Origin of the sequence: Billgrantia antri, assembly GCF_019430905.1 — a bacterium.
Classification (GTDB): Bacteria; Pseudomonadota; Gammaproteobacteria; order Pseudomonadales; family Halomonadaceae; genus Halomonas; species Halomonas antri.
Map to the genome: position 1 here is coordinate 727,040 of NZ_JAHYCA010000002.1, position 55,390 is coordinate 782,429.

A 55,390-nucleotide genomic window follows, 5' to 3' on the forward strand; every position below is an offset into this window, starting at 1 on the left:
CGGGCGCTAGCCTGACAGGCACGGGCAAGCATCTCGAATCACGCAAACGGAAGGTGACATGGGCGAGACCTATCGCGAAGGGCCGATCATCCGCTCCCTGCTGGATACCGACTGGTACAAGCTGACCATGATGCAGGGGGTGCATCACCAGTACCCCAATGCCAGCGTCACCTGGGAGTTCCGCTGTCGCGATGCCGAGCCCCTGGAGCGCTACATTTCCGAGATTCGCGAGCAGATAGATCGCCTTGCTACGCTGCAGCTGTCCCGCGAGGAGTCGGCCTACCTGGCGAGCTTTCCCTACATGTCGCCCGACTTCATTCGCTTCCTGGAGCTGTTTCGCTTTCGGCCGGAGTACGTCCGGGTCGGCATGCAGGGCAGCGAGCTGTGCATCGTCATTGATGGGCCCTGGTCGCACAGCATCCTGTTCGAGATCGTGATACTGGCGATCATCAGCGAGGTGCGCAATCGCACGCTCTACCCGGATGTTCAGGTCGACCAGGCCGTCGCGCAGCTGCGGCGCAAGCTCGCGGCACTGCGCGAGGCCTACACCCCCGAGCAACTGGCGAGCTTCAACCTGGCCGACTTCGGCACGCGACGGCGGCTCTCCCAGCCAGTGCAGGAGGCGATCGTCGAAGTCATGGAGGCTGAATTTCCGGGCAACTTCGTCGGCACCAGCAACGTCGACATCGCGCGTCGCCATGACATCAGCCCGATGGGCACCATGGCCCACGAGTGGGTCATGGCGCATCAGCAGTTGGGCAGTCGCCTGATCGACAGTCAGCGGGCCGCGCTGGAAGCCTGGGTGCAGGAGTATCGCGGCTACCTGGGCATCGCGCTAACCGATACCGTCACCCTCGATGCCTTCCTGCGCGACTTCGATCTCTACTTCGCCAAGCTCTTCGACGGGTTACGCCATGACAGCGGCGACCCGCTATGGTTCGCCGAGAAGTGCATTCGTCACTACGAGTCGCTGGGCATCGACTCGAAGACCAAGACGCTGATCTTCAGCGACAGCCTGACGTTCGACAAGGCCATGCGAATCAAGACGGCGCTGGAGGGGCGGATACGGACCAGTTTCGGCATCGGCACCAACCTGACCTGCGACGTGCCGGGGGTGAAGCCGATGAACATCGTGATCAAGATGGTCTCGTGCAACGGTCAGCCGGTGGCCAAGATATCGGATTCACCGGGCAAGACCATGTCGCGTGACGAGAGCTACGTGAGCTATCTCAAGCACGTCTTCGGCGTGAAGGAGTGAGGGGGCCCTCAGGCAGAAGCGGTTGGTGTGAGAGGCGGCAGGCCGCTGATCGGCCTGCCGTGAGCCAACAAGGCGTTAGCCCGCCTTCTTGTTGATGTCCTGCTTGGCCAGCTTGCTCAGCTTGTCATCGGTGGACTTCTCCTCCTTGAGCGTCTCGGCCAGGATCTCCTTGGCCTTGGTATGGCCCAGCTGTTCGGCCAGCTCGCATAGCGTGCCATAGGTGGCGATCTCGAAATGCTCCACCTTCTGGGCGGCGGCGATCAGTCCGGCATCGCGCAGGGGCCCCTTCTCGGTGGCGTCGACCAACTCTTCCCCTTCCTGGATCAGGCTCTCCATGGCGTGACTCTTGAGCCGCTTGATCCGGATGTCGGGAATGGAGTCGGCCGCCTGCTCGATGCGCTCCAACTGGCCCTGGGTCTCCTCCAGATGATGCTCGAACGCCTCGACCAGCTTCGGGTCATCGGCAGCGCGTGCCATCTTGGGCAGTGCGCGAGTGATCTGCTTCTCGGCACTGTTGGTTTCCGACAGCATGCGCATGAACAGTTCCTGAGGGCTAGCGATCTTCATGGATCCTCCTTTTTGCTTGGTAACCATTCCTTTGTATGGCCCGTTCAACGTAGCAATGCTTCAGGCTTTACACGGTGTCCATCGGTTGCTTTATGTGACGCCAGCGTTGTGCGACGAGCGATATCGGCTCAGGCGCCGTCGTCCTCGAGTGGCGCCAGGCGGATCAGCTTGCCGTCCGCTTCGTCGGTGAGTACGTAGACTCGGCCATCCGGCCCCTGCTCGACGTCGCGGATGCGAGCGCCGAGCGGAAGGCGCTCCTCGTTCGCTACCTCGTTGCCATTCAGGGTGAGGCGCACCAGCCCCTGCTCCGAGAGTCCGCCGATCAGCATGCTGCCCTGCCACTCCGGCAGGGCATCGCCGGTGTAGAAGATCATGCCGGAGGGGGAAATCACCGGCGTCCACTGCTTGACTGAGCCGGCGTAGTCGCCCTCGTCGCCGGGGTCGGGGATCTCCTCGCCGTCGTAGTGCTTGCCCCAGCTCACCTCGGGCCAGCCATAGTTGCGTCCCGCCTCGGGCCGGTTGAGCTCGTCTCCGCCCAGCGGGCCGAACTCGGCGACCCACAGCTCGCCCGTCTCGGGATGAAGAGCCGCGCTCTCGATATTGCGATGACCGTACGACCAGATCTCGTCGCGGGCCTCTTCGTCATCGAGGAAAGGGTTGCCGTCGGCTGGCGTACCGTCATCGTTGAGGCGCACGATGGTACCCAGATGGTTGGACGGATCCTGGGCCGGGTCGAACTGGAAGCGTTCGGCCAGGGTGAGGAACAGCGTCTGGTCATCGGCAAAGACGATACGGCCACCGAAGTGGTTCTCGTGCTCGACTCGCGGCTCCATGCGGAAGATCACCTCGAAGTCCTCGAGCCGGTCGTCGCGCAGTCGACCGCGACCCAGCGCGGTAGTGGCGCCCCCACTGCCGGGGTCGGCGAAGGAGAGGTAGACGTACCGATTGGAGGCGAAGTCGGGATGCAGGGCGACATCCAGCAGCCCGCCCTGGCCCTGATTGAACACCTCGGGAACGCCCTCGAGCGGCTCGGACAGGGTTTCATCCTGCGAGAGAAGACGCAGGCGACCCTCACGCTCCGTGATCAACAGTCGGCCGTCGGGCAGAAACGCCATGCCCCACGGATGAACAAGCCCGTCTACGACGGTTTCGAGACCCAGGGCGCCGGCCTCCGTCTGTACGGACTCTTGCGGCTGCGCCAGGGCGGGTGACGACAGGGAGAGGGCCGCGGCAGCCAGGCCAAGCGCGGCGGTAGTGACGGTACGTGTCATGGTGTCCTCCTTGGAAGGGCATTACCCTCAAGGTAATCGTTGTGTCCGAGGTAACAAGCGCAGCGTCATGCGGTACGGCAACCCCAGCCTGGACGATCTTGCGCAGCCTTCAAAACCGGTGCGTGTAGTTGAGCATGGCGGCTATCTCATCGTCGGCATTGCGGTCGTGTCCCGGTTCGATGGAATAGAGCAGATTGAGCTGCAACCGGGTGTGTTCCGAGGGCAGCAGCGCATAGCCGAACTCGAGATCGCGTTGCTGCCCGGAGGGAGCCAGCGAGACCTGAACGTCGTCGCGCAGCACCTTGCCGTCCAAGGTGCGTCCGGTGGGTATTTGCAACTCCGCCTCGCCATCAGCAAGACGCATCGGCTGGCGCAGGGCGAAGGCAGCTTGATGGCCTTTACCGTGCCACTGCAGGCCGAACGTGGTTTCCCGGGTACGGATGCCCTCGATGGACTGGATCAGCCCACTGCCGCTCATCTCGCCGCGTCCTTCCTCATGGCTGGCGAAAGCGGTGAGGGAGTCGCCAAGGCGATAGTCCAGTTGAACGCGATGCAGATCCAGCCGGTTATCCTCGCCCATTGCCAGAGCTCCCGTACCCTGGGCACCGAGCAGGCCGCGATCTTCGCGCCTGACCCCGGCGCCTGCCGTCAAGGTCAGGCGTTCGCTCAGCGTCAGGGCCAGGGAAATGCTGGAGCGGTCGGCACGATAGCGATCCGTCAGAGGTGTCGTTTCTTCAGGCGAGCTGCCGGACCAGTGCTCGGCCAGCAGCGACACGTGCTGATTGAAATCGAGGCGATGACGAACACCGGCGATCCGGTCTAGCCCGCGGGTGATGGCCGTGCCGCCCTGAAAGGAGAGCATCGGCATGAAGCCGGCTTCGACTTGGGGGCTCATGGGGTTAGGCTCATCGCCGCGGAACTGGAACAGCGACCAACGGTGCCGGCCGATGCGACCGTCCAGCCTGGCGGCGGCGGTGTCGCCGAAGGCGTCATGGCGTGCAAAGAAGCTCATATTGTCGAACTTGCCGCGCGTCTCTTCACGATGCCCCTGGGTTGCTACCGCCATGTGTTCCATGCGGCGATGCATCGAGCGGTTGCGCTCGATGCGTTGCGATACATGGCCTGAAAGGTCGGTGCGGTAGTCGCGACCGAGCTCGTCGAAGACGGCAACTTCCTTCAGCACGCCTGACGTCTCCAGCGCATCGCCATAGGCGGCCGAGAGCTGGGCAGCACTCCGCTCGAGCGGTTGTCCGCCCTGGTCGACGCTGTCGCCGGTCGGCATGACCAGTTCTCCTTGAGGCTCGAGGGCATCCTCGAGGCTGGCCTCGCCCTGGCCTAGATAGAAATAGCCACAGTTCACGTTGCCGCTCTCTCCGCAGTCGTTTCGGGCATAGAGCGGCGATGTCCGGTCGGCGGTGTCCAGCAGCAGCTGCGACACCTGCGTGGCGTCCAGGTGCGGCCACAGCTCGATGATGGCGGCCGCATAAGCGCTGACCCGCGGGGCCGAAAACGAGGTGCCCTGGCCCCAGCCGTAGCTATCGTCGGCGTCGTCCAGCGCCACCAGCGTCCGCCAGGGGGCGGTGAGAAATCGCGACTGCCAATTTGCGTCGGCACCGGGAAAATTGCTGAGCGGGGCTTTTTCCACCTCATTCGTGTCGCTTCGGGTCGAGCCGCCGACGATCAGCATGCGCTCGAAGAGATCGGCATGCTGGTGAATCGGACGTTCGGCCTGCAGCGCTTCGCCCTGGTTGCCGGCGGCGACCACATACACCGAGCCCAGGCCGTCGTTGGCGGTTACCATGCGGCGCAGCGAATCGAGGGATTTACGCCCCAGGTAGCTTGCCGTTGTGCTGGGGGCTTCGAGGCGACCGCTATAGCTATGATTGATCACGCGTGAACCCAGGTCGGCGAGATAACCGGTGCTGTAGTCCATCACGTTGTCATAGCTATGTGTCTCGTCGTCTCGATTGACCTTGGCCAAGTGGAGACCATGATCGCCGGGCGCCAGGTCTCGGGTATCACGCGACAGGCTCACCACCGACGCCACCGCCGTGCCGTGCCGGCTCGCTGTGCTGACGTCGGGGTCATCGGGTTCGGCGACGTTGCTCACCGTCGCCAGCCGTGGCTGTAGGCTTTCATGAGAGAGGCGAAACCCTGAATCGGCCACACCGACGAGCACCGAATAGTGGTCATCGGGGGACTCGACATTCGGGGCGGGATCGACGGGGCTCGGTTGCAGGTCGTGCGGTGGCGGGGAGGGAGGGGGATCGTCTCCGTTCGATGGAGAGCTGCCGCCGCCGCTACTGCACCCGGCCAGCGAAAGGGCGAGCAGCATCCCTGCCAAGCGGGCATTGGTGTCGCGTCCTTGTGCCAAGCTTGCTCCTAAGTCCTTGTCGTTATTGCGGTACTGTGGCAAGGGTAGGCGCCAGGCGCTGCCAAGTTCACCGCATCATGACAAGCATAGGAGGAAGGCGACGGTAACTTCGTCACCCCTCGGTGACGAAGTATCTCGCCCGGTAAGCGTCGTTAGCGCCCCTCCGACAGGGCATCTATAACTGTGGACAGACAAGTAACGAAAGGAGTCGTTATGCAAGCGATATGGACGCTGGGCAGCAAAGGCGTGGCCGAACATCCGCCCCTGGTCGAGGATGCCGAAGTGGATGTCGCCATCGTCGGCGCCGGCATCACCGGGCTGACCGCTGCACTGCCGCTGGCCGAGGCCGGTCTCAAGGTCATGGTACTCGAGGCGGGTACGGTGGGAGGCGGGGCTACGGGGGGCTCCACCGGCAATCTCTACGCTACCCTGGCCTCGGGGCAGGCGCCGTTGCGCCACAAGTGGGGCGATGAGGTGGCCGCCGAGGTGGTACGGGCCAGGACCGGGGCGGTCGACCATGTCGAGGCACTAGTGCAGCGCTTCTCCATCGACTGCCAGTTTCGACGCCAGCCGGCCTATCGCCTGGTGACCGAGGAGCGTCAGCACGCCGGGCATGATCTGAACGAAGAACTCGATGCGCTGGTCAGCGCGGGGCTCGATGTCGAGATGGTTGAGGAGTCCGGATTACCCTTCGATAGCTGGGGCATTCGTATCGCCCACCAGGCCCAGTTCAACCCGCTGCGCTACGTCGAGGGGTTGGCCGATGCGCTGCTCGGCGAGGGCGTGCTGATTCTTCAGCACAGCCCGGTGCGAGAGATCGACGCGGACAAGGGACGGCTCAGGACGGACACAGGCAGCATCAGTGCGAAGCACATCATCCAGGCGACTCACACGCCGAAGGGCATCAGCCTGGTTCAGGCGGGTATGCCGGTGTCGCGAGAGTATGCGGTGAGTGCCCGGCTACGCAGCGGCGACTATCCCGAGGGCATCTTCTGGGTGCTCGATCCCTTCCACTCGCTGCGCAGCTACCGCCACGGCGACGACCACTACCTGATGGTCATCGGCGAGAAGCACCCGCTCGGCCATCACCAGGTCGAAGCCTATCGCAACCTACGTGACTATCTCGACGCCCGGTTCGACGTGGAGAGCTTTGCTCAGCAGTGGTCGGCCCAGCAATATACCTCACCGGACGGTCTGCCCTACATCGGCCGCATGCATGGCCACGACAACCTGTGCATGGCCACCGGCTTCGCCGCCGACGGCCTGGTCTGGGGTACCCTGGCCGGGATGATCATCGCCGACCAGGTCCTCGAACGCGACAATCCCTGGGAGGCCCGCTTCGGGGCGCGGCGCATCACCCCAGGGAAGTCCGCACGTCAGTACGTCAAGGAGAACGTCAGCGTCACCAAGCATATGGTGAAGGACTACCTGGGCACCGAGAAGCTCGAGAGCGTCGAGTGCATCGGACCGGGGCAGGGTCGAGTGGCGACCGTCGATGGCGAGAAGCTTGCCATCCACCGCACCGAAGCAGGCGAGCTCAAGGTGCTGTCCGCGGTGTGCCCGCACATGAAGTGCATCGTGCATTGGAATCCCAGCGAAGCGTCGTGGGATTGCCCCTGCCACGGCAGCCGCTTCGATACCGACGGCGAAGTGATCGAAGGCCCCGCGTACCATTCCTTGGCCAAGTGCGGTGGACGCGACTAGCGGGTTCGTCTCGTAGTACTCCGAACGTCCCCGGCGCACCGCGCTGGCGATGACCCGATTACGCGAACGCTACTTCGAGATGCGTGCGGGCGGAAACCTCACCTCGAAGCCCCGGGCATCAAGATAGCGGATGTCGTTGGGGCGCCCCTTGTCGTCGAAGTCGACGAGGCCGATGCCGCTGCCGTTCCACAGTCGTTCACCGGCCTTGGCGCGGTCGGGGTCGCGTGGGTGGATGACCAGTCGGCGACGCTTGGTGAACCAGTTGAGCGGGGAGCGCGGGGCATAGAGCCAGCGATTGAGCCGGTCGAACCAGTCGAGCAGGGTGTCGGGAAAGGCGTTCTTGATGCCGCTGGAGGTGATCTGCCACAGCCTCGGTCCCGACCGGCGATGGCGCAGTTCGATGTCGTAGGCGAAGGAGTAGTGAACGTCGCCGGAGAGAATCACGTAGTTGCCCGGCGTACGGGAGTGACGAAAGATGTTGAGCATGACGCTGGCGGCACCGCGATGCGCCATCCAGTTCTCGGCATCCACCACCAGCGGCTTGCCGGCCAGGGTGAAGAGCCGCTGCACCGCTTCGATGAGCTTGACCCCAAACATGGGGGCGGGGGACACGATGATCGCCGAGGGCGCGTCGAGCATGCCCTCCTGCAGCTCGATCAATGCCTCCCAGTCCATCAGGCCCGAGGGGCGTGAGGGGTGGCGTTCGCTGCGCCAGCGACGCGTGCGCGTGTCCAGCACCAGCAGGGGGGGCGTGCCGGGAATACGGTACTCCCAGCCCTGGAAGCGCAGCACCTGCTGCAACAAGGCATTCTGCTCCTCGAACGGGAGACGCCCCTCGTTCTGGCTGGCCCGTTCCATCAGTGCGGCACTGCTTGTCGTGAGTTCGGCCATGCGGTCGGGGTCGTTGCCCCAGCCCTGGCAGAGTAGGTAGGCGAGCAGGGCATTGCCGATGATGCGACGCGAGAAAGGATGCCCGTAGGCGATCTGCTCCCAGTCGGCGGTCAGGTTCCAGTCGTCGGTCACGTCATGGTCATCGAAGATCATTAGCGTGGGTAGGTGGGCCAGCAGCCGGGCGCAGGCAGGCAGGTCAGCCACGAAGCGCTCGATGATGGCTTGCTCGTCCAGGAAGCGCTGCTGGTCTTCGCTGTCGAGCGAAGGAGGGCTCGTGTCGATCAGACGCCACGGCTCCGGCGACCACACCAGCAGATACATGGCGATGATCTCGGCGAAGCTGATCAGGTGATTGTGGGCGTTGGCCGTGGTGAAGACCGGCTTGCGCACGCCACCGAAGAAGCGCTCGCGCAGGGCGGTACCACTCTCGGTGTCGGGCAGCAGCGCCTCGCGCCGGTAATAGGTCGCCGCGTCGCGATAGAGCGCCTGGCTGTCGGGCACCGTGGCGCCTTCCAGCTCCTCGTCGAACAGCCCCAGGCGTGCGATCAGGGCATGGATGGCGACCAGCATCGGGCCGGCCACGTCGTCGGCGTAGATCTGGTCGCCGGTCAGCAGCAGCCAGGCCGGCCACTCCTGCGGCTGCCGATGCCGCTCGGCGAGCCAGCCATCGGCGTGGGCCAGTCCATCGGGGCCGTCATGGTGGGGCTTGCGACAGGAGCCGTGCAGCAGCCGGTGGTGGTGCTCGGCCAGCACGAAGCGGGGATAGCTTGCACCTTCATGAAGCAGGTGCGGCGCCCACTCGGCGATGCCGCGCTCGGTCGTGTCAGCGACTACCTTGAGGTCGTAGTCGATGGGAGTGCCGGTGGGAAGCGGGGTGGCCAGCGAGACATCGATCAAGTGCAGCCAGGCGTGGCGGCCCACGGGGATACGCTGAAGCCGCTCCTCGCCCAATGGCAAGCGCCGAGGTGGCAGGCCTGCGGGGTGCAGCATGAGCGCGAGTTCCAACGGCTGTGAGGCCACCAGCCACAGGCTCAGACGCTCGGGCGCCAGGCGTCGCAACAGAGGGCCAGCCAGAACGTCTGGCAGGGGCGGGGCCGCTTGGGTCATCGAATCCTCCTCGTGAGTGGCCTGCCTGGTCAGGCGCGTACATGATGCGATGGCTGGCGCTGAACAGTCCAAGTGAGTAGGCTGGGCAGCGATTCGTTCAATTCTTGCTGATGGAGGCAATGCCGTGTCCGTAATGATCGTGGGTCTCGTGATCTTTCTTGGCATGCACTCCATACGCATCGTTGCCGATGACTGGCGCGGTGCGCAAATTCGCAAGATGGGCGAGATGCGCTGGAAGGCACTGTTCTCGGTCGTGTCCATCGTCGGCCTGGCACTGGCCATCTGGGGCTACGGTCACATGCGCCTCGACCCGACCTGGGTCTGGCACCCGCCGACAGGAATGCGTCATGCCGTGGCGCTGCTGATGCTCCCCGCCTTCATCCTGCTGGTGGCGGCCTACGTCCCCAACAACCACATCAAGGCAAAGCTGGGCCATCCCATGGTATTGGCGGTCAAGGTCTGGGCATTCGCACACTTGCTGGCCAACGGCCGCCTCGGCGACATCGTCTTCTTCGGCGCCTTCTTGCTGTGGGCCGTGCTCGACTTCCGCACCGCGCGGCGGCGTCAGCCGGCGCCGGCCGTGTCGCCGCGTATGTCCGGTACCGTCATCACGCTCGCCGTTGGCTTCATCGCCTACTATCTGTTCGCCTTCCATCTGCACGTTTGGGTGGCCGGCGTACCGGTGATGTAACGTAGTGGGGCAGTGCTTCCGTTCGCTTAGCCGAAAGTCATGACGTGGATCAAGGCGTGCCGGCCGGCTTTGGTCGAACCTGATGCGTGATGCCGCTCGGCGGCTTCACGACCATGAGGAGACACCATGCCAGCCATGATGAAAGCGGCAATCTTCATCGAGCCGGGGCGCATCGAGATCGACGACAAGCCGATTCCCGAGATCGGCCCCAATGACGCCCTGGTTCGCGTCACCACCACCACCATCTGCGGCACCGACGTGCACATCCTCAAGGGCGAGTACCCGGTCGAGAAGGGGCTCACCATTGGCCACGAGCCGGTCGGGGTGATCGAGAAGCTGGGTGCCAACGTACAAGGGTATCGGGAAGGGCAGCGGGTGATCGCCGGCGCCATCTGCCCCAGCTTTACCTCCTACGCCTGCCAGGACGGCTGCTGCGCCCAGGACGGCGGCCATCACGCCCACGGCTACAAGCCGATGGGTGGCTGGCGCTTCGGCAATACCATCGACGGTGCCCAGGCCGAATATCTGTTGGTGCCCGACGCCCAGGCCAACCTGGCGCCGGTGCCCGACGGTCTGACCGACGAGCAGGTACTGATGTGCCCCGACATCATGTCGACCGGCTTCGCCGGCGCCGAATCGGCGGGCATCCGGATCGGCGACAGCGTGGCGGTATTCGCCCAGGGACCGATTGGCCTATGCGCCACGGCCGGGGCCAGGTTGCGCGGCGCCGGCGTGATCATCGCCGTTGACGGCGTCGACGAGCGCCTGGCCATGGCCCGGCAGATGGGTGCTGACGTCACCCTCGACTTCCGCAAGGTCGACGTGGTCGAGGAGATCCTGCGTCTGACCGGCGGGCGCGGCGTGGACGCCTCCATCGAGGCGCTGGGGCTGCAGTCCACCTTCGAGTCGGCGCTGCGGGTGATCAAGCCGGGCGGCACCCTGTCGAGCCTGGGCGTCTATTCCGAAGATCTGACGATCCCGCTCGGGGCGTTCTGCGCCGGGTTGGGCGACCACAAGATCGTCACCTCACTGTGCCCCGGCGGCAAGGAGCGCATGCGCCGGCTGATGCAGGTGATCGAAACCGGGCGACTGGACCTCGGCCCCCTGGTCACTCATCGCTATGCGTTGGAGAACATCGTCGACGCGTACGACCTCTTCTCGCACCAGCGCGATGGAGTACTCAAGGTGGCGATCCAGGCCGGCTGAGGCGCTAGGTTAGGCCGTGTCGGGGCGGAACCCCGCCCCGCTCTGGCAGGCTTCGTATTTCGCCAGGCAGTAGCCGTTCTTCTCCGCGGATTTCACCCGATACATGGCCATGTCGGCACGGTGGACGATGTCGTCGACGCTCATGCCCGGGTAGGGGAACAGGCACACGCCGATGCTGGCCCTGAGGGTAAAGGGCTCCGGTACGTCGGCCAACGGCAGGCTGAGGTTTTCCAGCAGCTTGGACGCCAGTCGATGTATGTCTTGCTCGGCATCCAGGTCACGGGCCAGAACGAAGAACTCATCCCCGCCGATTCGCGCCACCGTGTCGGTCTTGCGCACGCTGGCCGACAGGCGGCGGGCGACCTGCTCGAGCAGCTTGTCTCCGGTTCGGTGGCCGAGACGGTCGTTGATCTGCTTGAACCCGTCGAGGTCGATGAACAGCCCACCCTGCAGCTTGCGGTGGCGCTGGCTGGCGACCAGGGCCTGCTCGATGCGGTCGTACAGCAGCTCGCGATTGGGGAGTCCTGTCAAGGGGTCGTGCAGCGAACGCTCGCGATGGAAACGTCGTTCCTCCTCGAGTTCCTTCTCACGCAGGTACAGCTGCCGCCCCTGGCGCTCTGTCAGATAGCCCGTGGCACCGCCGATCAAGTTGGCCGAGACGATGAAGACGTTGTGGCTGAAGAGGATATGCGCGGGATAGTCGAGCAGCACGCCGAAGACCAGGTTGTAACTCGCCAGCAGCAGGGCATCGATGCCCAGGGCATAGGGGAAGCGAACCCCGATGAAGTTGTAGGTGTAGAAGGTCAACATCACCATGGCGGGGTAGTAGTAAGGCGTGTTCTCGAGCGGCACCTGGGACTGGATTGCGATCAGGCCGAACCCGGCCGCCACGCAGACGGCCAGCAGCCACCACTGCGCCAGGCGCTGAAAGGCCGGGGTGAAACTGACCACCAGCAGCAAGCTCGGCACCATCAGGGCGGTAAGGCGTGACTGCCAGACGCTCCATCTGGCTTCCGGCGGGACGTACCAGATGTCGAGCAGTCCGCACAGCAGGTAGACGAGCATGCCGACCAGCATCGCTGCGCGCCCCTGGATCAGGGTGCGCGGGAAGGTCTCCTGCCGGTAGGCATGTTCCCGTTGCGGGTCGCAGAAGCGCAGACTGAAACGCCTCAGCGGGGGGCTCGCGCCCTGCGTAATGGCCGACATGGGGCGTTGTCCCTCAGCGTGTCAGGTCGACGGGGCCGTGCGCTCGCCGCGTTTGGCCAGGGGGCGCACTTTTTTCGTTGATTTTCGGAAGGCTACCAGCAGGCGTAGGTTACGACCAGCCGCTGGGGTGGGTCATGCTCGCTGCGGCGCATAGAGCCAAGCACCGTCATTCACGCCGGCGCCCTCGGCCGGCGTCACAGAGGAAATGCAGCGTTGAATCGGCCTACGGAGTTTTTCCTGGCGGCTGCTACTCTTTGTTACATGAGAGTTGAACGGTCATTCAATGTTCATCTCTACGTCATGGAGTCGCGCGATAAGGGTCGGGGGCCAAGCCACTGACCCCTGTCACCCTGTGCAAGACCCACATGGAGAACCGTCATGTCGTTTACACGTCGCCGTTTCCTCAAAGGCACCCTGGCAGCCGGCGCCGCCGCTACCGTGCCGTCGTTCTACATCAACAAGGTGTTGGCTCAGGAACAGACCCTGCGCATCTACGCCTGGGCGGGCTACTTCACCGACGAGATGCTGGCCGACTTCACCGAGAAGACCGGCATTCGCGCGACCTTCACGCCCTACGGCACCAACGACGAGCTGATGAACTCGCTGCGAGCTACCGACGGCACCGGCTTCGACGTGATCATGCCCACCGTGGATCGGGTGCCCGGCTACCTGGACTATGACCTGGTGCAGCCGCTGGATGAGTCACGCATCAACTGGTCCGGTGCGCTCGACAGCGCCATCGAGGGCTCCGAGGTCGGCGGCGTGGTCGACGGCAAGCGCTACTTCGCGCCCAGCGACTGGGGCACCGAGGCGATCACCTGGCATCGCCGCGATGCCAAGATCGATCGTGCCAACCTCAGCTATGCCGACCTGTGGAACCCCGAGCACGGCCAGGGGGTGACCGTACGCGGCCACTCGGCGCTGGTGGGCATCGGTCTGTGGCTCGAGCGCGAGGGCCGGCTGCCGCATCCGCTGCTCGACTCCTACAAGAGCGAAGAGGCGATGCGCGCCAACTTCGATGTCATTCTCGAAGAGGCGATCAAGCACAAGCACATGCTGGTGCAGTTCTGGGATACCGAGAACGATGCCCAGGCGGCCTTCCGCACCAACGGCGCCATCATCGGCCAGACCTGGGACTCCACCGCCTTCCGCCTGCAGCAGGAGGGCGAGGACATCGCCTACGGCGCGCCCAAGGAAGGTGCGCTGGCGTGGATGGAAGGCTTCGTGATTCCCAAGAATGCCCAGAATCCGGACGCCGTCTACGAGCTGATCAACTGGTACTACACGCCCGAGGCGGGTGCCCTGTTCGTCAAGGCGACCGGCTACAACTCCACCTCCAAGGGAGCCACCGAACTGCTGCCCGAAGAGACGCGCCAGTTCTTCACCGACTCCTACACCGAGCAGGACCTGGCCAACCTATGGTGGTGGCCGATCCAGGAGCCGTGGTACGTGGCGCTGCGCAATGAGTACCAGGATCGCTACTTAAGTGCCTAGGTGATGCTTTCACCTTCCGAAGCGGCTTCGATGTCAGGTCGAAGCTGCTCTCCTGCACTGATGAAACAAGTACGTAATTAAAGGCAAAGACTAGATGGACGGTAGCGTCAGACTGGACGAGGTGGTGATGCGCTTCGGCGATTTCACCGCCATCGAAAAGACCTCGCTTGCGATTGGCTCGGGCGAGTTCTTCAGCTTCCTCGGCCCCTCGGGCTGCGGCAAGACCACCTTGCTCAACATCGTCAGCGGTTTCCTCACGCCAAGCGAGGGGCAGGTATTCATTGGCGACGAGCCCATGGCCGGCGTGCCGGTGAACCGTCGCCCCACGGCGATGATCTTCCAGAATCTGGCGCTGTTCCCGCTGATGACCGTGTACGAGAACATCGAGTTCGGCCTCGAGGTGCGCGGGGTCGACAAGCGCAAGCGGCGTGAGGTATCCGAGCGGTTGCTGGCGCTGGTGGCGCTGGAGGGCAGCGGGCCGAAGAGGGTGACCGAGCTTTCTGGCGGGCAGAAGCAGCGCGTGGCTATCGCCCGGGCGCTGGCGGTGGAGCCGCGGGTGTTGCTGCTCGACGAGCCGCTGTCGGCGCTGGACCTCAAGCTGCGCCAGCACATGCGCACCGAACTCAAGGCGATCCAGCGCAAGACCGGCATCACCTTCATCTACATCACTCACGACCAGGGCGAGGCATTGAACATGTCCGACCGGGTGGCGGTGATGTCGGCCGGTCGCATCCAGCAGGTCGCCGATCCCATGACACTCTACCGCGAGCCGGCCACCGGCTTCGTCGCTTCCTTCGTCGGCGAGAACAACCGCCTCCAGGCGCGCGTGACCGATAGTGAAGGGGAGCGGGTGCGTCTCGACGCTGGCGCGCTGGGCGAGCTGGCCGGACGGGCGGGCCGTGAGACGCGTCTGACCAACGGCCAAGCCGCGGCGCTATTTCTGCGTCCCGAGCACCTGCGCCCGGTGGCGGCGGATGCCGCGGGGCCGAGGCTCGAGGCGGAAATCGAGGCGGTGCACTTCGAGGGCGCCTGGATGATGCTCGAGACGCGGTTGGTGGCCTCGGGTGAAAAGCTGCGCGTGCAGCTGGGCCACGAGGTGTCGCGTGGCCATGCCGGGGCGTTTGCCATCGGCCAGCGCATGACCTTCGGTTTCGATCCGGCCGACGCCGTTGTGCTGCCCGACGACGGCAGCCCGATGGTGGACGAGGAGACCGGCGAGGTGGTGGACGGCGACAGGACGAAGGCCGGAGGGACGCATGTTTAGGCAACTGCAGGCCCGCTTCGGTGGGCCGCTGGCGATGGCCATCGTCACCCTGCTGGGGATCTGGCTGATCGTGATGGTGACGCTGCCGCAGCTGCAGATGATCGAGTACTCGCTCAAGCCCAATCTGCTGCCGGCCCAGATCGGCGGGCCCGACGATCGGTTCACCCTGGCCAACTATGCCACGCTGTTCGACAACGACATCCACCGCACCATCTTCTTCAAGACGATCTGGTCGAGCGTGCTGGTCACACTGCTGACGCTGGCGGTGAGCTATCCACTGGCCTGGTACCTGGCCAAGGTCGCCACCCCGCGGCAGGCAGCGCTGTGCATTCTGCTGCTGATCGTGCCGTTCTGGATCAACGAGATCCTGCGCACCTACTCATGGTTCATCATCCTGGCGTTTCGCGGCCCGCTCAACGAAGTGTTGATGATGCTGGGGCTGATCGAGCGGCCGATACGCTTCCTCAGCGGCAACGGCGGGGTGATGGTCGGCATGGTCTACGCCTACATCCTGTTCATGGTGTTTCCGGTCTACAACGCCATCGAGAGCCTCGACGACAATCAGGTGCGCGCGGCGCGCGACCTGGGGGCGGGCACCGTGCGCACTCATCGGCGCATCGTCATTCCCCACGCCAAGCCGGGGATCGCCACCGGCTGCATCATGACCTTCATGCTGGCGGCCGGCAGCTACGCCGTGCCGGCACTGCTCGGCTCGCCGGGCAGCCGTTGGTTCACCCAGATTATCTACAACTGGTTCTTCGAGGGCGGCAACTGGAACCAGGGCGCGGCCTACGCCTTCCTGCTGCTGGTTTTGTGCATCGGCTTCATGTCGCTGGTCATGAAAGTGTTCAAAGTGGGCTTGGGGGACATTGGGAGATGAGTTCGCAACGCTTCCTGGCCTTCGGCCTGCGCTTCTACGTGGTGATCTTCTTCGCCTACCTGTTTCTGCCGCTGATCATCATGGCGGCGGCCACCTTCAACGACAGCCGCTTCCCCACCGTGACGCCTTGGGACGGTACCACCCTGCGCTGGTTCGGCGAGCTCGCCGCCGACCGCGGCATGTGGCAGGCGCTCGGCAACAGCCTGATCGTGGCCGCCGGCGTGCTGGTCGTCGCCGTGCCCATCGGCATCGCCACGGCGCTGTTCCTCAACACCGTGACGAGCCGCGCCAAGCCGTTTCTCTATGCCCTGATCCTCTCGCCGCTGCTGACTCCCGGCGTGATCATCGGCATCTCCACGCTGATCTTCTGGCGCCAGTTTGGTGTCAGCGGCGGCATCTTCCTCACCGTGCTGGGTCAGGCCACCTTCATCGCCGCCTACGTGATGCTGATGGTCACCGCACGCCTGCAGCGCTTCGACCGCACCATGGAGCGCGCGGCGCTGGATCTCGGCGCCAGCCAGTGGCAGATGTTCCGGCGCATCCTGCTGCCTTACCTCAAGCCGGCGCTCTACTCGGCGGCGGTGATCGCCTTCCTGCAATCCTTCGAGAACTACAACACCACGCTGTTCGTGGTCGGCTACGACACCACGCTGACGGTCTACATCGCCTCCAAGGTGCGCACCGGCCTCACCCCGGCGGTCAATGCCCTGGGGCTGACCCTGATCCTGATCACGGTGCTGTTCGCCGTCGTCTACGAGCTCAAGCGGCGCAGAGAGGCGGCGCAGTTGGTGAAGGGCGTCTAGTCCATCCTGGCCGGCATCCCGGCGAGCGGTTGGGCCGGCAGCCATACCCGGGCGGAAAGGCCGCCGAGGGGAGAGGTGTCCAGCACCAGCCGGCCGCCGTGCAGTGCCGCCAGATCGGCGACGATGGCCAGCCCAAGCCCGCTGCCGGAGCGCTGCTCGTCCAGTCGGGCGCCGCGACCCATGGCAGCCTGGCGCTGGGCCGCGTCCATGCCGGGGCCATCGTCCTCTACGCTGAGCCAGAGTCCATTGTCAGCTTCGTAGCCATTGAAGCGAACCCGGCGGCTGGCCCAGCGCAGGGCGTTGTCCAGCAGGTTGCCGACCAGCTCCTGCAGGTCCTGGGGCGCCATCCTGACCCGGAGGCCTTCCTCTACCCGGTGCTCGAGAGTAGCGCCGCGGCGCCCGGCAAGGCGTCCCAGCCCTTCGAGGATCGGGGCCAGGGTCTCGGCGACGGCTATCCTGGGAGCCAGGCCGGCATCGCCTGCTGCGGTGGCACGGGCCAGGTGGTGGCGTACGGCGCTGTCGATGCGGGCGAGTTCGTCGCGAACGCGGCTGCGACGTGGCTCCTCGATGCCATCGGCCAGGGTGGTCAGTACGCTCACCGGAGTCTTCAGCGCATGTGCCAAATTGCCTGCAGCATGACGTGCATGCGCCATCAGGCGCCGGTCGCGCTCCAGAACGGCGTTCATGGCCCCGGCCAGGCGAGCCAGTTCGGCGGGCAGGCGGGTGTCGAGGCGTTCAGCGTCACCGTTCTCGACCTGCGACAGGTCGCCCTGCATGCGCCGCAGCGGCGCCAGGCCCCAGCGCACCTGCAGTGCCAACATCGTCAATACCAGCAGCCCAAGGCCGGCAAGCGACAGCGCCACCAGCCGGGCGAAGCGATCCAGTTCGAGATCGAGCGTCTTTCGCGGTGCGGCCACGCTGACGTGCAGTGGCGTTTCGAGCGGTGCCAGCTGAATATCGCGTTCGATGACCCGCAGCGGCATGTCGCGTGGGCCCACTTGGTCGTGGTGGAGTACGTCCAGGGTGCTGCGCACGGGCAGGCGCTGATCCCATAGCGAGCGTGAGGTCAGTACCCGTTCGCCGCCGTCGCTGACCTGCCAGTACCAGCCGGAGAACACCTGCTCGAAGCGCGGGTCGCCGAGGTCGCGCTCTTGTACTAGCCGCTGCTGCACGTCATCCCAGGCGATCCCGGCGATCACCACGTTGAGCAATGCCTCCAGCTGGCGATCGAAGGCGCCGGTGGCGGTGGTGCGAAAATGCTGGGCGAGGCCGAGACCGGCCAGCGGCAGGGTAATCGCCAGGACCAGCAGGGTGGCCAGTATCAGCCGGCTGGCCAGCGACAAGCGGCGTAGGCGGCTCATGACGCCTCGGCGTCGCCGTTGAGCCGGTAACCCTGTCCGCGACGGGTCTCGATGCGCTCCGCTCCCAGCTTGCGGCGCAGGCGGCTGATCTGCACGTCGATGACGTTGGAGTCGGGTTCGTGGTCACGATCGTAGACGTGCTCGACGAGTTCGCTACGGCTGACCACCCGCGGGGCGGCGTGGGCCAGGTAGGCGAGCAAACGGGACTCCTGGGCGGTCAGACTCACCGGTCGACCCGCCAGGGTGACGCTGCCGGTATGCGTATCGAAGGCCAGCTCGCCGATGCGTAGCACCGGATGGGCGTGGCCGTGGCTGCGGCGTACCAGGGCGCGCAGGCGAAACAGCACTTCGGCGGTCTCGAACGGCTTGGTCACGTAGTCGTCGGCACCGGCGGAGAAACCGGCGGCTTTGTCCGCCCAGCGGGTGCGTGCGGTCAGCACCAGCACCGGCAATTCAATGGCCTCCTCCCGCCACTGGGCAAGCCAGCGGCTGCCGTCGCCGTCGGGCAGTCCCAGGTCGAGGATCACGGCATCGTAGGCTTCGGTATGGACCAGGAAGTCGGCCTCGCTGCCGCTGCCGACCCGCTCGACCAGCACCCCGGCCTCATGCAGCGCCTCCGCCAGTGCTGCGGCCAGCGCTTCGTCGTCCTCCACCAGCAGCACCTTCATTGCGCCTCCTCGTTGCGCCGCATGCCGTCGATATTGACGCCTTCCATGCCGATCAGCTCGCCGCTCTCGGCGTCGAACTCGAACTCCACCACCTGGCCCTGGGGGCCGAGCATCTCGATTTCGTAGACCGGCCGGCCATCGTCGCGCTCCAGTTCCACTTCGAGCACATGCCCCTCGTAGCGGGCTTCCAGCCAGTCGAGGATCTCCGGCAGCGCGACCAGGCGTCCGCTGCGTACGGCTTCGTGGAGGTCGCGCCAGTGCTCATCGGCCAGGCCATGGCCGGCGATCAGGCCGAGGAGTGCCGACAGCAGCAGAGCTCGCAGCGCTCGACGAGCGAAGGCGAGGGAGGAGCTGGATCGCAGGAGGTGTGTCTTCATGTCGCCAAGGATGCCGCGCCCGACATGAACACAGCATGAACGCCACCGTCAGCTCCGGGCAAGGTGGCCGGTGATAAAACCTGATCTGTGTCCAGAAACAGGACGCCTAGAACGTGACCATGAATGGAGATGAGACCCATGAAACGCAACATGATCCTGATCGGTTCCCTGGCCACCCTGATGCTCGCCGGCACCACGGTGCAGGCTGACGATGGTCGCCTGGCGGCGGACCGCCTCGACGAGGCGCTGAAGCAGGGTACGACCTTCGGCTTCCAGCACTTCCAGGAGATCGAGGCCAAGGAGCGCGACACCATCGAGATCGAGGGCTGGCTCGATGAGACATGGCAGGCCGACGTGCGCCTGTCGCTGGAAAATGGCGAATCTCTCGAAGAGCAGCGCAATCGCCGTGACGGTGGCGCCTGGGGCATGAACGAGGAGGACGTGCGCCTGGCCATGCAGGCGGCGGTGGCCGAGGGCCTGGTCGAGTTCGAGGAGATCCAGGTCGACCGCGACGGCCGTGTCGAGATCGAGGGCATTGACGCCGACGGTCGCGAGATCGAGGTGCGAACCCAGCAGGGCGAGAGCGGCTTGGTGGAAGTGGAGCGCGACTGACCGCATTCGCCAGGGCTGCCCGCAGCGGCGCTCAGGCTAGCTCAGATGCAACAGCTGTAACGGGCAGGGCCCGGCGCGGAATTCGCGGCGGGCCCTGGTGCTCAGGGCTGGTTGCCCCACACCTCTTCCAGCACTTCCAGCGCCGTGGCGATGGCAGGCTCTTCGCTACGCTCGCGCTGCCACACGAAGCACAGCGCGCAGGGCAGGCGCACGCCTTCGACGACGACCAGCCCTCGCTCCTGGCGCTCGGCCATGGCCAGGGCGTCGCGGGCCAGGCTGAGGCCCACGCCGGCGCGCACCAGATCGAGCATGCACGCCTCCTGATCCACCTGTGCCACACCCGTTGGCGTGACGCCGAGCGGGTCGAGCATGCCGTGCAGCAGCCGGTAATGGGCCGATAGCGCTGGCGTGACGATCCACGGCAGGGCGGCCAGGCTCGTCCAGTCGTTATCTGCCACGCGGCTGCCCCAGCCGGGTGGCGCCACCACGTGGTAATCGAAGTGGGTCAACTCGCGATGGGCGATCTCCGGTGTCTCCGCCCCGGGGCCCTCGCCGGGTGGCGCGAGGAAGAAACCCACGTCGAGTTCGTCGCGGCGTATCCACTCCAGCACGCTGCCGCTCATGCCGTGCTGCAGCTCGGTCTCGAGCTGCGGGGCACGCTCCACCAGGCGGTGCAGGAAGGCGCCCAGGCGAATGAACTCGGGGTCGACGATGGTGCCGATGCGCAGCCGGCCGCGAAGGGTGCTGTGCAGGGCGCGGGCACTCTGCTCGAAGGCGGCCATGGCGGCCAGCGCCCGCTCAGCCGGGGGCAGCAAGGCGTGACCGTCGGCGGTCAGCGCCAGACCCTGGGGGCGGCGGCGAAACAGCGTCAGTCCCAGCGCTTCCTGCAGGTGCTTGAGCTTTAGGCTCACCGCCGGCTGGGTCAGATGCAGACGCTCGGCGGCGCGGGAGACGCTGCCCTCGCGAGCCACGGTGACGAAGGCGCGCAGGGCGGGGAGATCATGCATGGTGGTGTCCTGCCTGGATATAAAAATACCTTATATCTTGCTTTTGGATTTCTCAATTGATCGTGACGCTAGGCGCGGTAGGCTAGATGGTCACAGCTTTATGCCTGCTCGCTGAGAGCGACGGATGACGCGGCACTCAACCGAACGCTGCCAACGACAAGAGAGGGTAACTCATGACTCAGAACACGATCGCGCATTATATCAATGGGCAAATGACGGCCGGCGAATCGGGCCGTTCCCAGGAGGTCTTCAACCCGGCCACCGGGCAGGTGTCGGGGCATGTGGCGCTCGCTTCCCGCGGCGACGTGGCGACCGCCGTTGCCGCGGCCAAGGCTGCCTTCCCGGCCTGGGCCGATACCCCGCCGATCCGCCGCGCGCGGGTGCTGTTCAAGTTCCTCGAGCTGCTCAACGCCCACAAGGACGAGCTGGCCCGCGCCATCACCTTGGAGCACGGCAAGGTCTTCACCGACGCCCAGGGCGAAGTGGCCCGCGGCATCGACATCGTCGAGTTCGCCTGCGGCATCCCGCAACTGCTCAAGGGCGACTACACCGAGCAGGTGAGCGGCGGCATCGACAACTGGACCGTGCGCCAGCCGCTGGGCGTGGTGGCCGGCATCACCCCGTTCAACTTCCCGGCCATGGTGCCGATGTGGATGTTCCCGGTGGCCATTGCCGCCGGCAACACCTTCATCCTCAAGCCGAGCCCCACCGACCCCAGCGCCTCGCTGCTGATCGCCGACCTGCTCAAGCAGGCCGGTCTGCCCGACGGCGTGTTCAACGTGGTGCAGGGCGACAAGGAGTCGGTCGACGCGCTGATCGAGCACCCCGACGTACAGGCGCTCTCCTTCGTCGGCTCCACGCCCATCGCCAATCGCATCTACGAGAACGGCGCGCGACACGGCAAGCGAGTTCAAGCCCTGGGCGGCGCCAAGAACCATATGGTGGTGATGCCCGATGCCGACCTCGACAAGGCCGTCGATGCCCTGATCGGCGCCGCCTACGGCAGCGCCGGCGAGCGCTGCATGGCGATCAGCGTGGCGGTGCTAGTCGGTGACGTCGCCGACAAGATCGTGCCACGCCTGGCCGAGCGCGCCCGCGCACTGAAGGTCAAGAACGGCCTCGAGCTGGATGCCGAGATGGGCCCCATCGTCACCGCCCAGGCCCACCAGCGCATCACCGGCTACATCGAGAAGGGCGTAGCCGAGGGCGCCGAACTGGTGGTCGACGGGCGCGAATTCGATGCTGCCACCACCGGCGACGGCTGCAACGAAGGCTTCTGGATGGGCGGCTCGCTGTTCGATCACGTCACTCCGGAGATGACCATCTACAAGGAAGAGATCTTCGGCCCGGTGCTGGCCTGCGTGCGGGTGCCCGACGTGGTCACCGCCATCCAGCTGATCAACGACCACGAGTTCGGTAACGGCGTGAGCTGCTTCACCGAGAGCGGCAGCGTGGCCCGCGAGTTCGGCCGCCGCATCCAGGTCGGCATGGTCGGCATCAACGTGCCGATCCCGGTGCCCATGGCCTGGCACGGCTTCGGCGGCTGGAAGCGCTCGCTGTTTGGCGACACCCACGCCTACGGCGAAGAGGGTGTGCGCTTCTACACCAAGCAGAAGTCGATCATGCAGCGCTGGTCGGACTCGATAAACGCGGGCGCCGAGTTCGCCATGCCCACCCATAAATAATCCTTACCAGTACATTTGCAGGATTCGAAAGACGTCAGTGAGAGGCGCCGAGGGGAGACCGAAGAGGAGGTCATTTGCCATGGACGGCAAATGTAGCGCCCAGGGATGGGTTCACAGCGCCTCCTCGCAGGTCTTCCCCTCGGATCAGCCTCGAACGGGGCATGTCGAGGGAGCACGCCATGGCAGAGCAGGAATTCGACTACATCGTGGTGGGCGCTGGTACCGCCGGTTGCCTGCTGGCCAACCGTCTCAGCGCCGACCCGGCCAACCGGGTGCTGCTGATCGAGGCGGGCGGCCGCGACAACTATCACTGGGTGCACATCCCGGTGGGCTATCTCTACTGTATCAACAACCCGCGCACCGACTGGTGCTTCAAGACCGAGCCCGACAAGGGCCTCAACGGCCGCTCGCTGATCTACCCCCGCGGCAAGACCCTGGGCGGCTGCTCGAGCATCAACGGCATGCTCTACCTGCGCGGCCAGGCCCGCGACTACGATGGCTGGGCCGAGCTGGTGGGCGACGACGACTGGCGCTGGGAGAATTGCCTGCCGGACTTCATCAAGCACGAAGACCACTACCGACTTGACGAGGGCGGCGACGGCGATGCAGCCCACCGTGACTATCACGGCCACGGCGGTGAGTGGCGCATCGAGAAGCAGCGCCTCAAGTGGGAAGTGCTCGACGACTTCGCCGAGGCGGCGGTGCAATCCGGCATCCCGCGTACCCGTGACTTCAACCGCGGCGACAACGAGGGCGTCGACTACTTCGAGGTCAACCAGCGCGACGGCTGGCGCTGGAACGCCGCCAAGGCCTTCCTGCGTCCGGTGTGCGAGAAACGCAGCAACTACACCCTGTGGCACTCCGCTCAGGTCCATCGCCTGCTGTTCGACACCGCTGAGGGCGGCAAGCCCCGCGCCAACGGGGTCGAGCTCGAACGCGACGGCGTGATTCAGCGGGTGAGGGCGAAGCGCGAGGTGATCCTGGCCGCCGGTGCCATCGGCTCGCCGCAGCTGCTGCAGCTTTCCGGCATCGGCCCCACGGCGCTATTGGCCGAGCATGGCATTCCGCTGGTTCACGAGCTGCCCGGCGTCGGCGAGAACCTGCAGGATCACCTGCAGATCCGTTCGGTCTACAAGGTGACCGGCGCCAAGACCCTCAACACCCTGGCCGCCTCGTGGCTGGGCAAGGCGAAGATCGGCATGGAGTACCTGCTGCGTCGCACCGGGCCGATGAGCATGGCCCCCTCGCAGCTGTGCATCTTCACCCGCAGCAGCGACGAGTACGAACACCCCAACATCGAGTACCACGTGCAGCCGCTCAGCCTCGAGGCCTTCGGCCAGCCGTTGCACGATTACCCGGCGATCACCGCCAGCGTATGCAACCTGAACCCCACCAGCCGGGGCAGCGTGCGCATCAAGAGCCGCGATCCGCACCAGGCCCCGGCCATTGCCCCCAACTACCTCAGCACCGAGGAGGATCGTCGCGTGGCGGCGGACTCGCTGCGGGTCACCCGGCGTATCGCCGAGCAGCCGGCCTTCGCCAAGTATCGCCCCGAGGAGGTCAAGCCCGGCGTGCAGTACCAAAGCGACGAGGATCTCGCACGGCTGGCCGGTGACATCGGTACCACCATCTTCCACCCGGTGGGTACGGCGAAGATGGGCAAGAGTGACGATCCCATGGCTGTCGTGGACAGTCACCTGCGCGTGCACGGCGTCGAGGGGCTGCGGGTCGTGGATGCCAGCATCATGCCCACCATCACCAGCGGCAACACCAATTCGCCCACGCTGATGATCGCCGAGAAGGCTGCAGGCTGGATTCTCGCGGGTAGGTAAAGAATGGGCCGGTAAAAATTACGTCATCGATGCAAAATAGTATTTGACGTGGGTGCCTGAACAAAGCAAGATGCGTGCAGTTGGTTAGCAAGTCGAACATCGCAGGTGGTCATCGAAACGCTCATGGCGTCTTGATTTCCCGGTGAAAAGTTTCTTGTTTTACCCACTGCAACTCGGGTATTTCCCGGAAAATCAATGCTATTAGAGGAATTCGATAATGGCTACCGGTACTGTCAAGTGGTTCAACGACACCAAAGGCTTCGGCTTCATCTCTCCGGACGACAACGGCGACGACCTGTTCGCGCACTTCTCCGAGATCCAGGCTGACGGCTTCAAGACCCTCCAGGACGGCCAGAAGGTTTCCTTCGACGTCACTCAGGGCAAGAAAGGCCTTCAGGCCTCTAACATTAAGGTCATCGGCTAATCGCCAACTGACGTTGATGTGACTGCGTAAGCAGCTCAGAAAAGGTCCGCTCAGGCGGGCCTTTTTCGTTGTGCTCGTGTGTGGCAGGAGAGCTTTTCTTCTCTCGCTACTTATGTTTTTTGGTTATTTTTGAATTTCTAAAAATAACTTTTTAGAATAAGCGGCGGCAGTGCACAATAGCTCGACGTTCCCATGTGCACGGACCCTTTCCCATGCCGCTGGATGCCTGGCTAGCTCTCGTCATCGTCCTCGCCGTCTTTCCTCTGATGGCGTTCTCACGCCTCGGCCCCGATATCGTGCTGCTGGGCGCGGTCATTCTGCTGCTGACCCTCGGTGTCATCGAGCCGGCCCAGGCGCTGGGCGGCTTCTCAAGCACCGGCCTGTTCACCGTGGCTTTCATGTATGTGCTGGTGGCCAGCATTCGCGAGACAGGCGGCATCGACTTGATCATTCGCCACGTGCTGGGACGACCTCGCGTCGAGAGCGGCGCCTTGACTCGTCTGGTGGTTCCGGTCGCTGCCCTTAGCGCTTTCCTCAACAACACGCCGGTTGTGGCCACCTACATCCCCGCGGTGCTGAGCTGGAGCCGACGCCTGCAGCTCCCGGCGCATCGCCTGCTGATGCCGCTCTCCTTTGCCTCGATACTCGGCGGCACCATCACGCTGATCGGCACCAGCACCAACCTGGTGGTGCATGGCCTGCTGGTGGAGCGTTACCCGGCGCTTGCCATGCGGCTGTTCGATCTGGCCTGGGTAGGGTTGCCCGTGGCCGTGGTCGGAGCGCTCTACCTGGTCCTGGTTGCGCCGCGCCTGCTGCCGCAACGCCGCGGTGCGGCCTCGGCCTTCGAGAATCCTCGCGAGTACACCATCGAGATGGAGGTCGATCCGGCGGGGCCGCTGGTCGACCGCACGGTGGAAGAGGCGGGCCTGCGCCATCTGCGAGAGCTGTTCCTGGTTGAGATCGAACGCGACGGTAACGTGGTCAGCGTGGTGGGGCCGGGAGAGCGTCTCAAGGGGCATGATCGGCTGGTCTTCGCCGGTACTTCCGACGGTGCCGTGGAACTGCAGCAGATTCGTGGCCTGGTGCCATCGCACCATGGCGCATCGAGCCTGGAAAAGGAATTCAAGGAGCGGCGCCTGGTCGAGGCGGTGGTCTCGGATCAGTGCCAGTTCGTCGGCAAACGGATTCGCGACGGCCATTTCAGAACCTTGTATGGCGCCGCCGTGCTGGCGGTATGCCGAGGCGGCGAGCGGGTGGCCGGCAACCTGGGCCAGGTACGACTGCAACCTGCCGACGTGCTGCTGCTGGAGGCGCGGCCTCCCTTCATCGAGCGTCACCGCCAGTCGCGCGACTTCCTGCTGATCAGCCAGGTCAATGGCCAGGCACGGCCCAACCACGAGAAGGCATGGCTGGCCTGGAGCATCCTGGTGGGCGTCGTGGCACTCGCCACCTTCGGCGTGATGAGCATGATGAACGCCGCCATGCTGGGCGCGGTGGCAGCACTCGCCAGCGGTTGCTGCTCGGTGGGGGCGGCCAAGCGCGGGCTCGATACCCAGGTACTGCTGACGATTGCCGCCTCGTTCGGCCTGGGCGCCGCGCTGGAGAGTTCGGGAGCAGCGGCGACCCTGGCCGGTCTGGCACTGGGACTGGCAGACGGCAATCCCTGGCTGCTGCTGATCGGCAGCTATCTGCTGGTGGCGCTGTTGACCGAGCTGGTCACCAATAACGCCGCGGCGGTCATTACCTTCCCGGTGGTCATGGCCAGCGCCGAGAGCCTCGGCGTCAATCCCATGCCCTTCGTGGTGGCGGTGATGTTCGCCGCCTCGGCGAGCTTCCTCACGCCCATCGGCTACCAGACCAACCTGATGGTGCACGGTCCTGGTGGCTACCGCTTCGGCGATTTCCTGCGCGTGGGCGGGCTACTCAACATTCTGACGGCGATCGTCGCGCTGGTGCTGATTCCGCTGGTGTGGCCGTTCTGAAGAGCGCCGCTCTCGCCGTGGTCCCAGGTTTGCGGTAGGGTGTCGGCTTTGCCCAGACTGCGACGAAGGAAGCCCAGCCATGAGTCATCCCGGCGAACTGATCATCGAGCCGAAGAGCGGCCGTCCGGCCGATGCCTGTGTCTTCATCCTGCACGGCCTGGGAGCCGATGGACATGACTTCGAGCCTCTGGTGCCGGCGCTGCCGCTGAAAGCGGGGCTCGAGGTGCGCTTCATCCTGCCCCATGCACCGCGGCTGCCGGTTACCATCAACGGCGGCATGGTCATGCCGGCGTGGTACGACATCCACGAGATGAGCCTCGACCGTCGCGTCGACACGGCACAGCTGGTGGCCTCCGCCGAGCGCATCCAGGCGCTGATACAGGAGCAGATCGATCACGGCATCGACAGTCGACGCATCATCCTGGCCGGTTTTTCCCAGGGCGGGGCGGTGGCCTACCAGGCAGCGCTCTCCTTCAATGCACCGCTGGGCGGCCTGCTGGCCATGTCGACCTACTTCGCCACTGCCGAGACGATCGCACTGGCCGAGGCCAACCGTGAGCTGCCGGTCGAGATTCACCACGGTACCTTCGATCCGGTAGTGCCCGAGTCGCTCGGCAAGGCGGCCTACCAGCGCTTGCAGGGGCTGGGCTACGCGGTGCACTACCAGAGCTATCCCATGGCGCATGCGGTCTGTCCGCAGCAGGTGGGCGACATTGCTACCTGGCTCAACGAACGGCTGGGTTGAAGCTGCTTGGACACGTCTGTCGGAATGCCGGCTGCGCTTCGCGCCTGCCTGCGCAGCAGCCGGCCGAACTTCCTGATCTTGGCGCCGCTGTGCGCGGGCCTGGCAATGACCGCGGCCCGGGCCGACGGCCATGCATTAGCGACTCTCGATGCGCTACTGGTATTGCTCGGCGCACTGCTGGCCCATGCCGCGGTCAACCTGTTCAACGAGCATCATGACTTTCAATCCGGCCTGGATGCGCTGACCGAGCGCACGCCGTTTTCCGGCGGCAGCGGATCGCTGCCCGAGCGGCCCGAGGCCGCTCATGCCGTGTGGGTAGCGGCCTGGACCTGCCTCGCGGGGGTAACGTTGATCGGCGCCTGGTTCCTGTGGCGGGCGGGACCGGTCATGTTGCTGTATGGCCTGGTAGGCCTCGTCCTGGTGGTGGCCTACACAGGCTGGCTGACGCGCCGCCCCTGGCTCTGCCTGCTGGCGCCCGGAGCCGGCTTCGGCCTGCTGATGGTGCCGGGGGCCTATCAGGCGCTGACCGGCACGCTAACGGCCACGGCGGTGGCGGCTGCCCTGGTCCCTACGCTGCTGGTCAGCGCACTGCTGCTGATCAATCAGCTGCCCGATATCGACGCCGACAGGCGGGTTGGGCGCGACCATCTGGCGATCCGTCTGGGGCCGCGCCGGGCGGCCCGGCTGGTGGCACTGCTGCTGGCGTCGGCCTATGCCGTGGTGCCCCTGGCCTGGCTGATCGGGGTGCTACCCGCCACGGCCTGGCTGATGTGGCTGACGCTACCGGCCCTGGCCTGGCTGCTGCGCGGCCTGTGGTCATTGCCGCCAGCCGTGGAGCAGGGCGATCTGGCGCCGCTGCTGCCCATGATGGGTCTCAACGTCGTGACGCTGCTGGCGAACTTGATCCTGCTCAACGTGGGGCTGTTTCTTGCGGCCTGAAGCGGGCTTGGCACCAAGGTCTGCCTCGACAGGGGGAGTGGCGCTGGGCAAGATGTCCCGACGCTAATCTTCCTACCGTCAGGATCGATCCATGAGCACTTCGCATTTCGCCAACCTGCCCGATGCCCAGGGCTTCTTCGGCCGTTTTGGCGGCCAGTTCATTCCGCCCGAACTCAAGCGGGTCATGGACGAGATCGACGCCGCCTACGAAGAGATTCGCCAGCGTGACGACTTCCAGCAGGAGCTGGTCGAGCTGTTCGCCGACTACGTCGGCCGCCCCAGCCCGATCTTCCATGCCCGGCGTCTCTCCGAGCAGCTCGGCGGCGCCCAGATTCATCTCAAGCGCGAGGACCTGAACCACACCGGGGCGCACAAGATCAATCACTGCCTGGGCGAGGCCCTGCTGGCCAAGTTCATGGGCAAGACCAAGGTCATCGCCGAGACCGGCGCCGGTCAGCACGGCGTAGCGCTGGCCACCGCCTGTGCCCTGGTGGGGATTCCCTGCGAGATCCACATGGGCCAAGTGGATATCGAGAAGGAGCACCCCAACGTCACCAAGATGAAGATCCTCGGCTGCAAGCTGGTGGCGGTCACCCGTGGCACGGCGACGCTCAAGGATGCCGTGGACAGCGCGTTCGAGGAGTACCTCAAGGATCCACAGAACTACATCTACGCCATCGGCTCGGTGGTGGGCCCGCACCCCTTTCCCAAGATGGTGCGCGACTTCCAGTCGATCATTGGTCGCGAAGCGCGTGAGCAGTTCCTGGCGCGCCATGGGCGGTTGCCCGATCACGTCACCGCCTGCGTGGGCGGCGGCTCCAACGCCATCGGCATGTTCACCGCCTTTCTCGATGATGATGACGTGCACCTGGTAGGGGTGGAACCAGCCGGCGAAGGCCTCGACACGCCGCGCCACTCGGCGACATTGACCCTGGGCAAGCCCGGCGAGATCCACGGCATGGCGTGTTACGTTCTGGAAGACGAGCAGGGCAATCCGCTTCCGGTTCACTCGATCGCCTCGGGGCTCGACTATCCGGGTGTCGGCCCGCAGCACAGCTACCTCAAGGAGACCGGGCGGGTCGATTACGAGACCGCCACCGACGACGAGTGTCTCGACGCCTTTCTGACTCTCTCGCGGGTCGAAGGCATCATTCCGGCACTGGAGAGCGCCCACGCCGTGGCCTGGGCGATGCGCGTGGCGCCGACGATGGCCAAGGAGGAGCATATCCTCGTCAACCTCTCGGGTCGCGGCGACAAGGATGCCGATTACGTGGCAGAAAAGCTCGGACTCTGACAGGCTTAGGGCAGGGGCTATTCCCCTGGAGCCTTGGGGTTGAGTCAGGCAGGACTGATCCCAAGGTCTACCTGTAGACCATGAGTCAGCACAAGGAGACTGTGATGATGCCCGATATTTCCGAGGAGCTGCGTTTGCCGGTAGCCTGTCCGAGCTGCGGCAGCCACCTGTATCGCGTGTCGAAGGTGCACAACCCTGACGACAAGGTATTCTGCGCCTCCTGCAAGCGCTTCCTGTGCCTGTACAGCGAAGCGCAAACCATGCTGGAGCGTGGCCCGGGTGACGAACTCGAGGCGATGATCGAAGAGGTCGTCAACCGAAACCACCACTGAAAGGCGCCCGTTCGATGCCGCCTTTCGATGAGTTGCTGCTGGCCGTAGTGCTCCTGCTGCTGGCGGCGGCAACGCTTTTCGACCGCCATCTGGTCAGGGCATGCTGCTGGTTCGTGACCTTTGCCCTGGCGGTCGCCCTCTCCTGGGCCTGGCTTGGGTTGGTGTGGCTGGCGCTGCTCGAACTGGTGCTGGGGGCCGTACTGACCGGTGCCTTCCTGTTCCATGCCCTGGGGGTGATGCCTACCGCCACACAGCCCCGTGGCTTACTGACCCACTGGCACGATCCCGTTGCGCTTCCCTGGCAACGGGTCCTGATGCGGCTGTTCCCGGCCCTGGCCGTGCTGGCCATGCTCGGCCTGGCGCTGATGGAAGTCAGCAGTGGTAGCGGTTCGCTGCGCCCTGCCGGGATGGGCCTGCTCGGCCTGGGGCTGTGGGCCTTTGCCCTGCATCACCACCTTCTGCGGCGCCTGCTGTCGTTCAACGTGATCGGCACCGGCATCTTCCTGATACTCATGTCGCTGGTCGACTCCCGGGCGCTGGCTGTCGCCCATGGCCTGGTCGTCACCGGCCTGGCGGTGGCCCTGCTGGGCACGGCGCTGGGGGCGTTGCTGATCCGACGGCTGGAAGCCCTGGAGGCGTCTCACCATGTGGTGTACAGGACGAATGGGCGCCCGACATGATCGAGCGCCTGGGACTGTCACCCGCGGCAACGCCGATGGAGAACGAGGCCGCGCTTTGGCTCGTGCTCGTCCTGCCGCTGCTGCTAGGTGTGCTCGGCGCCATCGCGCGACCGTCTCGCACCTGGCCGGTTGCCGTCGCCGGGTTGCTGCCGCTGCTGGCCTTGGGCTGGCTGTCTTCGCAGGTAGCGGGCACGACGGGCAAGAGCGGAGTGGTCGAGCTTGGTGACCTGGTCCTGTACTGGCGGGTCAATGGGCTGACGCTGCTGCTGCTGTTGCTGACTTACCTGATCGGCCTCGCCAGCGCGCTGTATGCCCCGGCGTACCTGCGCGATGACGTTCAGGCGCTGACGTGGGGACAGGCGTGGTTCTGGCCGCTGCTGGGCTTGCTGATCTCGAGCCTGGCGCTGATCTGGCTGGCTGCCGACCTGTTGTCGCTCTACATCGGCCTCGAACTGATGGGGCTGACGGCAGTGGGGCTGATGCTGCTGCCGGGCAAGGTCGAGGCGCTGGTGGCCGGGCTACGCTACCTGCTGCTGGCGTTGGTGGGCTCGCTGGCCTTCCTGCTGGGGATCTCGCTGATGTTGGGTGCCTGGGGACGGCTGGATCTGGCGGGTCTGGCCGAGGTGGCCGAGCCCGGGGTGTTGTTGTGGGTCGCCGTGGGGCTGCTCACCGGTGGGCTGATGCTCAAGGCCGCGGCCTTCCCGTTACACGTCTGGCTGGTGCCGGTGCACGCCTGGGCCTGGATTCCGGTCAGCGCCATTCATGCCGGCCTGGTGATCAAGGCTTCCTTCTTCATTGCCCTGCAGCTGTGGCTGCTGCTGGTACCGGAGGCGACCGTCGCGGCTTGGATGATCGGTGGCCTGGCCGGCGCCGCGGTGGTGTGGGGCGGGGTGAAGGCCTGGCGCTCGGCCAAGCTCAAGGAAGTGGTGGCGTGGTCCACCGTCTCTCAGTTGGGCTACCTGCTGCTGGCCTTTCCACTCCTGATCGGAACGGACGCGGCCGTGGCCGATCTGGCCTGGCAAGGGACCTGGCTGCAGTTGGCCGCTCATGGCTTGGCCAAGGCGGCCATGTTCCTGGCGGCGGGCAATCTGATCCTCGCGACCGGTGCCGCTAGGGTGGAGGGGCTGGCCGGCGCCAGCCGACGTTTCCCGCTCTCCCTGCTCAGCTTCGGCATGGCCGCCATCAGCGTGGTCGGGCTACCGCCCAGCATGGGGTTCACCGCCAAGTGGCTGCTGTTGCATGCTGCCCTGTCGGGAGGCCACTGGGCTTGGATGATGGTGCTCGCCGTCGGTACGCTGCTCAGCGCCGCCTACGTGTTTCGCCTCTTTCATTACTCCTTCATCGAGGATGCCCCTGAGGCCGAGTTTCGCCGGGTGCCCTGGCCCATGGAGACCGTCGCGTTGCTGTTGGCACTGGCGGCGCTGCTATTGGGGCTGGCGGCCGAGTGGCCACTGACGCTGCTGCGCGGTGCGGGAGACGAGCCATGAGCCAGGGCTGGCTGCCGGTCCTGACGCTGGCCACCTCGCTGTTGGTGGCCCCGCTGATCTTCGCCCTGCCGGAGCGAGCCTGGCGGGCGCGGGCGGTGGTCAACCTCTCGGCCGCCGTGCTCAAGATCCTGCTAGTTGCGCTGTTGGTGCTGGGCTTCTATCAAGGGCGCGACTTCGTCTTCGGCTTCACGGTGGTGGAAGGCGCCAGCTTCCTGCTCCAGGTCGATGCGCTGGGGCTGATGTTCGCCGGTCTCTCGTCGCTGCTGTGGCTGGCCACCACGATTTACGCCATCGGTTACCTGGAGGACTCGCCCAACCGCAAGCGCTTCTTTGGCTTCTTCAGCCTCTGTGTAGCGAGTACCGCCGGCATCGCCCTGGCCGGCAATCTGTTCACTTTTCTATTGTTCTATGAACTGTTGACGCTTTCGACCTATCCGCTGGTGGTGCACCGGGGGCATGCCAAGGCGCTGGCGGCAGGCAAGGTCTACCTGCGCTATACCGTGACCGGCGGGCTGGTACTGCTGCTCGGCGTGGTGGCGCTGTACGCTCTGGTAGGCGACGTGGCCTTCGGTCAGCGTGAGAGGCTCGCCGACCTGGGGCCCGACGCGTATCCCCTGTTGACCGTGCTGTTCCTGGTCCTGCTTGTCGGCCTCGGGGTCAAGGCGGCGCTGGTGCCGTTGCATGGCTGGCTGCCCCGCGCGATGGTGGCCCCCGCGCCGGTCAGTGCGCTGCTGCATGCAGTGGCGGTGGTCAAGGCCGGGGCGTTCGGTATCGTGCGGCTGGTGTACGACGTCTACGGCATTTCGCTGGTGCACGAGCTGGGCCTGCTGACGCTGCTCGCTGCGATCGCCAGCGTCACCATCCTCTTCGGCTCGATACGCGCCCTGTCGCAGCAGGAGCTCAAGCCGCGGCTGGCCTATTCGACCATCAGCCAGGTCTCCTATATCGTGCTCGGCATCAGCCTGTTCGGGCCCTTCGGCACGATTGCCGGCCTCGTGCACCTGATGCACCAGGGGTTGATGAAGGTCACCCTGTTCTACTGCGCCGGCAACTATGCCGAGGAGCTCGGCATCCATCGGATCGATGAGCTCGATGGCGCCGGACGCCGAATGCCCCTCACCAGTCTGGCCTTCACCGTGGGGGCACTGGGCATGATCGGCCTGCCGCCGGTCGCCGGCTTCATCAGCAAATGGTATCTGGGCATTGGTGCGGTGCAGGCCGACATGTCGTGGGCGATTGCCGTACTGGCCGCCAGCAGTCTGCTCAACGCCGCCTACTTCCTGCCGATCGTGCATCGGCTGTGGTTCCGCCAGGGCCCGGCACACGGCCGTGGCCGCTGGCCGGAGGAGCGCCATCTCGGACGCTTCGAGACCAGCACCTGGCTATTGCTGCCGACTGCCGCGACGGCGCTGTTCAGCATTCTGGTCGGGCTGCTGGCAGGGGTGCCCTTCAGCCCGCTGGATCTGGCGACGTTCATGGCGACAGTGGAGTATTTGCCATGAACCTGCTGCTTCCCGTGGTGCTGCTCTGGCCGCTGCTGGTGATGCTGTACGGCGGGCTGCGGCTGGCTCTGGTGAAGCAGGAGGGGCGCAACTCCCGGTCGCGCCTGGAGCTGCTCGGCGTCGGGTGGTGGTCGGCACCGCTGCCGGCCCTGCTTCTGGCACTGTGGCCCGGCGAGCTGAGCGTGTCGATGCCGGGCTGGATGCTTGGCGGCCTTTGGCAGCTCGATGAGGCGCGCAGGCCCTGGCTGCTGTTCGGTGCTTTGCTATGGCTGCTGGCCGGCTGGTATGCACGTGGCTATCTGGCCGATGAGCGACGCCAGGCGGGGGAGGGCGATGCGAATGCCCTTGGCCGTCTGATGGGCTTCACGCTGCTGTGGCCGCTGACGTTGGCAGGCAATCTACTACTGATCCTGGCCGAGGATATCCCCAGCTTCTATCTGGGTTTCGTGACCATGACCCTGGCCGCCTACGGCCTGGTGATACACCGCCGCGACCGCGAGGCCAAGCTCGGCGGGCTGGCCTACATCGTCCTGGCACTGATCGGCGAGGGGATGATCCTGGCGGGCCTGCTGTGGTCGGCAGGCAGTGCGGAGGCGCTGACCCTGACCGAGTTGCGGGTGGCCATCGGCGATGCCGAACGGGGTGTGTGGATGGCCACCCTGCTGTGGCTGGGGTTCGGCGTCAAGGCGGGGGTGATCGGTCTGCACGTCTGGCTACCGTTGGCGCACCCGGTGGCGCCTACGCCGGCCAGCGCCGTGCTCAGCGGGGTAATGGTCAAGGGCGGCGTGCTGGGCTGGCTCAGCACGCTGCCGCTGGGGAGCGGCGAGGCGGGGCTGGCGCGGCTAGGTGAGGTCATCATCGTGGCAGGGCTGGTCGGGGCCTTCGGGGCCGCTCTGCTGGGCGTGATCCAGCGCCATCCCAAGGCGGTGCTGGCCTACTCCAGCGTCAGCCAACTGGGCATGCTGGCCAGTCTGGTGGGCGTGGGGCTGGCGGCGCCCGACGCGTGGCCGGCACTGCTGGCGCCGGTGACTCTGTTCGCCGGCCACCATGGCATGACCAAGGGCGCCTTGTTCTTCGGCGTGGGAATCAGCGAGCATCCGCCGCGGTTGCCGGCGTGGCTGATCGTGACGCTGTTGGCGCTGCCGGCGCTGTCGCTGGGAGGCGCCTTGACGTCGGGACTGATCGCCAAGGGATTCATCAAGGAAGCGCTCAAGGAGAGCGAGTATTCGAGCCTGGTGAGCTGGCTCAGCGTGGCGGCGGTGGGCAGCACCCTGCTGGTGGCCCGTGCGTTGTGGCGACAATGGCGGCGACGGGGCGAGCCCGGCACCCCGCTGCGCTCACCGATGTGCCTGGCCTGGTTGTTCGCCGTGCTGGCCGCTGCTGCGGTGCCGCTCTGGTTGCCCTTGGGCGAAAGCGTGCACTGGCCGACGCTGTCGGACCTCCCGGGGTTGCTGTGGCCGGCGGCGCTCGGGTTGGGACTGTCGGGCCTGGCACTGCTGGCGGCAAAGCTGGGGGAGGGCGAGTGGAAGCTGAGTTCGCATCTCCCGCCGGGCGACCTGTGGTGGGGGTATGCGGCGCTGGCGCGCAGGATGCGCTCAGGCTTGGTCACGGCAGGGGGCATGCTGGAGTCCCGCGGTCTGCAGCTGCGCGCCCGCCTGGTGGCGCGAGAACATCGTGCTATCGCTCGGCTGGATGGGCTTGCCCGCTACGAGCGACGCTTCTCCCGCCTCGCCGTGCCGTTGATGATCGGGTTGGCATTGCTGTTGCTGCTGGGGTTCTGGCTGGGCTAGGCATGCCGACGCATCGCTTGCGTTCGTGCTTCGGTCGGGCAGGACCCAGGCCCGGCGGTTGCCGGACCTGGCGCTCGGTTTACATCAGTTCCTCACCCGCCAGGGCCAGGCGTGAACGCTCGACGCTGCGTAGCGTCACATGGCCGGCGTGTGGCCAGTTGCTGAAGCGTTCCACCACCGCCGCCATGCCGCAGGTATTGGCGGTGAGATAGGGCGTGTCGATCTGGCCGACGTTGCCCAGGCAGACGATCTTGGTGTTGCGCCCGGCTCGGGTGAGCAGGGTCTTGAGCTGCTTGGGCGTGAAGTTCTGCGCCTCATCGATGATCAGGAAGGTGTCGTTCAGGGTGCGACCGCGCATGAAGCCGGGTGCGCGAATCTGCACGCGGGAGCCGATCAGGCTGCGCGTAGCGTCCTGACTCCAGCTGGTGCTGCCGTCGTGCTCGTCGCGCAGCAGATTATCCATGTTGTCGTGGAACGCGCCCATCCACGGCGACATCTTCTCCTCCTCGGTGCCGGGCAGGAAACCGATATCCTCGCTCATGGAGATTGGCGCCCGGGTGAAGACGATGCGCTCGAAGCGCTTGGCATCCAGGGTTTGCTGGAAGGCCGCCGCCAGCGTCATGTAGGTCTTGCCGGTGCCGGCACTGCCGGCAATGGTGACCAGATCGATGTCGTCGTCCATCAACAGGTTGAGGGCAAAGTTCTGGCGGCTGTCGTGGGCATGCACGCCCCAAACGCCATCCTTGTGGCGATAATTGGTCAACAGCTGCAGCCGCGCCTGATTGGGTCCCAGTTCGCGCACGATGGCCTCGAAGCTGGCACCGTTCTCGCTGTCGGACACCAGCATGCCCAGGTGCCAGCCGTTGGGAATCTTGCCTTCCAGGCGGTAGAAAGTGTGATGGTCGACGCGCTCTACCTCGACATTGACGTCCATCTGATCCCAGGGACCGCTACCGCCCTCCGCATCGGGATAGATGCGTACCCCCTCCAGCATGACGTCGCTGTCGCTGAAGGCGCGGTCGGTCAGGTAGTCCTCCACCGGCACGTGCAAGGCGGCGGCCTTCACCCGCAGGTTGATGTCTTTGGTGACCAGTATCACCGAGGCATCGGGGCGCTCGTCGCGCAGCCGGCAGGTCTCGGCGAGCAGCACGTTGTCGGGGCTCTCGGCCAGGTTTTCCAGCGGTTCGAGCTCGGGGTAGCAGAGGAAGCGCAGCTTGCCGAGGGTGGTGCCATCGGCGCGGGGAATCGGAATGCCTCGCTGAATTTCGTCGAAGGTGACCTGATTGGTGAGGTCGGAAAGGGTACGGCTGACCTGGCGGGCGGTGCGAGCGATCTCGCGCAGGCCATTCTTGTGCTTGTCGAGTTCCTCGAGCACGGTCATGGGAATGACCACCTCGTGTTCCTCGAACTGATACAAAGCAGCGGGGTCGTGGATAAGGACGTTGGTATCCAGCACGTATAACCGCTTGGCTTTCTTGTCGAGTCGTACCATCGGGGCAGCGCTCCTGAGTTGACGGCACCTACAACACTGGCCTTCATATCATTCCGTGGTATGACAGTCCCGGCTCGCTGGCGGCCAGTGTCACTTGGATTGGTATGGCTCCCTTTGACTTCGTTATACCTAGCATGGGGGGTTAACGCGCCGACTTCCATCGAAATACTTCAACGCAAACCACAGGGTGAAGCTGGTAAGGTGGATGACCGGCCCGTCGAGAAACACATGCGGTGCCGGGAAAGACGTTGAAGAAACAACACTTCATCGGCGCAATGGAAGCAAACGGGCACCGCCAGCGTTGATTGCGCAGATAGCGATGCGTTGCATATCGGCGTAATCTGCAGGAAAACAACAATGACCCGATAGGGGCGTTGCCCGTGTGAGCGTGACCGATGTGAAGGCAGGGAAGGTCGCGGAAGTGGGGAATGCCCGTGGGCCAGAAAAGTAGGGGTGCGCAGGATGGATCCGGTCGTAGCGGTACTGATTGTGGCGGGAGTGGCGTTGCTGCTCGCGCTGGTGTGCATGGTGGCTTTCATGAAGAGCCGTCAAGCGCGTAACGAACTCGAAGAAGCGCCGGTGGCGACGCACGTGGTGCAAGAGCCCCCCGTCGTCCGTACGGAGGAAACGCCGCGGCCGGAAGCGGGAGGGCAAGCGGAGCCGGATGCGCCGGAGCCGATGCATCGCTTCAAGGTCGCCTCAGGCGATGAGATCAAGCAGTGCCTGTTCGTGATTCTGGACTGGCCGGGGTTGGACACCAACCGCCGCCTTGCTCGCCTGCTCAGGGAGTACAACGCCGGCTACGACGCCAAGCTGGGCGTCTACTCGATTCGCGACCCGCTTGCCGGCTACAAGCTCACCATTGCCAATTCGTCGCCGCCCGGCACCCTGCCGCCCATCCATGAAGGTGACGATCAACCCACCGTGCCTGGTGTCTCCATCCTGATCCACTTCATCAACAAGCGTAGCGTGGCGCGCAACCCGGAGACGTTGATCCATATCACCCAGGCCGTTGCCGCCATCGGTGGGCATATTCTCGACGCCGAGCGCAATGCCGTCAGCAATGAGGAGTTCGAGCAGTTGCGGCAGCATGCGGGGATGTCACCGGCCGGCTCCAGCGCACGGCACACCTCGTAAGGTGGGCAAACGGCAAAGGAGCCGCCTCGATGCCGCATCTCGCTCGGCCTTGTTCTAGACTGATGAGTGATTCGTGCCAGGCCGTTTACTAGCCGTGATGCTGCCAGGGAGGCCATGATGTTCGATTTGGAAACGCCGCGTCTACGGCTTCGCCCGCTGGCGACCGGCGATGTACCGGAATTGGCCGCGATGCTGGCTGATCCTGAGGTGATGCGCTATTCATTGCGCGGCGTTTGCGATGAGATGGCAACCCGCGTCTTTCTCGACTGGTGTTTCGACTGTTATATCAACCATCGTACGGGGCCGCTGGCACTCGTCGACAAGGACGAGCGGAACTTCGTCGGCTTCTGCGGCGTATCCCCTGAGCGCGTGAAGGGCACCGCGGAGTTGAGCCTTGGCTATCGGCTTGCCAGGCGCTACTGGGGCCAGGGGCTGGCGACTGAAGCCGCGACCGCCGTGCTCGGTCATGCCTTCGAAGACCGACGTTTCGACTCGGTCGTCGCCATCGTCGAACCCGAGCACAAGGCCTCGTTGCGAGTGGCGGAGAAGGTCGGCTTCGAACGCTTCGAAGCGTCCGAGTTCCATCAGCGCCCTGTGTGCCTGTCGCGGATGCGGCGATCGCAATGGCAGCAGCGTTCGAACGTCGTTGCCAGCGAAGCGGGCGTCGACTGACTCACGGCCCTCACCGGCTCAAAGCACCCACAGGCAAATGGCATGGACTTGACGACCTTATGGCTTTTCATTCCGGCATGCTTCGCGCTGAACCTGGCTCCGGGTCCTAACAACCTGCTTTCCATGAGCAACGCCAAGCGCTACGGCGTGAATACGGCTTGCCTGGCGGGGATAGGCCGCTTGTCGGCATTTCTGGTGATGATTGCGCTGGCGGCATCCGGACTTGCCACGCTGCTGTATGCCTCGGAAAAGCTGTTTCTTGCCATCAAGCTGCTGGGGGCCGCTTACCTGTTCTGGCTGGCCTACCAGCTATGGTTCGCCGCACCTGGTGACGAACGGGAGTTCGAGGAGCGACAGCGCGGCTTGCTGGGGCTGGCGCGTCAGGAGTTTCTGCTGGCGGCCGGCAACCCCAAGGCGATCCTCATCTTCACCGCTTTCTTGCCGCAGTTCGTCGATCCGGCCGGCCACGTGGTGCTGCAGTTCACTGTTCTGGGTGCTCTGTTCCTGCTGCTCGAATGGGTCGCGATTGTCGGCTATGCCTATGTCGGTGCCTTTCTGCGTCACTGGTTCTCACGCCCCGCCATGAGGCGGCTGTTCAACCGTGGCTGCGCCAGCTTGCTCGCCAGCGCCGGGGTTGGCTTGCTGGTTGCACGAAGGCAGTGAGATGCGGCGATGAGTCGTTGCCGCTAGTTCGCTACCTCGTACCATATCCAGAGTCCAAATAGCGCCAAGCCCAGCACGCCCATCGAGCGAGAGTGGCGCTGCCAGAGGCGTAGTGCGGCATCGCCCGTGACGGCGACAAGCGCGGCCAGGCCGAAGTAGCGAATGCCGCGACCGAGCATGGCGGCCAGCAGGAACAACGGAAAGGGGTAGCTGCTGGCGCCGGCTCCCAGCATGGCGATCTGGAATGGCAGGGGAACCAGGCCGATAGTGAGCACCGCCATGAAGCCCTCCTCCTGCAGTTGGGAGCGAAATGCCTCGTAGCTCTCCTGACTGCCGAAGAAGCTGACCAGTTGGTCACCCCATTGTTCCATCACGGAAGCGCCCAGCAGATAGCCGAGCGAGGCGGCCGTCAGGTTACCGGCCAGCGCCACGGCGGCGATCGTCCACCTGCGTTTGGGATGGCATAGCATCCACGGAATCAGGATGACCTCGATGGGGATCGGGATCAGCAGGGTCTCGAGCATCGACAGGGCAAACAACAGCGTCAGCGCGTGGCGCGACCGGTCCAGGCGGTCCAGCCAGTCCTTGGCCGAGGTGGTGTGGAAGCGTGGCATTACCGATGGTGTCCTTACGCATGGGCAAAGCTAGAGCATAGGCGATTGCGCGACATTTGACAGCGCTCTACCACAAGTGTGTCAAAGGGAATTGTTCAAATTGATTAAGTTATAGTTTTTATATTGTTAATTTTTTATTTTATTTTTCTTGATTTAAATTTAATGAAACAGGGTTTAACGGTTTCTCTGAAACTCAAGTAAATTTTTCTCTAATCAATAGTCGATATTGATCAAGATCAAGTCGTGCGCCTCTTGCCAACAATCGTTGCTCAAAGTGAAACGGCACAAGCCGATAAGTAGTGGCTGGCTGAGAGCTGCGGCAGGAGCCGTCATGAAAGCCAGGGAACCACCGTGGAGGACCACGGCATTACCCAGAGGAGCAGGAAATGCAACGACTTGTGAATAATCTAACCGTCAAGGCCAGTCTGACTGGGGTGTTGGGGCTTTTTGCCCTGTTGATTGGCCTGGTCTCTTTCCTGGGCTACCAGGCCAGTAGTTTGGGCAGTGCTTCTCTTCAAGAACTCAATGTCGTCAACGTACAGCAATTGAACGAGCTCAATCGGGCGCAGGTGAATGTCGCCGATACCCAACTGAGCTTACTCAATCATCTGGACGCCTTGAACGAGGGTAACCGGGCGCTGGCCGAGCGCTACCTGGAAATGGCAGCACGCTTCCTGGTAAACGCGGAAGGACGGTTCGCTGCCTTTGTCGCTGCCCCCAAGACCGAGCAGGGGCGACCCTATGCGGATGCCCTCGAGAACGTTTTCACTCGCCTCGTGGACCAAGGGCTGAAACCCCAGCTGGCCGCGTTGCAACAGGGTGATGAGCCCGGCTACCGCGTGGCCAAGCATGAGGGTGACGCGATCAACCAGGAATTCATCGAGGCCAACCGGGAATTCGTCAGTTATGCCAGCGAGCGAGGGGCGACCCTGAGGGAGCACTTCATTGCGACCAAAAGTGTCTATGAGATCATCGGCCTGTCGGCCTTGCTGCTGGTGGCACTCTGCGTGGCTGCCGTTCGCATCGGCATGGTACGCGTCATTATTCGACCGCTTCAGGAGGCGGTGGAACACTTCGAGCAAATGGCGAAGGGCGATCTTTCCCGAGCGATTGCCGACCGCGGACGCAGCGAGATCGGCCAGCTGTTTGCCGCCATGCAGCACATGCAGGCGGGGCTGCAGCAAACCGTCTCGACGGTACGCGACAGTAGCGGCTCGATCCATGTCGGCGCTCGGGAAATCGCCAGCGGTAATGCCGATCTCTCCTCTCGCACGGAAGAGCAGGCGGCCTCGCTCCAGGAAACCGCCGCCAGCATGGAGCAACTGACGGCCACCGTGCGCCAGAATGCCGAGAATGCCCGCCAGGGCAGTACCCTGGCCAAGGAGGCATCGGCGACCGCAGGCCGCGGTGGCGAGGTCGTGGAGGAGGTCGTCGGCACCATGCACGGCATTACCGAGAGCTCGCGCAAGGTGGCGGACATCATCGGCGTGATCGACTCGATCGCCTTCCAGACCAACATCCTGGCGCTGAACGCCTCGGTGGAAGCGGCGCGTGCCGGCGAGCAGGGGCGAGGCTTCGCGGTGGTGGCCAGCGAGGTACGCAACCTGGCAAGCCGCAGCGCCGATGCCGCAGGAGAGATCAAGCGGCTGATCGAAGCGTCTGCCGAGCAGGTGAACCGGGGCGCGTCCCTTGTCGAGAACGCCGGCAGCACGATGCAGGAGATCCTCACCTCGGTGCGGCGCGTCAGCGACATCATGGATGAGATCTCCGCGGCCTCCCAGGAGCAGAGTTCGGGCATCGAGCAGGTCAACACGGCAGTATCGCAGATGGATGAAGTGACCCAGCAGAATGCCGCCCTGGTCGAGCAGGCCTCGGCGGCGGCGGCTTCCCTGGAGGCCCAGGCCGCCCAGTTGGAAGAGGCCGTGGCCATCTTCCAGTTGGCCAGGGAGGAGAGCAGACTGGCGGCGCCGGGCGGCACCGTCGCGGCGCTCTCCTACACAGCGACGACCTCGTCAGAGGTGGCGCTGCCCACCCGGCGACCGGTACGGTCTGTGGCGAAGGCTGAGCCTGAGTGGGCCGAGTTCTGAGCCACTCCCTCCTCAAAAGCCGGGGCGCGAATGCGCCCCGGCTTCATTGCTCCAATGCCCTCCCTGGCGACCCTCACCGTGCCTGGCGCCAGAGCTTGGTGCGGCTTAAGGTAAGCTGAGCGCGGCCCAACCGCAGGCCGCTATTCGGGAGAAGCGCCATGAAGCCACGCATCAGCATGATCACTCTCGGCGTCCGCGATCTCGCGGCGTCGATCCGGTTCTACGAGCAGGGGCTGGGACTACCCCGCATGGAGTCGCCGCCCGAAGTGGCCTTCTTCACCCTCAACGGCACCTGGCTGGGGCTCTACGGCCGCGAGGCGCTGGCCGAGGACGCCGGGGTCTCAGCCGAGGGCAGCGGCTTTGCCGGTATTGCCCTGGCGCACAATCTGGCCTCCGAGGCCGAGGTGGACGAGCTCCTGGAACAGGCGGTGGCCGCCGGCGCCACGCTGGTCAAACCGGGGCAGAAGGTCTTCTGGGGCGGCTACTCCGGCTATTTCGCCGACCCGGATGGCTATCTCTGGGAAGTCGCCCACAACCCCTTCGCCTGGGTCGGGCCCAAGGATGAATGACGCCCGCTACCTGAACGGTAGTTTCTTTGCGCATGCCTGGCTGTAGACTAGGCGGCTGATTCGCTTACGGTACCCACCCATGACACAACGACGCCCCGCCTCGATTCTCGGCACGGTGGGCAGCCTGCTGCGCGAGGCCTGGAAGGTCTACTGGACCCTGCTCAAGGTGATGGTGCCGGCGCTGCTGATCGTCAAGGCACTCGAGATGCTGGGCATGACCGAGCTGCTCGGTCACTGGCTCGCGCCGTTGATGGCGCCGCTGGGGCTACCCGAGCCGTTGAGCCTGGTGTGGGCTGCCACGCTGCTGACGAACATCTACACCGGCCTGGTGATCTTCTTCGAGGTCACCCGGGACACACCCTTGAGCGTGGCGCAGGTGACGGTGCTGGGTGCGCTGATGGCCGTGGGCCACTCGCTGCCGATCGAAGGCGCAGTGGCGCGCATGGTCGGCGTGCCCTGGTGGTTGACCGTGCTGCTGCGCATGGGCGGTGCCTGGCTGCTGGGCTGGCTGCTGCATCTGAGTTATTCGCTGGGCGGCTGGCTGCAGCACGCCAACCGCGTGGTCTGGGAGCCTTCAGCCCGGGAGGCGACGCTGACGGCCTGGCTGCAGGGCCAGGTGATGACGCTGGCGACCATCTTCTTGGTGATCCTGGCGCTAATGGCGTTGCTGAAGCTGCTGCGCTGGCTGAGAGTCGAGCGGCTGATCCACAAGCTACTTTACCCGCTGCTGCGGTTGCTGGGGATCGGCCCGGCGGGCGCCAACATCACCGTCATCGGCATCACCCTGGGACTCACCTTCGGCGCCGGATTGCTGCTGCGCGAGGCGCGCTCGGGCCAGCTGACCCCGCGGGACATCGTGCTCACACTCTGCTTCCTTGGCCTGTGTCACAGCCTGATCGAGGATACCCTGCTGATCATGCTGATGGGGGCCGATCTCTCCGGCCTGCTGTGGGCACGGCTCGGCTTCGCGCTGGTGGTCATCGCCTTGCTGGCCAGGCTGCCGTGGTTGAAGCGCGCCCAACTGCCGGCGTGGGTATATGCCGAAAGCAGTGCCGGAAAGAGTGTCGAAAAGAGTGCCGAACCCTCGTAGTGACTATCGCAGTACCGGACCATGGGCGATACCAGGTGGGTAAATGCTCACTGGGGCGGTTGGCGTGGCGGTAATGCTAGCCGGGCCATCCACGCGCAAACGATAGCGTGATAACCTCTTGAACAGCCCTGCCGAGGGCTTGGCTGCCTGGTGCCAGCGCCGCCATAAGTGGATACACCTTCCTGGGCCGAATGGAGAAGGCATGAAGCTGTTGCGTGGGTTCCTGTGGCTGCTGGGTTTCCAACTGCTCGGTCACGCCATCGTCGAACTGCTGACGCTGCCCGTCTCCCACGTCATGGCGGGCCTGCTGCTGCTGTTGGCCTGGCTATTGGCAAAACGGCGCCTGAACGAGAGCGTGGCTACGGCGAGCCAGGCGCTGATCCCGCTGCTTGCCATGCTGATCATGCCCGGTGTGGTAGGTGTGTTCTTCGTGATCGATGAGTTCGCCGGCCAATGGACCGCAATCATGGCCGCCCTCGGGGTGGGCACTTTCCTCAGCGTGCTGACCACGCTGTGGCTGATGCGCCGCTTCATGCCTCAGGAAGCCGCGGGTGCGGAAGAGCGGGAGCGCAAGCCATGAGCGACCTGCACGCCTCTCTGCTGAACACGCCGATACTCGCCATCGCACTGACGCTGGCCGCCTATCTCGGCGGCATTTATCTGTTCGAACGAATGGGCCGGCCGAGCTGGTGCCCGGCGGTGCTGATCGGCGCTGTGATTACGGCGGCCAGCCTGTGGCTGCTGCGCTATGAATACGTCGACTACCAGCGCAACGTTGCCTGGCTGACCCTGCTGTTGGGACCCGCCACCGTGGCGCTGGCGGTGCCGCTTTACCAGCAGCGCCAGCATATCTTTGCCCTGTGGAAGCCGATCCTCTGCTGCGTGCCGCTCGCTGCCGTTCTGGCGGCGCTCTATGCCGTGCTGATCGCCTGGCTGCTGGGCGCACCCCCCCTGGTATTGGCCTCGCTGGCGCCGAAGTCGGTCACCGCGCCACTGGCCATGGGCATCATGGAGCAGATCGGCGGCTCGCTGTCGCTGATGCTCGGCGGTTTGCTGATCACCGGCGTGCTCACCACCATCTTCGTCTCGCTACTGGCCCGCCTGCTCAAGATCACCGACAAGCGTATTCTCGGCTTCGCCCTTGGTGTGAACGGCCACGCCATCGGCATCGTGCGCGCCTTCGAACTCGGCCCCACCGCCGGCGCTTTCGCCTCCCTCGGCATGAGCCTGACAGGCGTATTCACCGCACTGCTGCTGCCACTGGTGTGGCGGCTGCTGGTGTAAGGGCATAAGGAAAGCCTTGCTGACCGGCATGGTGAAGTACACCGCTGGGCAGCGTTTCACTACACATGGAAGGAGGAGTAAACATGGCAAATCGAATTCATATCTTCGGCGCGTCAGGCGTCGGGAGTACCAGCTTGGGTTCGCTGGTGGCGTCACGACTTCAAGTTCCGCACCTGGACGTTGACGACTACTACTGGAAGCGCACCGATCCCCCTTTCACCCAGAAGAACTCTCCGGAACAGCGTGTAGCTTCGATTATTGCCGATATGCAAGGCCACGATAGCTGGGTGTTGTCCGGTTCTCTCGTCAGTTGGGGCAAGGCGCTCGAAGGCCTGTTCACCCTGGCTGTATTCTTGCGCCTCGACCCTGCGATACGAATGGAAAGGCTGCGCGAGCGTGAGCGCCGACGATACGGCAGTCGAGTACTTCCGATGGGTGACATGTATGAACAGCACCTGGAGTTTCTCGAATGGGCAGCAAGTTACGATACGGCTTCTCCACCGATTCGCAGCGTGGCGCTACACGAAGAGTGGATCGAACAACTGCCGTGCTCGACTCTCAGGTTGAACTCAGCCCAGCCACCTGAAGAGCTGGCCGATGCGGTGCTCGAGCAATCGCTAGCTGAGTCGTAATTTCGCCGGAGGAGCGATGAAAAGCGAAAAGGAAAAGATGCTGGCCGGTGAGCTTTACGACCCACGGGACCCACAGCTGCTCGAAGAGCGTCACCGCGCCCGTATATTGACCAAGGCCTTCAACGACACTCGAGACGACCAGGGGCAGGAGCGCAAGCGGCTGCTGCTCGAACTGATAGGAGTCATGGGCAAGGGCACCTTCATCGAGCCGCCGTTCTACTGCGACTACGGTGGCAACATCACCCTGGGCGAGCGGGTCTTCTTCAACTTCAACTGCGTGATCCTCGATGTGGCGCAGGTCACAATCGGCAATCACGTGATGTTCGGGCCTAACGTGCAGGTCTACACCGCCACCCACCCGCTCGATGCCGAGCAGCGCCGCAGCGGCCTGGAAGCCGCCAAGCCGATCACGATTGGCGACGACGTGTGGATCGGCGGCGGGGCGATCCTCTGCCCCGGCGTCACCATCGGCGCCCGCTCGGTCATCGGCGCCGGTAGCGTGGTGACCAAGGACATCCCCGAGGATGCGTTCGCCGCCGGCAATCCATGCCGGGTGATTCGCTCGCTCGGGGATGATACGTCCCGCTGAAACCACTCAATGCCCCGACACGGACGGCAACTTGCAAGGCCGACTGGCGGAACTCAGAAGAACGTTCTATGAAGGGGTGGGTGGTAAGTTTAACGCCCTTTAGAGGTAAGTAAGTACTGACTGGGGAAGAAGGCGACGGTGATCGAAAAACAAGGATAGGTAATGAGTACAACAAGTCCGAAAGTCGATTCGCTCCTGAACAAGCCGGAATGGCACGAAGAAAGAAAAGCGCTGAGAGACATACTGCTTGGCTGTGGGCTGACCGAAGCGGTGAAGTGGGGCAAGCTCTGCTACTCGTGTCAGGGCGGCAACGTGGCCTTGATCTTCGGCCTGAAGCATTACTGTGCCCTCGGTTTCTTCAAGGGCAGCCTGTTGAACGACCCGCAACGGCTACTCGTCGCACCGGGCGAGCATTCCCAGGCGATGCGGCAGATTCGCTTCACCCAGGTGCGTGACATCACCGAGCGGGCCGGCACGCTGAAGGCCTACCTCCTTGAGGCCATCGAGCTCGAGAAGGCCGGCGCCAAGGTGGATTTCAGCGAGAAGCGTGAGCTGACGTATCCGGAAGAGCTTCGCTCGGCGCTGGAAAGAGACCCGGTACTGAAAGCCGCTTTCGAGGCGCTTACCCCGGGGCGGCAGAGGGGCTACATCCTCCATGTCGGCGGGGCCAAGCACTCCAGTACCCGCTCATCGCGAATCGAAAAGTGCCTACCCGATATCCTTGCCGGCAAGGGGCTGAACGGCCGCTGAGCCGGTAGAGCGCCTGCTCATTCGGAGCCAAACATCATGAAGACGCAGTACTACACGGCGACCAGCCTCGACGGCTTCATCGCCACCGAAGACGATTCCCTGGATTGGCTTTTTCCCCTGGGAGACATCAACGATACGAGCTATTCCGCCTTCTTTGCAGAGGTCGGGGCACTGGCCATGGGCTCCACCACCTATGAGTGGATGCTGCGACATTCGGAGAAAGTCGCTGAGGCAACCGGTTCGGCATGGCCCTATTCGCAGCCAACCTGGGTCTTCTCGAGCCGCAAGCTACCGAGCATCGAAAGTGCGGATATCCGCTTCGTGCAGGGTAGCGTCGCTCCCGTTCATGCCGAGATGGTGCAAGCGGCTGGCGGAAAGAACCTCTGGGTCGTGGGCGGTGGCGATCTGGCCGGCCAATTCCATGATGCCGGTCTGCTGGATGAAATCCTCGTCCAGGTGGGCTCGGTCACCCTGGGCAGCGGCAAGCCGCTGTTTCCACGCCGCATCACCAATCCGCCGCTGGAGCTGGTCTCCGTCCGCCAGGTGGGCACAGGCTTTGCGGAGCTGTGCTACAGGGTGCCGTGAGGCAGAGGAACGCTGCTCTTCAGGCCATCAACGCCCGGCTCTGCTCCAACTGGCGCTGGGCTTCGGCCAGAGTGTGGGCTTTGCCACTCCAAGGCAGACGTTCCCCTGCGTGGTGGAGGTGGTACTCGACCAGGCATCGGTCCTCGTCGTCCAGGATCTCGTAGCGGTGGATCTGGTCGCCGAACTCGTTGCACCACCAGTTGTCGGGGAGTTTTGTCCAGTTCATGGCGTCACCTCCACTGGCGCATCAGCGCCAGGATTCTCCAGTTCACCACAGCGCTTGCGCTTGGCTTTTATCTCGTCTGCTCACGCCAAAGCGTCTCTGCATCCCTTAGGTACTTCCGGTATTGCCGTCGATCAGATACATTAAGTTTATATTTGGTAACATTGTGTTTCATTCAGCCTAGTATAAAGTTTATCGGCTTGCCCATACCAATCTTGAGCATTTGTTTGCGAGGCCTTGGAAGGGCACCGCGGCGCTGCGTGGGGCCGCCGTGGCGGCGTTCTTCAGCTTGCCATCTGTTCAGCCCCAGAACGCTCCAGCAGCGTATGCCAAGTAAGTAAGCACTGACTGGTGGGGTTGGCCTCACCTCGCTATGCTGAGGCGAAATCGACGCCAGGGAATCGGCCGTGCTGATCGAGATAATAAGAAACACACCGCGCTGGGTATTCCTGCTCTTCATCGTGCTGCTCGTGATGGGCTACCAGCAGAGCAGAGACCGCACAGCCAGCCGACGCAGTATCACCCTCCTGCCGGCGGCCTTCCTCATCCTTGCGTTATACGGCGTCGTCTCCGCATTCGGCATCGACCCTGTTGGCCTTGCCCTATGGGCGCTCGGTGTCGCGCTCTCCGTGGCGCTCCATATCAAGCTCGGCATCCCCAAGGGAGTGCGCTTCTTTCCCGAGCGCCAAACCTACTACCTGCCGGGTAACTGGCAGCCGCTGCTCATCATGCTGGCGATCTTCTTCGCCAAGTACACGGTGGAGGTGATCCGTGCCCGCCAGCTCCCGATTACCGACACGGCCGAGTTTGCTGCCACCGTCAGCCTGCTCTATGGCCTGTTGAGCGGCATCTTCCTGGGCCGAGCGGTGGTAATCTGGCGAAGCGCGCAGCTTGGACGTCAACTGACCAAGGTATCCAAATGAAAAACGCCAGAGCTTTCTGGAACAAGAGTGCCGCGCGCTACGCCAAGAGTCCCATTCGTAACGAGAGCGCGTACCAGCACAAGCTCGCCATCACCCAGGAGTACTTTCGCCCGGATTCGACCGTGCTGGAGTTCGGTTGCGGCACGGGGAGCACTGCGATCATTCATGCGCCTCACGTCAAGCATATCGTCGCCATCGATATCTCCGACCAGATGCTGGAGATCGCCGAGCAGAAGGCCCGTGACGCCGGTACCGAGAACATCGCCTTCCGACAAGGCACCCTGGAGACGGTGGCGCTGGAAGAACGAAGCTTCGATGCCGTGCTGGGGCTCAACATCCTGCACCTGCTCGAGGACCTGGAGGCGACGCTGGCCAAAGTACACAGCCTACTCAAGCCCGGCGGCGTGTTCGTCTCCAGCACCGTCCTGATCGGCGATATCAACTTCTTGCTGCGCATGGTGATTCCGCCCATGCAGATGCTGGGGTTCGCCCCCTACGTGAATCGCTTCGGCAAGCAAGCTCTGGTCGACAAGCTGACCGATACCGGCTTCACCATCGAGCGAGAGTGGCAGCCGGGTAAGGGCACGGTCTTCATCGTGGCCAGGAAGGGCGAATAGCCACCTCGGCAGCTCACCTCCATTTATGATCGCCAAGGAAAGCGCCCTGGCTCGCGCATCCAGGCTTCACCGTTGTGCCGTGTCGAGCGGAGCTGCCTGAGGGCAAGTGTGAACGACTACAGTAAAAGGACACAGTCGTCTTACGCGAGGTGACATGGAGGGATCGCTCCTTCTCTGGACGACACGATTGCTGACGCTGCTTGCCTTGGTGGTGAGCGTGCTGCCGCTGATACCCAGCGGGGAGTGGTGGATCCGGCTATGGGAGTTCCCTCGGCTGCAGCTGGCCTGTGCGCTGGTGCTCCCCCTGGGGCTGCTGGCAATCCAAGCCTGGCGGTATCGGCCGCGGGCGGAGCATGGTTTATGGCTGGTGGCGCTCCTTGCCATAGGGGGGTGGCAGGTATCGCACATCCTGCCGTTCACCTCGCTCTGGCCGGCCGAGGTACCCGCCGCCGAGAACGAACCGGGTGAGCCCAGGGCGACGTTCAAGTTGCTCACCGCGAATGTCACCTACAACAATGAGCGCTACGGCGAGCTGCTCGACAGGGTCCGGCGCGAGGATCCGGATATCCTGCTGCTGATCGAGGTGGATCGCGCCTGGGCCGAGGCGCTGGCACCGCTCGACGAACACTATTCGCATCGCGTCGGGGAGGTGCGCGGCGAAGGGCTGGGCATCGTGCTCTGGTCACGCTTCCCGCTGCTCGAGCAGGAGGTCAAGCACCTGGTCTCCGATCGCCGGCCATCGGTCTTCGCTACCTTGGAGCTGCCGGAAGCAGGGCCGGTACGCTACGTTGGCATTCATCCCGTTCCGCCGGGGCTGCGCGACCGGATTACCCGCAACGACGAATCGAGCGAGCGTCGCGACAGCCGGGTTCGCGACGCGGAGCTGATGCTTGTCGCCCGACATGTCGAAGATGACCCCGATAACCGCTGGATCGTCACCGGCGACTTCAACGACGTCGCCTGGTCCGACACCACCCGGCTGTTCTCCAGCCTGAGCGACCTGAAGGATCCACGCCGCGGCCGTGCGCTACTGAACACTTACCCTGCTGAGCTACCGCTATTGCGATACCCGATCGACCACCTGTTCGTCTCTGATGGCTTCCATCTGGTCGATATGGACCGGGTAAGGATGCCCGGCTCCGACCATTTCGCAATCGCCGCCACCTTATCCGTGGCAAAGAAGGACCGACAGAAGCCGGAGGCTTCAGCCGAAGAGCAGCAAGAAGCCAGCGAGATGATCGAAGAAGGGGATGAGGATGCCGACGAGCATGGCGTCAGCTCGGACTAGCAAGCCCCGGCATGCGGCTTCTTTCCGGCGGGCCTAACCTCTGACACCTGAAACCGCAGGCGTAAGAGAAAGCTTACATGGTGTAAGCCTTCGCCCTTGCCGACACGATCAAGGTCAAAATTCGGGTTCGTTACGTGGCATTACACGCGGCAACACGATAGCGTGATAGCAAAGCGGGCTGAAGCGAAGACCCGTACCCAAGATCACGCAGGCGGACGAACCCTTGGATGTTTCGATTCTATTTGAAGCCGTAAGGCCGCTGTGGTGGCTGCTTCTCGTCGCGCTGGCACTCGGCATACTCAAGTCCCGCTGGTTCAAGGGCATCTTTGGCGAGGCTTTCGTCAAGCTGATCGCCAAGGTGCGGCTGCCGGCGGATGAGTACCGGGGCGTTCACAACGTCACGCTCCCCACGCCCGACGGCACCACTCAGATCGACCACGTACTGGTTTCCCGCTACGGAATCTTCGTCATCGAGACCAAGCACATGACGGGCTGGATCTTCGGCAGCGAGAAGCAGGCACAGTGGACCCAGAAGCTCTACCGCAAGACCTTCAAGTTCCAGAACCCGCTGCGCCAGAACTACAAGCACGTAAAGGCGCTGGAAGCTCTGCTCGACGTTCCCTTGGAAGCCATCCACTCCGTGGTGGTCTTCTCCGGCAGCGCCGTCTTCAAGACCAGCATGCCGGAGAACGTCACCATCGGTGGCGGCTATGTGCGCTACATCAAGACGTTCCGAGAGCCTGTGATGAACGATTTTCAGGTCCGGGAAGCGCTGGAAAGAATCGAAACCGGCCGGCTGGCGCCCAACCGGGAAACGCACCGCCAGCACGTCAAACAGCTCAAGGCCCGCTTCGAATCCAGCTTCGACCGAACCTGCCCGAAGTGCGGCAGCGCCATGGTGCTACGCACCTCCAAACGCGGCGCGAACGCCGGCAATCGATTCTGGGGATGCTCAACCTATCCCAAGTGCCGGGAGGTGCAGGATGCGGTATAGGATAGGTAGGGCTAATAGAGCGACATTTCCTCATCCACCATCGGTTGCATTAACGATTGTAGGAGGCCCCTTTAGCGCCCGACCAGTTGTCAACGCCAGTGAAGGTTGCCGAAGCTCAATGGAGGGGGGCAGAGTGCCAGCAACCAGCATAGGGCGGTTCTGCAATGGGTAGGGAGCCCTTCGGTGCCGATATCCCGTCAAAGACAGCATTCATACCTCACCATGATATGGCACATGTGAGGTGATCGGTGTGTGAGGCTGGAAAATATAATATCCATATTTTTCAATGTGTTAAAGGTTGAGGTGCGTGCGGCATAACATTGTTTAACACATTGGTGTGTGGACTCAATATCCGAACGTGCTGCTTAATCACTACTGGACGCTAGATCGCTCAATGTCAGACAATACTACCAAGGGCCAGCTTTGAGGCAATAAGGGGGGATAATTGTGGCGGTAGATACTAGATCGACGCAGGTTAAGGCGGGGAGCCTTCTGTTGGATCCAAAAAACACCCGAATCCCTGCGGATCGGCGGTCGAATAACCAACGACAGCTACTCCACGAACTGCTAGCCCATGAAGACGTCAAGGGATTAGCGGCATCCATCGCCAAACTCGGCTTGTTCGCCAACGAACGCCTCGTGGTGGTCCCCGCCGGTCGCCGTTTCACCGTCCTTGAGGGTAACCGAAGGTTAGCTGCTATAAAGCTCTTGCTGAGTCCGGAACTAGCACCAACAACGTCTCAGGTGAAATATTTTCGATCTCTATCTGCAAAGGCGGACTTGGCCTCCTTTGGGAAGATAGACGTTGCGGTCGTCCCGGATCGTCTGTCGGCGGCACCCATCATTGCCGCCCTTCACACAGGCGATGCAAAAAGGCGGTGGTCCTCGCTACAGCAAGCGCGCTTCTATCACGAGCTAATAGAACAAGGTCTCCAGCCGTCCGAAGTTGCCGATCAGCTCGGTATTTCGCTTGCACAAATCCGCAGCTTCCTCCGAACTGAAAAACTCCATAGGATCGCGCTTTCTCTCGAGCTTGAAGCAGATATCCGTAAGCGGGTCGAGGATCCCCGATTTCCCCTCACAACCTTAGAGAGGTTCATTGAGTCGCAGACTGGTCGTAAATTCCTCGGTATCGAGCTTGATGACGAGAAGGGTTTTGTAGGCGTTACTCATCCTGACCGGTTCAAAGCTGTCCTCGCTAGAGTCGTATCAGATGTAACCACTAAGGGTATGACTCGCAAAATTAATGATGAAGCAGGCTTCCGGAAGTACATAGAGGAGGCCGAAAAGGACCTTCCGAAAACCAAGAAACGTGGCTCCTTTGATCCTGATGCATTGGTGGTAGATAATGAGGATACAGAAGAAAACAGTTCTGAAACGCGCCACGAAAGGCCTAGGCCGGCTCCCACGATACCGAAGCCCTCTCTCTCAGTTGTGCCGCGCGGCTTTGTCTGTCGATCACAAGTTACGAAGGTGTCCGCTATCTTCAAAGAGCTGAAATCGCTGAAGGTCTCTGAACAGCGAAATTCTACAGGGGTCATGCTTCGAGTCCTAATGGACGTAGCCCTTTGGAGTTATATTAAGAAAGAGGGACATGCAGAGGCAGTTTGCGCCCACTTCGACAAGACTGGAAAGAAGAGGAGTCACAATCCGGACTGGACGCCGCCCCTTAGGGATCTTATAAGTTACGCTGTCGAGAAGAGGATGCTGCACGGAATGGCCGCCGATGGATACAAATCCGCAAGATCGCTTGCCGCAAAGGACGGCAACTATTTTATCACAATAGACGGGTTCAATGAGTTTACACACAATCCGTATGTTACTCCCACGGAAGGGGATCTTAGGGCACTGTGGGAACGAGCCGAGCCCATGCTTGAGATAATATTGAACTAATTTCGTGGTTTTTTTGAGGGCAGCATATGGCTGAACACTATAGCCCGCTCCGCTATCCAGGCGGCAAAGCAGTACTTTCAGAGTTTTTGATATCGCTGCTAAAGCACAACAGATTTACTGCACCGCATTATGTTGAACCATATGCTGGGGGCGCAGGCGCAGCGCTCAGGCTGCTGTTCGAGGAATATGCCGAGACCATCACAATAAATGACGCGGACCCACGCATCAGTTCATTCTGGATCGCTGTTACAAAGTATAACGAGCAATTCATTGATTTGGTACAAAACGTCGAACTTAGCGTAGACGAATGGCGCCGTCAGCGTGCCGTCTATGAAGGATGCTCTGCGGCTAATCCACTTCGCCTAGGGTTCGCTACCTTTTACCTGAATAGAACGACCCGGTCAGGCATAGTGCATAATGGTGGTCCTATAGGAGGTTACGACCAAACGGGAAATTATAAGATTGATGCACGCTTCAACAAAGATCCGCTGTGTGAGCGAATTAGAAGAATAGGAATATTCTCAGACCGTATAGAAGTATCATGCGAAGACGGAAATCGTCTGCTGCAAAGAATTAATTCAGAGCATGGGCGGGAGCGAGACTACTTCGTCTATATAGACCCGCCCTACTACGTAAAAGGTGCGGAGCTTTACATGAACCGCTTCTCCGATCAGGAACATAGGCAGCTTTCATCAGTCTTGACTTCTGGCGTTGAGTTCCCCTGGATCATGACCTACGATGATGTCCCGCCAATACGGGAGCTTTATTCTGATCTACCGCAGGCGGAGTTCTATCTGAGCTACAGCGCTTATAAGCGGCGTAAGGGAAAAGAAGTGCTCATCTGGCCTCCTGGCGTAAAAGTTCCTCTAGAGGTGCAGGCGGCACTGCCGGCGGTGGCTTAAGGGCGCATCGAATTAAGTGATGGAGACGTTTGTCTGAAAGCCGCGCGACGGCTTTCGGTCGGCAGCTTAATATGACGTTAATAGGTAGAAGGTCGATATGAGGATGAAGAGAAATTTTATTCAGGTTGGTTTTTACGGCTTGCTATGTTGCGGTATTTCGTTTTGTCAAACAAGCAATGGCTCAAGGAAGGGGTGCGATTTCGTCGAGTTAATTGTGGAGGTCCGTGCGTAGAGTTACTGTTCGTGGCCAAGGTTACAATTTCCGATGACTTTTTTCTCAAGAGTCGGTCGTCTATGCCGATGATTCCTTTAGCAATGATGTGTTTCAGACCGGACGCTAATGTTATCCCGGTAGTGGCATGTCGGCGGCCTGTGGCCGCCAGGGAGGGGGCTGGTGATCGGCCTTCCTGGCGGTAGCGTGCCTGAATGACTGGTTATCCCTTACCCAGCTTCAGCGCTTGGTTCTGCGTGGCGGCTGCCACTTTATGTTCCACCGCAAGGTGCTTCAGGAAGGCACGTACCTCGGAACCTCCCATGCTGGCAGGATGACGCACGCCATGGAATCGAATGAAGTGGCGTATCAAGTAGCAATAGATTTCTCGGTGCGTGGGCTGTTGTCAGCTTCGGTGGTTTGTTTTGCGTATCCATCTGGTAGCTCCTTCTTATATGGATATGTATAAAGTAGTATTGGTTCCGGCAAAACGTACAAGCGCACGAATTTTGTATAGGTGGCTGGTTATACTTAGGCGCGAGAAAAATCAATGAGCTGGAAGAAATGAAGCGCGTCAGATAATATTGTTGGACACGCAGATGTTCATTCAACCTCAAGGCGCGCAGTCCAATCACTGTTGAACTAAACCGCTTCGCGGTAGCTGTCCGGTAAGCCGTCGTCGAGGCACGTCTTTTGCCTCATCGCACCACACTGTTCTTTGACCCACGTGGGTCAGAGAACA

Annotated in this window: 53 protein-coding genes (1 of these 53 only partly in view); 40 read left to right on the forward strand and 13 right to left on the reverse strand. The window is 63.4% G+C overall.

What is annotated here, in order from left to right; genetic code table 11:
* Window positions 1–15: the 3' portion of a hypothetical protein gene (locus tag KPL81_RS07820; RefSeq protein WP_219791323.1), read on the forward strand. Its footprint begins 207 nt before the window's first position; 15 of the gene's 222 nt are visible here — the last part of the coding sequence; the start codon falls outside the window, past its left edge; its stop codon occupies window positions 13–15.
* A 43-nt stretch (window positions 16–58) separates the two neighbouring features.
* Window positions 59–1,258, forward strand: coding sequence for a nicotinate phosphoribosyltransferase (pncB, locus tag KPL81_RS07825; protein ID WP_219791324.1), 1,200 nt, complete (start codon window positions 59–61; stop codon window positions 1,256–1,258).
* Between the two features lie 75 nt (window positions 1,259–1,333).
* Here pncB and KPL81_RS07830 read toward each other — a convergent pair whose 3' ends face one another.
* From KPL81_RS07830 to KPL81_RS07840, 3 genes are all read right to left on the reverse strand, one after another.
* Window positions 1,334–1,825 (reverse strand): YciE/YciF ferroxidase family protein, encoded by a 492-nt coding sequence (locus KPL81_RS07830; RefSeq protein ID WP_209476928.1) that lies wholly within the window; start codon window positions 1,823–1,825, stop codon window positions 1,334–1,336.
* Between the two features lie 128 nt (window positions 1,826–1,953).
* Complete coding sequence (locus tag KPL81_RS07835; RefSeq protein WP_219791325.1) at window positions 1,954–3,096, reverse strand: PQQ-dependent sugar dehydrogenase; 1,143 nt, start codon at window positions 3,094–3,096, stop codon at window positions 1,954–1,956.
* Between the two features lie 109 nt (window positions 3,097–3,205).
* Complete coding sequence (locus tag KPL81_RS07840; protein ID WP_219791326.1) at window positions 3,206–5,470, reverse strand: S8 family serine peptidase; 2,265 nt, start codon at window positions 5,468–5,470, stop codon at window positions 3,206–3,208.
* Window positions 5,471–5,683: 213 nt separating this feature from the next.
* Here KPL81_RS07840 and KPL81_RS07845 point away from each other — a divergent pair, with 213 nt between their 5' ends.
* Window positions 5,684–7,174 (forward strand): FAD-dependent oxidoreductase, encoded by a 1,491-nt coding sequence (locus KPL81_RS07845; protein ID WP_219791327.1) that lies wholly within the window; start codon window positions 5,684–5,686, stop codon window positions 7,172–7,174.
* Between the two features lie 69 nt (window positions 7,175–7,243).
* Here the strand turns inward: KPL81_RS07845 and KPL81_RS07850 are convergent, their stop codons facing one another.
* On the reverse strand, window positions 7,244–9,172 hold the full coding sequence (locus tag KPL81_RS07850; protein ID WP_219791328.1) for a metallophosphoesterase family protein: 1,929 nt from the start codon (window positions 9,170–9,172) through the stop codon (window positions 7,244–7,246).
* Between the two features lie 133 nt (window positions 9,173–9,305).
* Between KPL81_RS07850 and KPL81_RS07855 the strand changes: the two genes are divergently transcribed.
* Together KPL81_RS07855 and KPL81_RS07860 are read left to right on the forward strand one after the other, a co-directional pair.
* On the forward strand, window positions 9,306–9,863 hold the full coding sequence (locus tag KPL81_RS07855; RefSeq protein ID WP_240549140.1) for an NnrU family protein: 558 nt from the start codon (window positions 9,306–9,308) through the stop codon (window positions 9,861–9,863).
* Window positions 9,864–9,989: 126 nt separating this feature from the next.
* Window positions 9,990–11,069: an NAD(P)-dependent alcohol dehydrogenase gene (locus tag KPL81_RS07860; RefSeq protein ID WP_219791330.1), complete on the forward strand. Its 1,080-nt coding sequence runs from the start codon at window positions 9,990–9,992 to the stop codon at window positions 11,067–11,069.
* A gap of 9 nt (window positions 11,070–11,078) precedes the next feature.
* Here KPL81_RS07860 and KPL81_RS07865 read toward each other — a convergent pair whose 3' ends face one another.
* On the reverse strand, window positions 11,079–12,275 hold the full coding sequence (locus KPL81_RS07865) for a GGDEF domain-containing protein (RefSeq protein WP_219791331.1): 1,197 nt from the start codon (window positions 12,273–12,275) through the stop codon (window positions 11,079–11,081).
* Between the two features lie 378 nt (window positions 12,276–12,653).
* On the opposite strand from KPL81_RS07865, the gene KPL81_RS07870 reads away from it, so the two are divergent.
* From KPL81_RS07870 to KPL81_RS07885, 4 genes are all read left to right on the forward strand, one after another.
* Window positions 12,654–13,769, forward strand: coding sequence for an extracellular solute-binding protein (locus KPL81_RS07870; protein ID WP_219791332.1), 1,116 nt, complete (start codon window positions 12,654–12,656; stop codon window positions 13,767–13,769).
* Window positions 13,770–13,863: 94 nt separating this feature from the next.
* The gene (locus KPL81_RS07875; protein WP_219791333.1) at window positions 13,864–15,033 is read left to right on the forward strand and encodes an ABC transporter ATP-binding protein; all 1,170 of its coding nucleotides are present in this window, start codon (window positions 13,864–13,866) and stop codon (window positions 15,031–15,033) included.
* On the forward strand, window positions 15,026–15,913 hold the full coding sequence (locus KPL81_RS07880; RefSeq protein WP_209476946.1) for an ABC transporter permease: 888 nt from the start codon (window positions 15,026–15,028) through the stop codon (window positions 15,911–15,913). The genes KPL81_RS07875 and KPL81_RS07880 overlap by 8 nt, the downstream gene beginning before the upstream one ends.
* Entirely contained in the window at window positions 15,910–16,716 is an 807-nt protein-coding gene (locus tag KPL81_RS07885) for an ABC transporter permease (RefSeq protein ID WP_209476948.1), read from the forward strand. The genes KPL81_RS07880 and KPL81_RS07885 overlap by 4 nt, the downstream gene beginning before the upstream one ends.
* Here the strand turns inward: KPL81_RS07885 and KPL81_RS07890 are convergent.
* The 3 genes from KPL81_RS07890 to KPL81_RS07900 are packed head-to-tail and all read right to left on the reverse strand — an operon-like array spanning window position 16,713 to window position 19,122.
* Window positions 16,713–18,077: a sensor histidine kinase gene (locus KPL81_RS07890; protein ID WP_219791334.1), complete on the reverse strand. Its 1,365-nt coding sequence runs from the start codon at window positions 18,075–18,077 to the stop codon at window positions 16,713–16,715. The two genes, KPL81_RS07885 and KPL81_RS07890, sit on opposite strands and share 4 nt — an antisense overlap.
* Window positions 18,074–18,745, reverse strand: coding sequence for a response regulator transcription factor (locus tag KPL81_RS07895; protein ID WP_219791335.1), 672 nt, complete (start codon window positions 18,743–18,745; stop codon window positions 18,074–18,076). Before KPL81_RS07895 ends, KPL81_RS07890 begins: the two co-directional genes overlap by 4 nt.
* The gene (locus tag KPL81_RS07900; protein ID WP_209476953.1) at window positions 18,742–19,122 is read right to left on the reverse strand and encodes a PepSY domain-containing protein; all 381 of its coding nucleotides are present in this window, start codon (window positions 19,120–19,122) and stop codon (window positions 18,742–18,744) included. Before KPL81_RS07900 ends, KPL81_RS07895 begins: the two co-directional genes overlap by 4 nt.
* A gap of 138 nt (window positions 19,123–19,260) precedes the next feature.
* Here KPL81_RS07900 and KPL81_RS07905 point away from each other — a divergent pair, with 138 nt between their 5' ends.
* Window positions 19,261–19,734, forward strand: coding sequence for a PepSY domain-containing protein (locus KPL81_RS07905; RefSeq protein WP_219791336.1), 474 nt, complete (start codon window positions 19,261–19,263; stop codon window positions 19,732–19,734).
* Between the two features lie 101 nt (window positions 19,735–19,835).
* Here KPL81_RS07905 and KPL81_RS07910 read toward each other — a convergent pair whose 3' ends face one another.
* Entirely contained in the window at window positions 19,836–20,741 is a 906-nt protein-coding gene (locus tag KPL81_RS07910) for a LysR family transcriptional regulator (protein WP_219791337.1), read from the reverse strand.
* Between the two features lie 173 nt (window positions 20,742–20,914).
* Between KPL81_RS07910 and KPL81_RS07915 the strand changes: the two genes are divergently transcribed.
* The 12 genes from KPL81_RS07915 (at window position 20,915) to KPL81_RS07970 (ending at window position 35,433) form a co-directional block, all read left to right on the forward strand.
* Complete coding sequence (locus KPL81_RS07915) at window positions 20,915–22,426, forward strand: CoA-acylating methylmalonate-semialdehyde dehydrogenase (RefSeq protein ID WP_219791338.1); 1,512 nt, start codon at window positions 20,915–20,917, stop codon at window positions 22,424–22,426.
* Window positions 22,427–22,605: 179 nt separating this feature from the next.
* Complete coding sequence (locus KPL81_RS07920) at window positions 22,606–24,258, forward strand: GMC family oxidoreductase (protein ID WP_219791339.1); 1,653 nt, start codon at window positions 22,606–22,608, stop codon at window positions 24,256–24,258.
* Between the two features lie 217 nt (window positions 24,259–24,475).
* Entirely contained in the window at window positions 24,476–24,682 is a 207-nt protein-coding gene (locus KPL81_RS07925; RefSeq protein ID WP_010629501.1) for a cold-shock protein, read from the forward strand.
* A gap of 212 nt (window positions 24,683–24,894) precedes the next feature.
* Window positions 24,895–26,664 carry an SLC13 family permease gene (locus KPL81_RS07930; protein WP_209476962.1) on the forward strand — a complete coding sequence of 590 codons (1,770 nt, stop codon included), beginning with the start codon at window positions 24,895–24,897 and terminating at the stop codon, window positions 26,662–26,664.
* A gap of 79 nt (window positions 26,665–26,743) precedes the next feature.
* Window positions 26,744–27,409: an alpha/beta hydrolase gene (locus KPL81_RS07935; protein WP_219791340.1), complete on the forward strand. Its 666-nt coding sequence runs from the start codon at window positions 26,744–26,746 to the stop codon at window positions 27,407–27,409.
* Between the two features lie 24 nt (window positions 27,410–27,433).
* Window positions 27,434–28,348 (forward strand): prenyltransferase, encoded by a 915-nt coding sequence (locus KPL81_RS07940; RefSeq protein WP_219791341.1) that lies wholly within the window; start codon window positions 27,434–27,436, stop codon window positions 28,346–28,348.
* A gap of 91 nt (window positions 28,349–28,439) precedes the next feature.
* Entirely contained in the window at window positions 28,440–29,642 is a 1,203-nt protein-coding gene (gene trpB / locus KPL81_RS07945; RefSeq protein WP_219791342.1) for a tryptophan synthase subunit beta, read from the forward strand.
* Window positions 29,643–29,746: 104 nt separating this feature from the next.
* Window positions 29,747–29,974 (forward strand): hypothetical protein, encoded by a 228-nt coding sequence (locus KPL81_RS07950; RefSeq protein ID WP_209478533.1) that lies wholly within the window; start codon window positions 29,747–29,749, stop codon window positions 29,972–29,974.
* Between the two features lie 14 nt (window positions 29,975–29,988).
* Window positions 29,989–30,654 (forward strand): hypothetical protein, encoded by a 666-nt coding sequence (locus KPL81_RS07955; RefSeq protein WP_219791343.1) that lies wholly within the window; start codon window positions 29,989–29,991, stop codon window positions 30,652–30,654.
* Window positions 30,651–32,141, forward strand: a complete 1,491-nt coding sequence (locus KPL81_RS07960) for a complex I subunit 5 family protein (protein ID WP_219791344.1) — start codon at window positions 30,651–30,653, stop codon at window positions 32,139–32,141. Before KPL81_RS07955 ends, KPL81_RS07960 begins: the two co-directional genes overlap by 4 nt.
* Complete coding sequence (locus KPL81_RS07965; protein ID WP_219791345.1) at window positions 32,138–33,643, forward strand: proton-conducting transporter transmembrane domain-containing protein; 1,506 nt, start codon at window positions 32,138–32,140, stop codon at window positions 33,641–33,643. The genes KPL81_RS07960 and KPL81_RS07965 overlap by 4 nt, the downstream gene beginning before the upstream one ends.
* Window positions 33,640–35,433 carry a complex I subunit 5 family protein gene (locus KPL81_RS07970; protein WP_219791346.1) on the forward strand — a complete coding sequence of 598 codons (1,794 nt, stop codon included), beginning with the start codon at window positions 33,640–33,642 and terminating at the stop codon, window positions 35,431–35,433. Before KPL81_RS07965 ends, KPL81_RS07970 begins: the two co-directional genes overlap by 4 nt.
* A 79-nt stretch (window positions 35,434–35,512) precedes the next feature.
* On the opposite strand, the gene KPL81_RS07975 is transcribed toward KPL81_RS07970, so the two are convergent.
* Window positions 35,513–36,925 (reverse strand): PhoH family protein, encoded by a 1,413-nt coding sequence (locus KPL81_RS07975; protein ID WP_209476978.1) that lies wholly within the window; start codon window positions 36,923–36,925, stop codon window positions 35,513–35,515.
* 462 nt (window positions 36,926–37,387) lie between these two features.
* Between KPL81_RS07975 and KPL81_RS07980 the strand changes: the two genes are divergently transcribed.
* The 3 genes from KPL81_RS07980 (at window position 37,388) to KPL81_RS07990 (ending at window position 39,397) form a co-directional block, all read left to right on the forward strand.
* Window positions 37,388–38,062, forward strand: coding sequence for a cell division protein ZipA C-terminal FtsZ-binding domain-containing protein (locus KPL81_RS07980; RefSeq protein ID WP_219791347.1), 675 nt, complete (start codon window positions 37,388–37,390; stop codon window positions 38,060–38,062).
* Window positions 38,063–38,179: 117 nt separating this feature from the next.
* Window positions 38,180–38,734, forward strand: coding sequence for a GNAT family N-acetyltransferase (locus tag KPL81_RS07985; RefSeq protein ID WP_209478534.1), 555 nt, complete (start codon window positions 38,180–38,182; stop codon window positions 38,732–38,734).
* A 42-nt stretch (window positions 38,735–38,776) separates the two neighbouring features.
* Complete coding sequence (locus tag KPL81_RS07990; protein ID WP_219791348.1) at window positions 38,777–39,397, forward strand: LysE family translocator; 621 nt, start codon at window positions 38,777–38,779, stop codon at window positions 39,395–39,397.
* Between the two features lie 23 nt (window positions 39,398–39,420).
* On the opposite strand, the gene KPL81_RS07995 is transcribed toward KPL81_RS07990, so the two are convergent.
* Window positions 39,421–40,011 (reverse strand): YqaA family protein, encoded by a 591-nt coding sequence (locus KPL81_RS07995; RefSeq protein WP_219791349.1) that lies wholly within the window; start codon window positions 40,009–40,011, stop codon window positions 39,421–39,423.
* A gap of 386 nt (window positions 40,012–40,397) precedes the next feature.
* Here KPL81_RS07995 and KPL81_RS20730 point away from each other — a divergent pair, with 386 nt between their 5' ends.
* The 9 genes from KPL81_RS20730 to KPL81_RS08040 all read left to right on the forward strand — a co-directional run bounded on the left by KPL81_RS20730 (window position 40,398) and on the right by KPL81_RS08040 (window position 47,597).
* Window positions 40,398–42,098 carry a methyl-accepting chemotaxis protein gene (locus KPL81_RS20730; protein ID WP_219791350.1) on the forward strand — a complete coding sequence of 567 codons (1,701 nt, stop codon included), beginning with the start codon at window positions 40,398–40,400 and terminating at the stop codon, window positions 42,096–42,098.
* Between the two features lie 158 nt (window positions 42,099–42,256).
* Entirely contained in the window at window positions 42,257–42,667 is a 411-nt protein-coding gene (locus KPL81_RS08005) for a VOC family protein (RefSeq protein ID WP_209476984.1), read from the forward strand.
* A 79-nt stretch (window positions 42,668–42,746) separates the two neighbouring features.
* Window positions 42,747–43,757: a nucleoside recognition domain-containing protein gene (locus KPL81_RS08010; RefSeq protein ID WP_240549099.1), complete on the forward strand. Its 1,011-nt coding sequence runs from the start codon at window positions 42,747–42,749 to the stop codon at window positions 43,755–43,757.
* 202 nt (window positions 43,758–43,959) lie between these two features.
* Entirely contained in the window at window positions 43,960–44,337 is a 378-nt protein-coding gene (locus KPL81_RS08015) for a CidA/LrgA family protein (protein WP_219791351.1), read from the forward strand.
* Window positions 44,334–45,041, forward strand: coding sequence for an LrgB family protein (locus tag KPL81_RS08020; protein ID WP_209476987.1), 708 nt, complete (start codon window positions 44,334–44,336; stop codon window positions 45,039–45,041). Before KPL81_RS08015 ends, KPL81_RS08020 begins: the two co-directional genes overlap by 4 nt.
* An 83-nt stretch (window positions 45,042–45,124) precedes the next feature.
* Window positions 45,125–45,673 (forward strand): AAA family ATPase, encoded by a 549-nt coding sequence (locus tag KPL81_RS08025; protein WP_219791352.1) that lies wholly within the window; start codon window positions 45,125–45,127, stop codon window positions 45,671–45,673.
* 16 nt (window positions 45,674–45,689) lie between these two features.
* Entirely contained in the window at window positions 45,690–46,262 is a 573-nt protein-coding gene (locus KPL81_RS08030; protein WP_219791353.1) for a sugar O-acetyltransferase, read from the forward strand.
* A 162-nt stretch (window positions 46,263–46,424) separates the two neighbouring features.
* The gene (locus KPL81_RS08035; protein WP_219791354.1) at window positions 46,425–47,012 is read left to right on the forward strand and encodes a YdeI/OmpD-associated family protein; all 588 of its coding nucleotides are present in this window, start codon (window positions 46,425–46,427) and stop codon (window positions 47,010–47,012) included.
* A 36-nt stretch (window positions 47,013–47,048) separates the two neighbouring features.
* The gene (locus KPL81_RS08040; RefSeq protein WP_219791355.1) at window positions 47,049–47,597 is read left to right on the forward strand and encodes a dihydrofolate reductase family protein; all 549 of its coding nucleotides are present in this window, start codon (window positions 47,049–47,051) and stop codon (window positions 47,595–47,597) included.
* A 19-nt stretch (window positions 47,598–47,616) separates the two neighbouring features.
* Here KPL81_RS08040 and KPL81_RS08045 read toward each other — a convergent pair whose 3' ends face one another.
* Complete coding sequence (locus KPL81_RS08045; RefSeq protein ID WP_209476993.1) at window positions 47,617–47,823, reverse strand: hypothetical protein; 207 nt, start codon at window positions 47,821–47,823, stop codon at window positions 47,617–47,619.
* A 404-nt stretch (window positions 47,824–48,227) separates the two neighbouring features.
* Between KPL81_RS08045 and KPL81_RS08050 the strand changes: the two genes are divergently transcribed.
* The 6 genes from KPL81_RS08050 (at window position 48,228) to KPL81_RS08075 (ending at window position 54,437) form a co-directional block, all read left to right on the forward strand.
* On the forward strand, window positions 48,228–48,743 hold the full coding sequence (locus KPL81_RS08050) for a DUF6622 family protein (protein ID WP_219791356.1): 516 nt from the start codon (window positions 48,228–48,230) through the stop codon (window positions 48,741–48,743).
* Complete coding sequence (locus KPL81_RS08055; RefSeq protein WP_219791357.1) at window positions 48,740–49,360, forward strand: class I SAM-dependent methyltransferase; 621 nt, start codon at window positions 48,740–48,742, stop codon at window positions 49,358–49,360. Before KPL81_RS08050 ends, KPL81_RS08055 begins: the two co-directional genes overlap by 4 nt.
* Window positions 49,361–49,514: 154 nt before the next feature.
* Window positions 49,515–50,648, forward strand: a complete 1,134-nt coding sequence (locus KPL81_RS08060; protein ID WP_219791358.1) for an endonuclease/exonuclease/phosphatase family protein — start codon at window positions 49,515–49,517, stop codon at window positions 50,646–50,648.
* Between the two features lie 223 nt (window positions 50,649–50,871).
* A complete protein-coding gene (locus KPL81_RS08065) occupies window positions 50,872–51,642 on the forward strand; it encodes an NERD domain-containing protein (RefSeq protein WP_219791359.1) in 771 nt (256 codons plus the stop codon).
* A gap of 495 nt (window positions 51,643–52,137) precedes the next feature.
* Window positions 52,138–53,535 carry a ParB N-terminal domain-containing protein gene (locus tag KPL81_RS08070; RefSeq protein WP_219791360.1) on the forward strand — a complete coding sequence of 466 codons (1,398 nt, stop codon included), beginning with the start codon at window positions 52,138–52,140 and terminating at the stop codon, window positions 53,533–53,535.
* 26 nt (window positions 53,536–53,561) lie between these two features.
* Window positions 53,562–54,437 carry a DNA adenine methylase gene (locus KPL81_RS08075; protein WP_219791361.1) on the forward strand — a complete coding sequence of 292 codons (876 nt, stop codon included), beginning with the start codon at window positions 53,562–53,564 and terminating at the stop codon, window positions 54,435–54,437.
* Between the two features lie 434 nt (window positions 54,438–54,871).
* On the opposite strand, the gene KPL81_RS08080 is transcribed toward KPL81_RS08075, so the two are convergent.
* On the reverse strand, window positions 54,872–55,033 hold the full coding sequence (locus tag KPL81_RS08080) for a site-specific integrase (protein WP_219791394.1): 162 nt from the start codon (window positions 55,031–55,033) through the stop codon (window positions 54,872–54,874).
* Window positions 55,034–55,390 lie beyond the last annotated feature (357 nt).

Excerpts from the sequence above, each read along its gene's own strand:
- pncB (WP_219791324.1), top strand. The coding sequence starts at position 59 with ATGGGCGAGACCTATCGCGAAGGGCCGATCATCCGCTCCCTGCTGGAT.
- KPL81_RS07830 (WP_209476928.1), bottom strand. The coding sequence starts at position 1,825 with ATGAAGATCGCTAGCCCTCAGGAACTGTTCATGCGCATGCTGTCGGAA.
- KPL81_RS07835 (WP_219791325.1), bottom strand. The coding sequence starts at position 3,096 with ATGACACGTACCGTCACTACCGCCGCGCTTGGCCTGGCTGCCGCGGCC.
- KPL81_RS07845 (WP_219791327.1), top strand. The coding sequence starts at position 5,684 with ATGCAAGCGATATGGACGCTGGGCAGCAAAGGCGTGGCCGAACATCCG.
- KPL81_RS07850 (WP_219791328.1), bottom strand. The coding sequence starts at position 9,172 with ATGACCCAAGCGGCCCCGCCCCTGCCAGACGTTCTGGCTGGCCCTCTG.
- KPL81_RS07855 (WP_240549140.1), top strand. The coding sequence starts at position 9,306 with ATGATCGTGGGTCTCGTGATCTTTCTTGGCATGCACTCCATACGCATC.
- KPL81_RS07860 (WP_219791330.1), top strand. The coding sequence starts at position 9,990 with ATGCCAGCCATGATGAAAGCGGCAATCTTCATCGAGCCGGGGCGCATC.
- KPL81_RS07865 (WP_219791331.1), bottom strand. The coding sequence starts at position 12,275 with ATGTCGGCCATTACGCAGGGCGCGAGCCCCCCGCTGAGGCGTTTCAGT.
- KPL81_RS07870 (WP_219791332.1), top strand. The coding sequence starts at position 12,654 with ATGTCGTTTACACGTCGCCGTTTCCTCAAAGGCACCCTGGCAGCCGGC.
- KPL81_RS07875 (WP_219791333.1), top strand. The coding sequence starts at position 13,864 with ATGGACGGTAGCGTCAGACTGGACGAGGTGGTGATGCGCTTCGGCGAT.
- KPL81_RS07880 (WP_209476946.1), top strand. The coding sequence starts at position 15,026 with ATGTTTAGGCAACTGCAGGCCCGCTTCGGTGGGCCGCTGGCGATGGCC.
- KPL81_RS07885 (WP_209476948.1), top strand. The coding sequence starts at position 15,910 with ATGAGTTCGCAACGCTTCCTGGCCTTCGGCCTGCGCTTCTACGTGGTG.
- KPL81_RS07890 (WP_219791334.1), bottom strand. The coding sequence starts at position 18,077 with ATGAGCCGCCTACGCCGCTTGTCGCTGGCCAGCCGGCTGATACTGGCC.
- KPL81_RS07895 (WP_219791335.1), bottom strand. The coding sequence starts at position 18,745 with ATGAAGGTGCTGCTGGTGGAGGACGACGAAGCGCTGGCCGCAGCACTG.
- KPL81_RS07900 (WP_209476953.1), bottom strand. The coding sequence starts at position 19,122 with ATGAAGACACACCTCCTGCGATCCAGCTCCTCCCTCGCCTTCGCTCGT.
- KPL81_RS07905 (WP_219791336.1), top strand. The coding sequence starts at position 19,261 with ATGAAACGCAACATGATCCTGATCGGTTCCCTGGCCACCCTGATGCTC.
- KPL81_RS07910 (WP_219791337.1), bottom strand. The coding sequence starts at position 20,741 with ATGCATGATCTCCCCGCCCTGCGCGCCTTCGTCACCGTGGCTCGCGAG.
- KPL81_RS07915 (WP_219791338.1), top strand. The coding sequence starts at position 20,915 with ATGACTCAGAACACGATCGCGCATTATATCAATGGGCAAATGACGGCC.
- KPL81_RS07920 (WP_219791339.1), top strand. The coding sequence starts at position 22,606 with ATGGCAGAGCAGGAATTCGACTACATCGTGGTGGGCGCTGGTACCGCC.
- KPL81_RS07925 (WP_010629501.1), top strand. The coding sequence starts at position 24,476 with ATGGCTACCGGTACTGTCAAGTGGTTCAACGACACCAAAGGCTTCGGC.
- KPL81_RS07930 (WP_209476962.1), top strand. The coding sequence starts at position 24,895 with ATGCCGCTGGATGCCTGGCTAGCTCTCGTCATCGTCCTCGCCGTCTTT.
- KPL81_RS07935 (WP_219791340.1), top strand. The coding sequence starts at position 26,744 with ATGAGTCATCCCGGCGAACTGATCATCGAGCCGAAGAGCGGCCGTCCG.
- KPL81_RS07940 (WP_219791341.1), top strand. The coding sequence starts at position 27,434 with ATGCCGGCTGCGCTTCGCGCCTGCCTGCGCAGCAGCCGGCCGAACTTC.
- trpB (WP_219791342.1), top strand. The coding sequence starts at position 28,440 with ATGAGCACTTCGCATTTCGCCAACCTGCCCGATGCCCAGGGCTTCTTC.
- KPL81_RS07950 (WP_209478533.1), top strand. The coding sequence starts at position 29,747 with ATGATGCCCGATATTTCCGAGGAGCTGCGTTTGCCGGTAGCCTGTCCG.
- KPL81_RS07955 (WP_219791343.1), top strand. The coding sequence starts at position 29,989 with ATGCCGCCTTTCGATGAGTTGCTGCTGGCCGTAGTGCTCCTGCTGCTG.
- KPL81_RS07960 (WP_219791344.1), top strand. The coding sequence starts at position 30,651 with ATGATCGAGCGCCTGGGACTGTCACCCGCGGCAACGCCGATGGAGAAC.
- KPL81_RS07965 (WP_219791345.1), top strand. The coding sequence starts at position 32,138 with ATGAGCCAGGGCTGGCTGCCGGTCCTGACGCTGGCCACCTCGCTGTTG.
- KPL81_RS07970 (WP_219791346.1), top strand. The coding sequence starts at position 33,640 with ATGAACCTGCTGCTTCCCGTGGTGCTGCTCTGGCCGCTGCTGGTGATG.
- KPL81_RS07975 (WP_209476978.1), bottom strand. The coding sequence starts at position 36,925 with ATGGTACGACTCGACAAGAAAGCCAAGCGGTTATACGTGCTGGATACC.
- KPL81_RS07980 (WP_219791347.1), top strand. The coding sequence starts at position 37,388 with ATGGATCCGGTCGTAGCGGTACTGATTGTGGCGGGAGTGGCGTTGCTG.
- KPL81_RS07985 (WP_209478534.1), top strand. The coding sequence starts at position 38,180 with ATGTTCGATTTGGAAACGCCGCGTCTACGGCTTCGCCCGCTGGCGACC.
- KPL81_RS07990 (WP_219791348.1), top strand. The coding sequence starts at position 38,777 with ATGGACTTGACGACCTTATGGCTTTTCATTCCGGCATGCTTCGCGCTG.
- KPL81_RS07995 (WP_219791349.1), bottom strand. The coding sequence starts at position 40,011 with ATGCCACGCTTCCACACCACCTCGGCCAAGGACTGGCTGGACCGCCTG.
- KPL81_RS20730 (WP_219791350.1), top strand. The coding sequence starts at position 40,398 with ATGCAACGACTTGTGAATAATCTAACCGTCAAGGCCAGTCTGACTGGG.
- KPL81_RS08005 (WP_209476984.1), top strand. The coding sequence starts at position 42,257 with ATGAAGCCACGCATCAGCATGATCACTCTCGGCGTCCGCGATCTCGCG.
- KPL81_RS08010 (WP_240549099.1), top strand. The coding sequence starts at position 42,747 with ATGACACAACGACGCCCCGCCTCGATTCTCGGCACGGTGGGCAGCCTG.
- KPL81_RS08015 (WP_219791351.1), top strand. The coding sequence starts at position 43,960 with ATGAAGCTGTTGCGTGGGTTCCTGTGGCTGCTGGGTTTCCAACTGCTC.
- KPL81_RS08020 (WP_209476987.1), top strand. The coding sequence starts at position 44,334 with ATGAGCGACCTGCACGCCTCTCTGCTGAACACGCCGATACTCGCCATC.
- KPL81_RS08025 (WP_219791352.1), top strand. The coding sequence starts at position 45,125 with ATGGCAAATCGAATTCATATCTTCGGCGCGTCAGGCGTCGGGAGTACC.
- KPL81_RS08030 (WP_219791353.1), top strand. The coding sequence starts at position 45,690 with ATGAAAAGCGAAAAGGAAAAGATGCTGGCCGGTGAGCTTTACGACCCA.
- KPL81_RS08035 (WP_219791354.1), top strand. The coding sequence starts at position 46,425 with ATGAGTACAACAAGTCCGAAAGTCGATTCGCTCCTGAACAAGCCGGAA.
- KPL81_RS08040 (WP_219791355.1), top strand. The coding sequence starts at position 47,049 with ATGAAGACGCAGTACTACACGGCGACCAGCCTCGACGGCTTCATCGCC.
- KPL81_RS08045 (WP_209476993.1), bottom strand. The coding sequence starts at position 47,823 with ATGAACTGGACAAAACTCCCCGACAACTGGTGGTGCAACGAGTTCGGC.
- KPL81_RS08055 (WP_219791357.1), top strand. The coding sequence starts at position 48,740 with ATGAAAAACGCCAGAGCTTTCTGGAACAAGAGTGCCGCGCGCTACGCC.
- KPL81_RS08060 (WP_219791358.1), top strand. The coding sequence starts at position 49,515 with ATGGAGGGATCGCTCCTTCTCTGGACGACACGATTGCTGACGCTGCTT.
- KPL81_RS08075 (WP_219791361.1), top strand. The coding sequence starts at position 53,562 with ATGGCTGAACACTATAGCCCGCTCCGCTATCCAGGCGGCAAAGCAGTA.